The organism is Pseudomonas sp. Marseille-Q8238, assembly GCF_965111915.1.
Genome location: NZ_CBCOPI010000001.1, coordinates 227,307 through 284,977, shown reverse-complemented (window position 1 = coordinate 284,977; position 57,671 = coordinate 227,307). Strand labels below are relative to the sequence as shown.

44 protein-coding genes and 1 pseudogene (2 of these 45 cut by a window edge) are annotated in these 57,671 nt (G+C 60.0%); 18 read left to right on the top strand and 27 right to left on the bottom strand.

Annotated elements, in window-relative coordinates; translation table 11 throughout:
* A protein-coding gene (locus tag ACWPW0_RS01220; RefSeq protein ID WP_454254178.1) for an SdiA-regulated domain-containing protein crosses the window boundary here: on the top strand, positions 1–16 show its final stretch. The gene continues 908 nt to the left of window position 1, outside the view; only the last 16 of its 924 coding nucleotides appear in the window; its start codon lies beyond the left edge, outside the window; it ends in the stop codon at positions 14–16.
* Between the two features lie 387 nt (positions 17–403).
* Here ACWPW0_RS01220 and rpiA read toward each other — a convergent pair whose 3' ends face one another.
* Positions 404–1,078, bottom strand: a complete 675-nt coding sequence (gene rpiA / locus ACWPW0_RS01215; protein WP_454254177.1) for a ribose-5-phosphate isomerase RpiA — start codon at positions 1,076–1,078, stop codon at positions 404–406.
* A gap of 217 nt (positions 1,079–1,295) precedes the next feature.
* On the opposite strand from rpiA, the gene ilvA reads away from it, so the two are divergent.
* The 4 genes from ilvA to ACWPW0_RS01195 all read left to right on the top strand — a co-directional run bounded on the left by ilvA (position 1,296) and on the right by ACWPW0_RS01195 (position 5,173).
* Positions 1,296–2,810 carry a threonine ammonia-lyase, biosynthetic gene (ilvA, locus tag ACWPW0_RS01210; protein WP_447588224.1) on the top strand — a complete coding sequence of 505 codons (1,515 nt, stop codon included), beginning with the start codon at positions 1,296–1,298 and terminating at the stop codon, positions 2,808–2,810.
* Between the two features lie 187 nt (positions 2,811–2,997).
* Positions 2,998–3,438, top strand: coding sequence for a DUF2269 family protein (locus tag ACWPW0_RS01205; protein ID WP_454254176.1), 441 nt, complete (start codon positions 2,998–3,000; stop codon positions 3,436–3,438).
* Positions 3,438–4,709: an SDR family oxidoreductase gene (locus ACWPW0_RS01200; protein WP_454254175.1), complete on the top strand. Its 1,272-nt coding sequence runs from the start codon at positions 3,438–3,440 to the stop codon at positions 4,707–4,709. The genes ACWPW0_RS01205 and ACWPW0_RS01200 overlap by 1 nt, the downstream gene beginning before the upstream one ends.
* Positions 4,706–5,173 (top strand): DUF2269 family protein, encoded by a 468-nt coding sequence (locus ACWPW0_RS01195; protein ID WP_454254174.1) that lies wholly within the window; start codon positions 4,706–4,708, stop codon positions 5,171–5,173. The genes ACWPW0_RS01200 and ACWPW0_RS01195 overlap by 4 nt, the downstream gene beginning before the upstream one ends.
* Before the next feature lie 137 nt (positions 5,174–5,310).
* On the opposite strand, the gene ACWPW0_RS01190 is transcribed toward ACWPW0_RS01195, so the two are convergent.
* Positions 5,311–5,964, bottom strand: coding sequence for a histidinol-phosphatase (locus ACWPW0_RS01190; RefSeq protein ID WP_454254173.1), 654 nt, complete (start codon positions 5,962–5,964; stop codon positions 5,311–5,313).
* Between the two features lie 145 nt (positions 5,965–6,109).
* Between ACWPW0_RS01190 and ACWPW0_RS01185 the strand changes: the two genes are divergently transcribed.
* The 3 genes from ACWPW0_RS01185 (at position 6,110) to ACWPW0_RS01175 (ending at position 11,461) form a co-directional block, all read left to right on the top strand.
* Positions 6,110–6,589, top strand: a complete 480-nt coding sequence (locus tag ACWPW0_RS01185; protein ID WP_454254172.1) for an RNA pyrophosphohydrolase — start codon at positions 6,110–6,112, stop codon at positions 6,587–6,589.
* Positions 6,590–6,600: 11 nt separating this feature from the next.
* Complete coding sequence (gene ptsP / locus ACWPW0_RS01180; RefSeq protein WP_447588212.1) at positions 6,601–8,880, top strand: phosphoenolpyruvate--protein phosphotransferase; 2,280 nt, start codon at positions 6,601–6,603, stop codon at positions 8,878–8,880.
* A gap of 136 nt (positions 8,881–9,016) precedes the next feature.
* Entirely contained in the window at positions 9,017–11,461 is a 2,445-nt protein-coding gene (locus tag ACWPW0_RS01175; RefSeq protein ID WP_454254171.1) for a membrane-bound PQQ-dependent dehydrogenase, glucose/quinate/shikimate family, read from the top strand.
* 36 nt (positions 11,462–11,497) lie between these two features.
* Here the strand turns inward: ACWPW0_RS01175 and ACWPW0_RS01170 are convergent, their stop codons facing one another.
* On the bottom strand, positions 11,498–12,196 hold the full coding sequence (locus ACWPW0_RS01170; RefSeq protein WP_447588209.1) for a tetratricopeptide repeat protein: 699 nt from the start codon (positions 12,194–12,196) through the stop codon (positions 11,498–11,500).
* Positions 12,197–12,326: 130 nt separating this feature from the next.
* Here ACWPW0_RS01170 and ACWPW0_RS01165 point away from each other — a divergent pair, with 130 nt between their 5' ends.
* Positions 12,327–13,712 (top strand): FAD-binding oxidoreductase, encoded by a 1,386-nt coding sequence (locus tag ACWPW0_RS01165; protein WP_454254170.1) that lies wholly within the window; start codon positions 12,327–12,329, stop codon positions 13,710–13,712.
* Between the two features lie 31 nt (positions 13,713–13,743).
* Here ACWPW0_RS01165 and cfaB read toward each other — a convergent pair whose 3' ends face one another.
* Positions 13,744–14,928, bottom strand: coding sequence for a C17 cyclopropane fatty acid synthase CfaB (gene cfaB, locus ACWPW0_RS01160; protein ID WP_454254169.1), 1,185 nt, complete (start codon positions 14,926–14,928; stop codon positions 13,744–13,746).
* A 463-nt stretch (positions 14,929–15,391) separates the two neighbouring features.
* On the opposite strand from cfaB, the gene ACWPW0_RS01155 reads away from it, so the two are divergent.
* The gene (locus ACWPW0_RS01155; RefSeq protein WP_454254168.1) at positions 15,392–16,234 is read left to right on the top strand and encodes a sugar phosphate isomerase/epimerase family protein; all 843 of its coding nucleotides are present in this window, start codon (positions 15,392–15,394) and stop codon (positions 16,232–16,234) included.
* Positions 16,235–16,447: 213 nt separating this feature from the next.
* Entirely contained in the window at positions 16,448–17,134 is a 687-nt protein-coding gene (locus tag ACWPW0_RS01150; RefSeq protein ID WP_454254167.1) for a M24 family metallopeptidase, read from the top strand.
* A gap of 332 nt (positions 17,135–17,466) precedes the next feature.
* On the opposite strand, the gene ACWPW0_RS01145 is transcribed toward ACWPW0_RS01150, so the two are convergent.
* Positions 17,467–18,489, bottom strand: a complete 1,023-nt coding sequence (locus tag ACWPW0_RS01145) for a sugar ABC transporter substrate-binding protein (RefSeq protein WP_447588199.1) — start codon at positions 18,487–18,489, stop codon at positions 17,467–17,469.
* 448 nt (positions 18,490–18,937) lie between these two features.
* Between ACWPW0_RS01145 and ACWPW0_RS01140 the strand changes: the two genes are divergently transcribed.
* Both ACWPW0_RS01140 and ACWPW0_RS01135 read left to right on the top strand, forming a co-directional pair.
* Positions 18,938–19,720, top strand: a complete 783-nt coding sequence (locus ACWPW0_RS01140; RefSeq protein WP_447588197.1) for an SDR family NAD(P)-dependent oxidoreductase — start codon at positions 18,938–18,940, stop codon at positions 19,718–19,720.
* Positions 19,717–20,610, top strand: coding sequence for an NAD(P)-dependent oxidoreductase (locus ACWPW0_RS01135; RefSeq protein ID WP_454254166.1), 894 nt, complete (start codon positions 19,717–19,719; stop codon positions 20,608–20,610). Before ACWPW0_RS01140 ends, ACWPW0_RS01135 begins: the two co-directional genes overlap by 4 nt.
* A 99-nt stretch (positions 20,611–20,709) precedes the next feature.
* Here the strand turns inward: ACWPW0_RS01135 and ACWPW0_RS01130 are convergent, their stop codons facing one another.
* Positions 20,710–21,774: an AraC family transcriptional regulator gene (locus tag ACWPW0_RS01130; RefSeq protein ID WP_454254165.1), complete on the bottom strand. Its 1,065-nt coding sequence runs from the start codon at positions 21,772–21,774 to the stop codon at positions 20,710–20,712.
* 116 nt (positions 21,775–21,890) lie between these two features.
* On the opposite strand from ACWPW0_RS01130, the gene ACWPW0_RS01125 reads away from it, so the two are divergent.
* A complete protein-coding gene (locus ACWPW0_RS01125; RefSeq protein ID WP_454254164.1) occupies positions 21,891–24,275 on the top strand; it encodes a penicillin acylase family protein in 2,385 nt (794 codons plus the stop codon).
* A 202-nt stretch (positions 24,276–24,477) separates the two neighbouring features.
* On the opposite strand, the gene ACWPW0_RS01120 is transcribed toward ACWPW0_RS01125, so the two are convergent.
* The gene (locus ACWPW0_RS01120; RefSeq protein WP_447588190.1) at positions 24,478–25,779 is read right to left on the bottom strand and encodes an MFS transporter; all 1,302 of its coding nucleotides are present in this window, start codon (positions 25,777–25,779) and stop codon (positions 24,478–24,480) included.
* Positions 25,780–26,074: 295 nt separating this feature from the next.
* Here ACWPW0_RS01120 and ACWPW0_RS01115 point away from each other — a divergent pair, with 295 nt between their 5' ends.
* Positions 26,075–27,262 carry a DUF2252 family protein gene (locus ACWPW0_RS01115; protein ID WP_454254163.1) on the top strand — a complete coding sequence of 396 codons (1,188 nt, stop codon included), beginning with the start codon at positions 26,075–26,077 and terminating at the stop codon, positions 27,260–27,262.
* Positions 27,263–27,447: 185 nt separating this feature from the next.
* The gene (locus ACWPW0_RS01110) at positions 27,448–28,812 is read left to right on the top strand and encodes a hypothetical protein (protein ID WP_454254162.1); all 1,365 of its coding nucleotides are present in this window, start codon (positions 27,448–27,450) and stop codon (positions 28,810–28,812) included.
* A gap of 74 nt (positions 28,813–28,886) precedes the next feature.
* Here the strand turns inward: ACWPW0_RS01110 and ACWPW0_RS01105 are convergent, their stop codons facing one another.
* From ACWPW0_RS01105 to ACWPW0_RS01010, 20 genes and pseudogenes are all read right to left on the bottom strand, one after another.
* Positions 28,887–29,438 (bottom strand): immunity 42 family protein, encoded by a 552-nt coding sequence (locus ACWPW0_RS01105; RefSeq protein ID WP_454254161.1) that lies wholly within the window; start codon positions 29,436–29,438, stop codon positions 28,887–28,889.
* Positions 29,439–29,921: 483 nt separating this feature from the next.
* On the bottom strand, positions 29,922–30,542 hold the full coding sequence (locus tag ACWPW0_RS01100; RefSeq protein ID WP_454254160.1) for a hypothetical protein: 621 nt from the start codon (positions 30,540–30,542) through the stop codon (positions 29,922–29,924).
* 119 nt (positions 30,543–30,661) lie between these two features.
* Positions 30,662–31,045 carry a hypothetical protein gene (locus tag ACWPW0_RS01095; RefSeq protein WP_454254159.1) on the bottom strand — a complete coding sequence of 128 codons (384 nt, stop codon included), beginning with the start codon at positions 31,043–31,045 and terminating at the stop codon, positions 30,662–30,664.
* Positions 31,046–31,635: 590 nt separating this feature from the next.
* Positions 31,636–31,914: a hypothetical protein gene (locus ACWPW0_RS01090; protein ID WP_447722237.1), complete on the bottom strand. Its 279-nt coding sequence runs from the start codon at positions 31,912–31,914 to the stop codon at positions 31,636–31,638.
* 27 nt (positions 31,915–31,941) lie between these two features.
* Entirely contained in the window at positions 31,942–32,082 is a 141-nt protein-coding gene (locus tag ACWPW0_RS01085) for a polymorphic toxin type 50 domain-containing protein (protein WP_432751851.1), read from the bottom strand.
* Between the two features lie 128 nt (positions 32,083–32,210).
* On the bottom strand, positions 32,211–32,624 hold the full coding sequence (locus tag ACWPW0_RS01080) for a hypothetical protein (protein ID WP_447588179.1): 414 nt from the start codon (positions 32,622–32,624) through the stop codon (positions 32,211–32,213).
* A gap of 380 nt (positions 32,625–33,004) precedes the next feature.
* Complete coding sequence (locus ACWPW0_RS01075; RefSeq protein ID WP_447588177.1) at positions 33,005–33,562, bottom strand: hypothetical protein; 558 nt, start codon at positions 33,560–33,562, stop codon at positions 33,005–33,007.
* A 2-nt stretch (positions 33,563–33,564) separates the two neighbouring features.
* Positions 33,565–35,865: pseudogene (locus ACWPW0_RS01070) on the bottom strand (DUF637 domain-containing protein); the annotation flags it as partial.
* Positions 35,866–36,030: 165 nt separating this feature from the next.
* Entirely contained in the window at positions 36,031–36,558 is a 528-nt protein-coding gene (locus ACWPW0_RS01065; RefSeq protein ID WP_447588174.1) for a hypothetical protein, read from the bottom strand.
* A gap of 215 nt (positions 36,559–36,773) precedes the next feature.
* Positions 36,774–37,148, bottom strand: coding sequence for a hypothetical protein (locus ACWPW0_RS01060; RefSeq protein ID WP_454254158.1), 375 nt, complete (start codon positions 37,146–37,148; stop codon positions 36,774–36,776).
* A gap of 453 nt (positions 37,149–37,601) precedes the next feature.
* Positions 37,602–44,174 (bottom strand): two-partner secretion domain-containing protein, encoded by a 6,573-nt coding sequence (locus tag ACWPW0_RS01055; RefSeq protein WP_454254157.1) that lies wholly within the window; start codon positions 44,172–44,174, stop codon positions 37,602–37,604.
* Between the two features lie 43 nt (positions 44,175–44,217).
* A complete protein-coding gene (locus tag ACWPW0_RS01050) occupies positions 44,218–45,921 on the bottom strand; it encodes a ShlB/FhaC/HecB family hemolysin secretion/activation protein (protein ID WP_454254156.1) in 1,704 nt (567 codons plus the stop codon).
* Positions 45,922–46,237: 316 nt separating this feature from the next.
* Positions 46,238–47,101 carry an ABC transporter permease subunit gene (locus ACWPW0_RS01045; protein WP_447588165.1) on the bottom strand — a complete coding sequence of 288 codons (864 nt, stop codon included), beginning with the start codon at positions 47,099–47,101 and terminating at the stop codon, positions 46,238–46,240.
* A gap of 169 nt (positions 47,102–47,270) precedes the next feature.
* A complete protein-coding gene (locus ACWPW0_RS01040) occupies positions 47,271–48,152 on the bottom strand; it encodes an ABC transporter permease subunit (protein ID WP_454256681.1) in 882 nt (293 codons plus the stop codon).
* A gap of 221 nt (positions 48,153–48,373) precedes the next feature.
* Entirely contained in the window at positions 48,374–49,528 is a 1,155-nt protein-coding gene (gene potA / locus ACWPW0_RS01035; protein WP_447588163.1) for a polyamine ABC transporter ATP-binding protein, read from the bottom strand.
* A gap of 55 nt (positions 49,529–49,583) precedes the next feature.
* On the bottom strand, positions 49,584–50,678 hold the full coding sequence (locus ACWPW0_RS01030; RefSeq protein WP_447588161.1) for a polyamine ABC transporter substrate-binding protein: 1,095 nt from the start codon (positions 50,676–50,678) through the stop codon (positions 49,584–49,586).
* Between the two features lie 206 nt (positions 50,679–50,884).
* Positions 50,885–51,985, bottom strand: coding sequence for a polyamine ABC transporter substrate-binding protein (locus ACWPW0_RS01025; protein ID WP_454254155.1), 1,101 nt, complete (start codon positions 51,983–51,985; stop codon positions 50,885–50,887).
* A gap of 122 nt (positions 51,986–52,107) precedes the next feature.
* Entirely contained in the window at positions 52,108–53,481 is a 1,374-nt protein-coding gene (locus ACWPW0_RS01020; RefSeq protein ID WP_447588157.1) for an aspartate aminotransferase family protein, read from the bottom strand.
* 58 nt (positions 53,482–53,539) lie between these two features.
* A complete protein-coding gene (locus ACWPW0_RS01015; RefSeq protein WP_454254154.1) occupies positions 53,540–54,898 on the bottom strand; it encodes a glutamine synthetase family protein in 1,359 nt (452 codons plus the stop codon).
* A gap of 42 nt (positions 54,899–54,940) precedes the next feature.
* A complete protein-coding gene (locus ACWPW0_RS01010) occupies positions 54,941–55,693 on the bottom strand; it encodes a gamma-glutamyl-gamma-aminobutyrate hydrolase family protein (protein WP_454254153.1) in 753 nt (250 codons plus the stop codon).
* Positions 55,694–55,970: 277 nt separating this feature from the next.
* On the opposite strand from ACWPW0_RS01010, the gene ACWPW0_RS01005 reads away from it, so the two are divergent.
* Both ACWPW0_RS01005 and ACWPW0_RS01000 read left to right on the top strand, forming a co-directional pair.
* Positions 55,971–57,350, top strand: a complete 1,380-nt coding sequence (locus ACWPW0_RS01005; protein WP_447588153.1) for a glutamine synthetase family protein — start codon at positions 55,971–55,973, stop codon at positions 57,348–57,350.
* Positions 57,351–57,478: 128 nt separating this feature from the next.
* Positions 57,479–57,671, top strand: partial view of an extracellular solute-binding protein gene (locus tag ACWPW0_RS01000; RefSeq protein ID WP_447588152.1) — the 5' portion only. Its footprint extends 875 nt past the window's final position; the window shows 193 of its 1,068 coding nt (coding positions 1–193); the start codon lies at positions 57,479–57,481; the stop codon falls past the right edge of the window.

Sequence of the window (57,671 nt, the reverse complement as noted above, 5' to 3'; positions counted from 1 at the left end):
AAAGGCCGGGGATTAGTCCGGCCTTTTCGAGAATCGCTGCGTGCTCGGCCCTGTAGGGTGGATGTCGCTCTCCACACCCACCACCGCTCCCGCTCGGAGGATCGACCAAGCGCAGTCCACGGGGCGGCCATCCAACCTACTCGGCTTTTGCGTTTCATGACGCGCTGATGGCTGGGCTGAAGCCCACCCTACGCGGGATCCAGGCTCTGTAGGGTGGGCCGGGCGGCGCTCCGCTTCAGCCCACCAGTCGCGGTGTCCGCAATTGCCTCGAAGAGGTCCGTTTGAAGGGCTGGATTGGAAGCATATTTCCACCCAACTCAATGAGCTGAAGCGAAACGTCAACAGAGCCCAGGCAAGATGATCGGCCCACGCACAATGCGGGAACGATCCATACCCTCGGCGATCAACCGCGCTCGACGCGCTCTACCCCGTCGACCGTGCCGACCAGCAGCAGATCCGCCGGGCGCGCGGCGAACAGTCCATTGGTGACCACGCCGACGATGGCGTTGATCTGCGCCTCCAGCTCCACCGGGTTGGTGATGCTCAGGTTGAACACGTCGAGAATGATGTTGCCGTTGTCCGTGACCACGCCCTCGCGGTACACCGGATCACCACCGAGCTTCACCAGTTGCCGGGCCACGTGGCTGCGTGCCATGGGAATCACTTCGACCGGCAACGGGAAGGCGCCGAGCACCGGCACACGCTTGCTGGCGTCGGCGATGCAGATGAAGGTGCGAGCCACGGCCGCGACGATCTTCTCGCGGGTCAGCGCTGCGCCACCACCCTTGATCAGGTTGAGGTGATCGTCACTCTCGTCGGTACCGTCGACGTAGAACTCCAGCTCGCTGACGGTGTTCAGGTCGTACACCGGAATGCCGTGCCCCTTCAGGCGTGCCGCCGTCGCCTCGGAGCTGGCCACCGCACCGTCGAAGGCGGTCTTGTGCCGGGCCAGCGCATCGATGAAGAAGTTGGCGGTGGAGCCGGTGCCGACGCCGATCACGCTTTTGCTGTCGAGCTGCGGGAGGATATGGTCGACGGCGGCCTGAGCCACTGCCTGCTTGAGCTGGTCCTGAGTCATTGCGGGTTCTGTGCCTGGGAGGGGGTCGAAAGCGGCGAATTATACCCGCATGTGTCGCAAAACCTCGCCTGACGGATGCAACAGCCTGTACCACCTGTCGTCAGCCGAGCCTCGGCATCGTTCTACAACGCACCAGAAACCCCGGATTCACTGTGGTCTCCCGGCAAAGCGCTGGGGTAGACTCGTCGGTCCCGCCCGCCTGCCAAAGACCGCCGCAATGCTCGAACAGTACGTCAAGAAGACCCTCACCTCGCGCGTCTACGACGTCGCCGTGGAAACCCCGCTGCAACCCGCCCGCCAGCTCAGTGAGCGGCTGGGCAACCAGATTCTGCTCAAGCGCGAGGATCTGCAGCCGGTCTACTCGTTCAAGATTCGCGGCGCCTACAACAAACTCGCCCAGCTTTCGCCGGAAGAACTGGCGCGCGGCGTGGTCACCGCCTCGGCCGGCAACCATGCCCAGGGCCTGGCGCTGGCGGCCAAACACATGGGCGTGAAGGCCACCATCGTCATGCCGCGCACCACGCCGGAACTGAAGGTGCAGGGCGTACGCTCGCGCGGCGGCAAGGTAGTCCTGCACGGCGACGCATTCCCCGATGCACTGGCCCACTCGCTGAAACTGGTCGAGGAAAAGGGCCTGGTCTACATCCACCCCTACGACGACCCTCATGTGATTGCCGGCCAGGGCACCGTGGCCATGGAAATCCTGCGCCAGCAGCCGGGCCAGCTCGATGCCATCTTCGTCCCGGTTGGCGGCGGCGGCCTGATTGCCGGTATCGCGGCCTACGTCAAATACCTGCGCCCGGAAATCCGGGTGATCGGCGTCGAGCCGGATGACTCCAACTGCCTACAGGCCGCCATGGCGGCGGGCGAGCGCGTAGTGCTGCCCACCGTGGGCCTGTTCGCCGACGGTGTGGCCGTGGCACAGATCGGCCAGCACACCTTCGACATCTGCAAGCAGTACGTCGACGAGGTGATCACCGTCAGCACCGACGAGATCTGCGCGGCAATCAAGGACATCTACGACGACACCCGCTCGATCACCGAACCGGCCGGGGCACTGTCGGTGGCGGGCATCAAGAAATACGTCGAACGCGAAGGCATCAGCGGCCAGGTGCTAGTCGGCATCGACTCGGGAGCCAACGTCAACTTCGACCGCCTGCGCCATGTCGCCGAGCGTGCCGAGCTGGGCGAGAAGCGCGAAGCGATCATCGCCGTGACCATCCCGGAGAAGCCGGGCAGCTTCAAGGCCTTCTGCGAAGCCATCGGCAAACGCCAGATCACCGAGTTCAACTATCGCTACCACACCGACCGCGAAGCACACATTTTCGTTGGCGTGCAGACCCACCCGGAAAACGACCCCCGCGCTGCGCTGGTGGAAAACTTGCGCGAGCAGGGTTTCCCGGTCCTCGACCTCACCGACAACGAACTGGCCAAGCTGCACATTCGCCACACCGTTGGCGGGCATGCGGCGGCGGTGCCCAATGAAGTGGTGCTGCGCTTCGAATTCCCCGAACGCCCGGGCGCGCTGTTCAACTTCCTCACCAAACTGGGCGGGCGCTGGAACATCACCATGTTCCACTACCGCAACCATGGTGCGGCAGACGGTCGCGTACTCGCCGCCCTGCAAGTGCCGGATGATGAACGCCACCTGATTCCTGCTGCACTGGAAGCCATCGGCTATCCCTATTGGGATGAGAGCGATAACCCAGCCTATCGCCTATTCCTGGGTTAACAGGTCATTGAAAACTACCTGCGTTGGCAATCCGTCGTTAAAGACAGCCTCAGAATGCTCATTTAGCACACTAAACTGCGCTTCTTCGGCTGTCTTTGCCTCGTATTGCCTGCCTCGCCTACGCTTTCAACAACCTGTTAAGCGCCACGCCTACACTGATTTCAACGCCTGAGACGGAAAGCACCCCATGGAGCACTACCTGCTGTTGAAGATCGTCCATAGCGCCCTCGCGGTCCTCCTGCCGCTCGGGCTGATTGCCCATGCCGTGATGCTGTGGCGTGCCTGGCGCCGTGGCGATGCCGCCGTGCTGCAACGCAAGCTGTGCAACACCCGCCGCTTCAGCCTGCCGGCCCTGGGTCTGGTGGCCTTGGCAATGCCGATCACCGGCTGGTGGCTGGTGCACCTGGCCGGCTGGCCGCTCGGCCAACTCTGGCTGTTGATCAGCGCCTTCCTGTTCGCCGTACTGGTCATTCTCGGTCTGCTGCTCAATGGCCGTCTGGCGGCCTGGCAGGCACTGGGTGACAGCCCGGCACCGGTTAAACTGCTGCGCTTCACCGCTGCCTATGCGCTGCTGATCCTGCTGGTCCTGTTGGCGACCTTCGCCCTGATGGGGGCCAAGCCGGTCTGATGCGCATCCTGCTGGTCGGCGCCAGCGGCTTCATCGGGCGCCATCTGCTCACCGCGCTGGCCCAGGCGGGTCACGCTGTCGTGGCGACCAGTCGCCAGGGCACTGGCCCGGCGATCCCCGGCGTAGAGTGGCGGCGCCTGGATCTGGGCGAACCGTTCACGAACCCGGACAGCTTCATCTGGCCGGACGCGATCGACCTGCTGATCAACGCCGCCGGGCAGCTGTCCACCGACACCGACGCCTTGTATCGGCTCCAGTCCACCGCCACCTGTGCCCTGTTCGATCTGGCGCGCCAACATGGCGTCAGGGTCCTGCAGATTTCCGCGCTGGGTGCAGGTGAACAGCCCGATATTCCCTTCCTGGCCAGCAAGGCCGAGGCCGATCGGCACCTGCTGCAAAGCGGTCTGCCTGCCGTCGTGCTGCGCCCCTCGCTGGTCATCGGCCCAGGTGGCGCCAGCAGCCAATGGCTGCAGCGCCTGTCACCCCTGCCGCTGGTTCCGTTACTCGACAACCACGCCCGCCTGCAGCCACTGCACATCGATGACCTGTGCGGCGCGGTGCTGGCCCTGCTGCGCCAGTGGCCCGAGCAGCCGCTGGTGTTGCCCCTGGTCGGGCCGCAGGCCATGACCCAGGGGCAACTGCTCGATCATCTGCGCCACGCTCAAGGCTGGGCACCCGCCCGTTACTGGTCGCTGCCGCTACCTCTCACCCGCCTGGGTGCCTGGCTGGGCCAGCACCTGGGCTGGACTGCACTGAACCCACAAACCCTGAACCTGGCACGCCGCGACAACCTGGCCAGCCCTGAACCACTGGCGGCGACCTGCGGCTATCGCAGCGCACCGGTGAACAGTCGCCTGCAGCAGTGGCCACAGCGCGCACAGAGCATTACCAGCAGCCTGCAACCGTTGGTGCTGGCAGTTCTGGTGCTGATCTGGCTGGGTACCGCCTTCGTCTGCCTGGGCCCTGGCTTCGCCTGGGGGCTGCGGATCATGGCCGAGGCCGGCGTCGAAGGCTGGCTGGCCAGGCTGACCGTCACCGCTGGGGCTCTGCTCGACGCCCTCCTTGGGATCGGCCTGCTGCTCGGCCGCTGGCGCCGCTGGGCATTACGGGCGCAGATCGTCCTGATGCTCGGCTACAGCCTGATCATCACCCTGCTGCTGCCACACTACTGGTTCGACCCCTTCCTCGCCGTCGGCAAGAATGCCGCCGTGCTGCTGCTCAGCCTCTGGCTGCTCTGGCTAACCCCTTCCCCGCAAGAGAAACCCGGATGAGCCTGTACCTGCTGCTCAAGACCCTGCATATCCTGTCCTCGACCTTGCTGTTCGGCACCGGCCTGGGCTCGGCTTACTACGCCCTGCGGGCCTGGCGCAGCCAAAGCATCGAGGTCATCAGCGTGACCTTTCGCCATCTGGTCACCGCCGACTGGCTGTTCATCGCCACCACTGCAGTGTTCCAGCCACTCAGCGGCCTGGGCCTGGCCAAACTGGCCGGCTGGCCGCTGAACCAGTTCTGGCTGCTGTGGAGTGTGGGGCTCTATGTGCTGGCCGGCCTGTGCTGGCTGCCCGTGGTGTGGCTGCAGATCCGCGTGCGCGACATGGCCACCACCGCCCTGCGTGACGGCACGCCGCTACCACCCCGCGCCTACACCTATATGCGCATCTGGTTCGTGCTGGGCTGGCCGGCGTTCATCGCCTTTATCGCGATCTTCTGGATGATGGTGGCCAAGCCGCTGTGATTGCGCAGGGTGGATCACGTTTTACCATCCACCGACCCGGACCACAGGTGGATGAACAGAGCGTCATCCCACCCTACCTCTGCGAGCCGAAACCCGCGCAAAGGGTTACGCGGGTTACACCCATCCTGCGCAGGCGTTCAACGCAGCGAGATCACCGGCCAACCGCGCTGCTCGGCAATTGCGCGCAGGGTGTCGTCGGGGTCGACCGCCACCGGGTTGTCGACCCGCTCCAGCAAGGGCAGGTCGTTACGCGAATCGCTGTAGAAGTAACTGCCGTCGAGGCTCAGGCCGGTTTCTTCCAACCAGTGCTCGATCCGCGTGACCTTGCCTTCCTGGAAGCAGGGAATACCGGTGATCTGCCCGGTGTAGAGGCCGTCCTGCATGCCGCACTCGGTGGCCAACAGGGTTTCCACGCCCAGACGCGCGGCAATCGGCGCGGTGACGAAGCGATTGGTCGCGGTGATGATCACCAGGCGATCACCGGCAGCGCGGTGTTTCTCCAGCAGCGCCTCGGCCTTGCTCAGGATCATCGGCTCGATGCAGTCGCGCATGAAATCACCATGCCACTCGGCCAGCTGTTCCAGGGAATTGCGGCCGAGAATGGCCTGGGTGAAATTCTGGTAGGCCCGGACATCGAGCGTGCCGGCCAGGTAATCGTCATAAAAGGCATCGTTGCGTGCCTGATACTCGGCGGCGTCGAGAATGCCGCGCTGGCACAGGTACTCGCCCCAGGAATGGTCGCTGTCACCCGCGATCAGGGTGTTGTCGAGATCGAATAACGCCAGGCGCACGTGTTGGTACCTTGCTTGGAGGATCGAAAAGGGCGGCCAGAATAGCCGCTTTTGCCGCCACTGCCCATTGGCAGAGCCGCGCGTTTGCTGCCTTCAAGGGCTTTGTGGAACAATGCTGAAACATGCGTTTGTAAGGTAGTGTGCCGTGATCGATTCCGATGGTTTTCGCCCCAATGTCGGCATCATCCTGACCAATGACAGTGGCCAGGTGCTCTGGGCACGCCGAATCAATCAGGATGCCTGGCAGTTTCCCCAGGGAGGTATCAACCCCCAGGAGTCGCCTGAACAGGCCCTGTACCGCGAACTTAACGAAGAAGTCGGTCTCGAAGAGCAGGATGTGAAGATTCTCGCCTGTACCCGAGGCTGGTTGCGGTATCGTCTGCCCCAGCGTCTGGTGCGCACGCACAGCCAGCCGCTGTGCATCGGGCAGAAACAGAAATGGTTTCTCCTGCGCCTGACCGGCGCGGAAGACCGGGTGCGGATGGACCTCACCGGAAAACCGGAGTTCGACGGCTGGCGCTGGGTCAGCTACTGGTATCCGCTGGGCCAGGTGGTTACATTCAAGCGCGAAGTTTATCGCCGCGCCCTCAAGGAACTAGCTCCGCGCCTGCTGGCGCGTGACTGACGGAAACGAGCATGCTCAACACGCTGCGCAAGATCGTCCAGGAAGTAAACGCCGCCAAGGATCTCCGGGCGGCGCTGACGATCATCGTGCAGCGGGTGAAGGAAGCCATGGGCAGCCAGGTCTGCTCGGTCTACCTGCTTGATCCGGAGACCAGCCGCTTCGTGCTGATGGCCACCGACGGCCTGAACAAGCGCTCCATCGGCAAGGTCAGCATGGCGCCCAACGAAGGCCTGGTCGGCCTGGTCGGTACGCGCGAAGAGCCGCTCAACCTCGAGCACGCCTCCGAGCACCCCCGCTACCGCTACTTCCCGGAAACCGGTGAAGAGCGTTATGCCTCCTTCCTCGGCGCCCCGATCATTCACCATCGTCGGGTGATGGGCGTGCTGGTCGTGCAACAAAAGGAGCGCCGCCAGTTCGACGAGGGCGAAGAGGCCTTCCTGGTCACCATGAGCGCCCAGCTCGCTGGCGTTATCGCCCATGCCGAAGCCACCGGTTCGATCCGTGGCCTGGGCAAGCAGGGCAAAGGCATTCAGGAGGCGCGCTTCGTCGGCGTGCCAGGCGCGCCCGGTGCGGCAGTAGGTACTGCGGTCGTGGTGCTGCCGCCGGCCGACCTGGAGGTCGTGCCGGACAAACCGATCGATGACATCGCCGCTGAACTCAAGCTGTTCAGCAATGCCCTGGAAGGCGTGCGCGCCGACATGCATCGTCTATCGGCCAAGCTCGCCACTCAGCTGCGCAAGGAAGAGCGCGCGTTATTCGATGTCTACCTGATGATGCTCGACGACGCCGCCCTCGGCAGCGAAGTGACCACCATCATCAAGACCGGCCAGTGGGCCCAGGGCGCCCTGCGCCAAGTGGTCAACGAGCACGTAAAACGCTTCGAACTGATGGACGACGCCTACCTACGCGAACGTGCGTCGGACATCCGCGACCTCGGTCGGCGCCTGCTCGCCTACCTGCAGGAAGAGCGCAAGCAGACCCTGGTCTACCAGGACAACACCATTCTGGTCAGCGAGGAACTGTCGCCGGCCATGCTCGGCGAAGTACCGGAAGGCAAGCTGGTCGGCCTGGTATCGGTACAAGGCTCGGGCAACTCCCACGTCGCCATTCTGGCCCGCGCCATGGGCATTCCCACGGTCATGGGCGTGGTCGACCTGCCCTACTCCAAGGTCGACGGCATCCAGCTGATCGTCGACGGCTACCACGGCGAAGTCTTCACCAACCCCAGCGAGCTGTTGCGCAAGCAGTACGCCGAAGTGGTCGAGGAAGAACGCCAGCTGTCCCAAGGCCTCAGCGCCCTGCGCGAACTGCCATGCGAAACCCTCGATGGGGTACGCATGCCGTTGTGGGTCAATACCGGCCTGCTGGCCGATGTGAAGCGCGCCCAGGAGCGTGGCGCAGAAGGCGTGGGTCTGTACCGCACCGAAGTGCCGTTCATGAACGGCGAGCGCTTCCCCAGCGAGAAGGAACAGCTGGCTACCTACCGTGAGCAACTGGCCGCCTTCCATCCGTTGCCGGTGACCATGCGCACCCTGGACATTGGCGGCGACAAGGCGCTGAGCTACTTCCCGATCAAGGAAGACAACCCGTTCCTCGGCTGGCGCGGTATCCGCATCACCCTCGACCACCCGGAGATCTTCCTGGTCCAGGTGCGCGCCATGCTCAAGGCCAGCGAAGGCCTGAACAACCTGCGCATCCTGCTGCCGATGATCTCGGGCATCCAGGAGCTGGAAGAATCCCTGCACCTGATCCACCGCGCCTGGGGCGAAGTACGCGACGAAGGCGTCGACGTACCGCTGCCGCCAGTCGGCGTGATGATCGAGATTCCCGCAGCGGTCTACCAGATCCGCGACCTGGCGCGTCAGGTCGACTTCGTCTCGGTCGGCTCCAACGACCTGACCCAGTACCTGCTCGCCGTGGACCGCAACAACCCACGCGTAGCCGACCTCTATGACTTCCTCCACCCGGCCGTGCTGCAAGCCCTGAGGCTGGTGGTCGAAGGCGCGCACGAGGAAGGCAAGCCGGTGAGTATCTGCGGTGAGATGGCCGGTGATCCTGCCGCTGCCGTCCTGCTGCTGGCGATGGGCTTCGACAGCCTGTCGATGAACGCCACCAACCTGCCCAAGGTGAAATGGCTGCTGCGCCAGATCAGCCTGAGCAAGGCCAATGAGCTACTGGGCCAGGTTATGCGCATGGACAACCCGCAGGTGATCAACAGCACCCTGCACCTGGCCCTACGCAACCTCGGCCTGGGCCGCGTGATCAACCCGGCCGCCGCCATTCAGAGCTGAACCCGGCGGCCGCTCTCTAGCTCGGGCGCTGGCCGCCCAGTCATCCCCATAAAATACGCTGAACTTCTGCGGTCCCTTCGACTCGACTGTGAGCCTGTGCTTGTAACAATTGCTCACATTTACGAAGGGACCCTCCATGCCGGACGCCGCCGGCTATCCTCGCAAGACCGATCCTTTACTCCTTCTGCTCGGCCTCCTCATTGCGCTGATCGGCGCCGGGTTGGCAGGTGGCGGCACTTACCTCGCCATCCTGGGCGGCTCCTGGTACTACGGCCTCGCCGGCCTGGGCCTGTTCATCTCCGGCGTGTTGCTCGCCCGCCGACAACGGGCAGGCGCGCTGTGGTACGCCGTCGTATTCATCGCCACCCTGCTCTGGGCGGCATGGGAGTCCGGCCTCAACTACTGGCGTTGGATTCCACGGCTGGACATGGTTCTTATCCTGGCCATCCTCGTCGCGCTGCTGGCCCCACGCCTGGGCTTTGCCCGTCGCCCCTCCTACAGCCTGGCGGCACTGCTGTTCCTCGGCCTGGCGGTTGCCGGTGCCCTGGCCTTCCTGCCCTACGGGCACAGCAATCCCGGCCAGGTGCCCGAGCCACTGAGTAGCTCATTGGAAACCGATGTGGGTACGGCGCAGAAATCCGACGCTCCGGCCGATGGCGACTGGCCGACCTATGGCCGCAACGCCGCCGCGACCCGATACTCCCCGCTGAAGCAGATCACCGTCGACAATGTCGGCAGCCTGAAACGCGCCTGGGAGTTCCGCACCGGTGACGTGCTCGACCATCGCTGGGGCGCGGAAACCACGCCGCTGAAAATCGGCAACAGCGTCTACCTGTGCACCTCGCACAACTGGCTGATCGCCCTGGATGCGGACAGTGGCAAGGAACGCTGGCGCCATGATCCGAAGGTGCCGGATGACGCCATTCCCTACACCGCCGCCTGCCGTGGTGTGAGCTACTACGAAGTACCGAGCGCGCCCACCGCCAGCAGCGCCACGAACGATGCCCCGGCGCTGGCCGATACCGCCACCGCCGCCTGCCAGAGTCGCATCATCTCCGGCACCCTGGATGGCCGCATCATTGCCGTGGACGCACAGAACGGTCGCCCCTGCACCGACTTCGGCAACAACGGTGAAGTCGATATCAAGGAAGGCATGGGCGAAACCCCGCCCGGCTACGTATCGATCAACTCCGCACCGGTGATCGTGCGCAACACCATCATCACCGGCCATCAGGTACTCGACGGCCAACGCCGCTATCCGCCTTCCGGCGTGATCAAGGCCTTCGACGCCGTGACCGGCAAGCTGAAATGGGCCTGGGACGCTGCCCGCCCGGACTACAGCGGCCCGCTGGCCGACGGTGAAACCTACGTGCGCGGCTCACCGAACATGTGGACCACCGCAGCCGGCGACGACAAGCTGGGCATGATCTACCTGCCGGTCGCCAACGCTGCCGCCGACTACTGGAGCAGCTCGCGCACGCCGGAAGAAAACGAGTGGAGCGTGGCCCTGGTCGCGCTCAACGTCGACACCGGCCTGCCGGTCTGGAAATTCCAGACCACGCACAAGGATGTGTGGGACTACGACCCGGGCTCGCAGCCGTCGCTGATCGACTTTCCCACCGAGCAAGGCAAGGTGCCGGCGGTGGTGCTGACCACCAAGCAGGGCGAGATCTATGTCTTCGACCGTCGCACCGGCAAGAGCCTGTTCGGCATCGAGGAACGCCCAGCTCCCCAGGGCGGTGTCGAGCCCGAGCAACGGGCCAAGACCCAGCCGTTCTCGCAGTACCACACCCTGCGCAAGCCGGACCTCACCGAGCGCGACATGTGGGGCATGACGCCCTTCGACCAGTTGGCCTGCCGTATCCAGTTCCGCGAAGCGAGCTACCAGGGCATCTACACCCCGCCCACCGTCGACCGCCCGTGGATCGAATACCCCAGCTACAACGGCGGCTCTGACTGGGGCAGCCTGGCCATCGACCCGCAACGTGGAGTGATCATCGCCAACTACAACGACATGCCCAACTACAACCAGCTGGTGCCGCGCGCCCGCGCTGACGAACTGGGCTGGAAACCACGTGACGAGATCGCCGTCGATATCGGCGGTGCCGAAGGTGCGGGCGACCCGCAGGAGGGGACGCCCTACGCGATCAACGTCAACGCCGGCTGGCGCCTGCATTACACCGGCCTGCTGTGCAAGCAGCCTCCGTACGGCGGCATTCGCGCCATCGACCTGAAGAGCGGGCAGACCCTCTGGGACCGCCCGCTGGGTACCGGCCGCGCCAATGGCCCGTGGGGCATCCGCTCCGGCCTGCCGATCGATATCGGTACGCCGAACAACGGTGGCTCGGTGGTCACTGCGGGCGGGCTGATCTTCATTGCCGCTGCCACGGATGACCTGATCCGCGCCATCGATATCAAGACCGGCAAGGTGGTCTGGCAGGACGTACTACCGGCTGGCGGCCAGGCCAACCCACTGGTGTACGAGGCCAATGGCAAGCAATACCTGATGATCGTTGCCACGGGACACCACTTCATGGAGACCCCGACGGGTGATTACGTGATCACCTACGCCTTGCCATAACCAGGGTCGTGCAGGCCGGCCCAACCGGCCTGCACCTCAAGGCTTCTCGCCAGCCAATCCAGCCTCGGCCTTGTCCAGCAATTCGTTGATACGGCCATCATCGGGAAAGCGCTTGTGCAGGGAGTGCAGGTGCTCCAGCGCAGACGGGTAATCGCCCAGTTTCAGATAGCTGCGTACCAGCACCACCTCTGAAATCCGCCCGGGCGAGATCTTGAACGCCTTCTGGTTGTGCTCCAGCGCCTTCGGGTAATCGATGTACTGCGCGCCGTTATCACCCAGGTAAACCAGGCCCAGCACGTTGTGCGCCGTCATCTCTCGCGGGTTCAGCGCCACGGCCTGCTGCAGGCGCTCGATGGCCTTGGGCACCTGGTCGTGCATCAGGTCCGCATCGGCCATGTTCACCAGGTAGTCGTAGGAGTCCTTCGGGTAATAAGCCGCAGCCTTGGCTGCGTAGTCACCCGACAGGGTGTACTCACCCAGTTCGTAATGCCCGAGGGAGAGGTAACGCAGGGCACCGGCTTTCTGCGCATCGTTGGCCAGAGGATGGGCAACCACCACCTCGAACTTGGCAATGGCGGCGCGGCTCTGCCCCTGGTCGTGCAGACGCTGCCCCTCATTGATCATCGCCTGCAGCGCCACCTTCTCCTTGACCTTGGCCGCACTTTCCAGCGCCTTGCCACACGCCGTACAGGCGAGCAGCACACAGACCAGCAGGGCAAATTTCGACAGTTTCACGATACGACTCCGGACGATCACACACGGCCCGCACAGTAGTGCAGCGCAGCGAGGATGTGAACCGGGTATTTGGCGCCCGCCAGCAGACACGGCAAGATAGCCGCCACTCCTCCATGACCAGGGACGGCTCATGCGCATCCTGCTCCTCTGCCTGATACTGCTCAGCCTGGCAGCCACCGCCGGTGAGACCGTCAACGACATCACCGGCCTCAACCCGATCGAAGTCGCCCAGGTTCTGCGGCCCACCACGCTGGAGCAGATCGTCGACGCCGTGCGCAGTCACCAGGGGCCGCTATCGATTGCCGGCGGACGCTTCAGCATGGGTGGCCAGACGGCCAGCGACGGCGTGCTGCAACTCGACCTGCGTGACTTCAGCCAGGTGCTGGCCTTCTCCGCCGAGCAGCGCGAGATTCGCGTGCAGACGGGCATCACCTGGCGGCAGGTGCTTGAGCATATCGACCCATACGACCTCTCACCGCAGATCATGCAGTCCTACGCCAACTTCACGGTGGGCGGTTCGTTATCGGTCAACGTGCATGGCCGCTACGTGGGCGAAGGGCCTCTGGTCGGCTCCGTGCACAGCATTCGCCTGGTGCTGGCCGACGGCAGCCTGGTCGAGGCCAGCCCCACGCAAAACCGCGCACTGTTCTACGGCGCCATCGGTGGCTACGGCGGCCTGGGCGTGATCGTCGAGGCCACCCTGGGCCTGGTCGACAACAGCCGCCTGGCCCGCGAAAGCCAGGTCATGCCACTGAACGAATACCGCGCCTGGTTTCGCCGCGAAGTCCTCGACCAGCCGGATGTGGTGATGCACAACGGCCTGCTCTATCCCGGAGCGTTCGACACAGTGCGCGCGGTGTCATTCCGGCGCAGCGACGCCGCGCTCACCGACCCCGACCGGCTGACCTCGCCGACCCAGGATTATCGCTTGCAGCAACAGGGCATCCGCCTGATCAGCAGCGTGCCCGGCGGGCTTACCCTGCGCGAGAAGGTCGTCGATCCGCTGCTATACCGCAGCAGCAAGGTACAGTGGCGCAATCACGAGGCCAGCCTGGATGTGCGCGAACTGGAGCCCATCGCCACCGCCGACGCCAGTTACGTGCTGCAGGAATACTTCGTGCCGCCCGAGCAGTTGGAGGCGTTCGTCGGCGAGCTGGCACGCCTGACCCGCGTGCATGACGCCAACCTGATCAACGTCTCGATTCGCCATGCCAAGGCCGACCCCGATACCCTGCTGAACTGGGCACCACAGGAGGTGTTCGCCCTGGTGCTGTACTACCGGCAGGGCACCAGCGCCGCTGAGCGCGCCAAGGCCGCCGCCTGGACCCGCGACCTGATCGCCGCCGCCCTGGCCTGTCACGGGCGCTACTACCTGCCCTACCAGATCCACGCCAGCCGCGAGCAATTCCTCACCGCCTACCCGCGCGCGCAGGCCTTCTTCGCCCTCAAGCAACAGGTCGACCCGAACTACCGCTTCCGTAACAGGTTGTGGGACGCCTACTACGTGGTGCCCTGAGATGAGCGCGCCACCCAATACGCCAGACGGCCTAGCTATAGATATCGGCTCGCGACCAGGGCAGTTCGTGCGAGCCATCGGCGTGTGGGCGGATCGCCAGGACCTGGTGCAAATTGGTCCAGCCGCGGCGAAAACCATAGGCACAACCAGCTAGGTACAAACGCCAGATGCGCACCGCACGCTCGGGCACCAGCGCCGCCGCTTCCGCCAGCCGGGTTTCCAGGTTATCGCTCCAGTACTCCAGCGTCCTGGCGTAATGCAGGCGCAGGCTTTCCACGTCCACCACTTCCAGGCCGGCATCGCTGAGGTCGGCACTGATGCGCGCCAGGTGCGGCAGCTCGCCATGGGGGAAGACATACCGCTCGATGAAGTCACCCGCGCCACGCCCCACCGGGCGACCATCCACATGCCGCGCGGTAATGCCGTGGTTCATCACCAACCCGCCAGGGCGCACCGCGCTGAACAGCTTGCGGCAATAGAGCGGCAGGTTGGCATGGCCGACATGCTCGACCATGCCCACGCTGACCACCTTGTCGAAGCGGCCATCCTCGGGCAGATCACGGTAGTCGAGCAGCTCCAGCCGTACCTTGTCGCTCAGGCCTTCATCGGCCACCCGCTGGCTGGCCAGCTCCAGTTGCGCCGGGCTCAGGGTGATGCCGAATACCTCGACGCCATATTCACGCGCCGCAAACCGCGCCAGGCCGCCCCAGCCACAGCCGACATCGAGCAGGCGCTCGCCAGGTTGCAGGCGCAGCTTGCGGCATAGGTGGTGCATCTTCGCTTGCTGGGCCTCTTCCAGGGCCTCCGTGCCAGTCGGGAAATAGGCACAGGAATAGACCATCTGGCTGTCCAGCCAGAGCGCATAGAAGGCGTTGGACAGATCGTAGTGGTAGCGGATCGACTCGGCGTCCGTGTCCTTGTCGTGGGCAAGGCGCTCGGCCGCCTGCCCCTCATCGTCACCCAGCAAGGCCTCGCTCAGCCGGTCGCCGAGCTGTATCACATCCATGATCGGCCCCTCGAGATCGAGCCGCCCTTCGACGTAGGCACTCGCCAGGGTATTCAGGCTCGGGCGTGTGAGCTCGGCCAGCAGTGCCGGGTCCCTGAGTACCATGGTCACCTTCGGCTCGGCACCGAGGTCCAGTTGTTCACCGCTGGCGAAGCGCAGCCGTAACGGCAAGTCGAGTTTGCGCAGCATGGCGGGTAGTCCGGAAAGCATGGCGTGGGCCTCCTTCAACAAAGACTCTAAGAAAGTAGACCACCCTGACGAGCGCTTATATCCATTGGTCTTTTTCCCGCACCAGCGCCGGCCCTGAGTGGCGCGACGAAGGCGCCGAGACAACCGTGGTTACTGCGTTACATGGAATTCAAGCGCTTGAATCAACCCTCAGTTTTGCACAGGTGAAAAACTGTTTTTTGCCTGGTTCGTTGTCTTAACCGGCAATCGGAAATAGCCTTCAACACGCGGTCGATAGCCGCAGCGAGATAAAAACAACACCCGGAACAAGGCGCTCGACCGGCCTCCCGATACAGGCTCCTGGCATCCCCATGCGCAGGAACACCCGCAGTGTCACCGCCGAAGCGATGCTCGTCGGTTCACCAGCGTCTTGCGGGATAGACCGGTCACCCCGTTCCGTTCCATCTCTTGCCTCAAGGCAGCCTCACTGAACAGGCTTACTGTCATGACGAATATCATTGCTAGCCACTGGGCCATCGCCGGCGACTCCTATCCGGGTTGCGGCAACGAAGTGTCCGAGTTCCCATTCGCCGCTCGCATGGAAGCGGCTGCCAAAGCCGGCTACCGTGGCGCCGGCTTCGTCTACGAAGACCTGATGGCTCAGGCACGTACCCTGGGCTATGCGGAAATGTCGCGCATTCTCGAGGCCAACGGCCTGGTGGATATCGAGGTGGAAATTCTCACCGACTGGTTCGCCACCGGCGACCGCCGGGCGGCCTCGGACAAGATCCGCGCCGACCTGCTCGCCGCTGCTGAAGGCCTGAAGGCTCGCCACATCAAGATTTCCGGTGACTTCGCCCTTGGCGACTGGTCGCTCGACCACCTGGCCAGCGAGTTTGCCGGCCTCTGCGCACAGGCCCGGGAGGTTGGCTCCATGGTCGGTCTCGAGATCATGCCGTTCACCAACTTCAACAGCATCCAGAACACCCTGCCGGTGATCCAGGCCGCTGGCGCCGAGAACGGCGGCCTGTTGCTGGACATCTGGCACATGCAGCGCGGCAAGGTCGACCTCCAGGAAATCGGCACCCTACCCAAGGGCTCTATCGTCTCCATCGAGATCAACGATGCGCTGCCGACCATCGAAGGCGACCTGTGGAACGACACCCTGCACCACCGCCTGCTGTGCGGCGAAGGCTGCTTCGACATTCCGATCTTCCTCAACGAAGTGAAGAAGACCGGCTATAACGGCCCAGTCGGCATCGAAGTCATCTCCGCCACGCACCGTAAGCTGCCGCTGGACGTCGCCGCACAAAGCGCCATGGCCTCGGTCCGCAAGTACATCGACTGACATGATGATGCGGGCGCGTAGCTGATCGCAGCCACGCACCCACCATGACCGGTGCCCGGCACCGGTCATGGCCTCTCCCATGATTCCGGCCGGATATGCACGCAACTTGGCCGGCTTCGCACTCTCGCCGCAGTACAGCCGCCAGAACCCCTTCCCGATAATGGTCCGCGACCCGCGCGCATTCGTTCGCGCTCTCCGCCGGAGCCATTACCCATGCACACCCTCGCCCCTCTGCCAGCAGAAGCCGTCGGCCCTGCTTTTTCCGAAGACGGCATGCTGCTCGCCCGCCAGAAAACCCGTCAGGCGATTGGGGATATCGCCGCCCGTGTCGTCCCCGGCATGGTCGAAGAAGACGCCGTGGCCATGGCCAAGCAGACCCTGCTCGATGCAGGCCTCGCGCTGAGCTGGCACCCGACACGCGTGCGCTTCGGGCACAACACCATCAAGGCCATGAAACAGACCTCCGAGCACGGCGTGGTGCTGCAGGACAACGACATCTTCTTCATCGACCTGGCCCCGCGGGTGAATGCCTGGGAAGGTGATGGCGGTGCGACCTTCGTGGTTGGCCAGCATGCGCAATACAGCCGCTGCGCACGTGACGCCGAAGCACTGTTCCATGAGCTGCGGGCGATCTGGAGCCGTGACCGCGTCACCGGTCGCGCACTGTATGCCCACGCCGAACGGCTCGCCACGGCCATGGGCTGGGAACTGAATGCCGACCTGCCCGGCCACCGTGTCTCCGACTTCCCCCACGCCACCTTGCACACCGGTTCCCTGGCCGATTTCGAGGCCGTGCCGTCGGCGATGCGCTGGATCCTGGAGGTGCATATCCGCGATCCGCAAAGACGCTTCGGCGCCTTCTTCGAAGACATGCTGCTGGATGACAGCCACTACGCCTGAGTCCTTAGGGCTGGTGTCGTTTCGCTTAACCCGGAGCGCCCCATATAACACTTAGAACAGGCGCCTTTGAGGCAGTTGCGGAGGCTGGATTGTTGAGTTCATGACACGCCAGTTGGTGGGCTGAAGCCCACCCTACAGAGTCATACCCCCGCGTAGGGTGGGCTTCAGCCCACCAATTGCGGTGTCCGCTTGTACCTCGAACCGGCCGCCCCTATCGCAACGTCAACAGCTCCTAGCGCCCCTATGCAAAAAGGGCAGACCCTTGCGGATCTGCCCTTCTGCGTTGGACTCGTCGAAGCAGGCAGCAACCCGCTCCGACACACCATCCGAACTCAGCGACCTACGGCGCTGTAGCACTCTTTGATGTTGTCCTTGGTCACCACGAACTGCGGCAGGAAGCGCACGGACTCCGGGTTCTTGCCGTCGAGCAGGTCGACCAGAGCCTTGACCGCGTACTGGCCGTCTTCGATCGGCGATTGCAGAACCGAGGCGTACTGAGTGCCAGCTTCGATGGCATTCACGCCTTCGATGCTGCAGTTACCGCCTACCAGCACCAGGCTGGCCGGGTCGATACCGGCACGCTTGGCCGCGACGATAACGCCGGCCATCATGTTGTCGGCTTGGGCATAAACGCCTTTGACCTTGCTGCCGTACTGGGTGAACAGGGAAGCCGCAGCATCGGTGGCTTTGGTCTGGTCCCAGTTACCCGGCTGGCTGCCGAGGATTTCGATCTTCACGCCGGCACGGGCCAGCTCTTCGCGGAAGCCTTCTTCACGACGGATTTGCGGCGGCGTGCCTGGCACGCCAACGATCAGGAAGATCGAGCCGGTATCAAGCCCCTTCTCCTGGAAGCCCTTGACCATGGCCTGGCCAGCGGAAACACCCATGCCCTTGTCGTCCGGACCGGTGTAGGCATCCCAGAACTTGGAAAACTTCTGGTCCGGCAGGGAGTTCATGATCACCAGCGGGATGTTGGCGCTCTTGATCTTGCGCAGCGACGGGATGATTGCGCTGGCGTCAGCCGGCCATACCACGATGGCATCGGGCTTTTCCGCAATCGCCTGGTCAACCTGGGAAGCCTGCTCGGCCGGGTCGTAGTTGTTGACCTTGACCGACAGCTTGAGACCTTCCTGCTCCGCTGCCTGGCGGAAGGAACGCTGGGCACGGGCGCAGTATTCGCACTCTTCACTCACCGAGAGGAAGATCACTTTTGCGCCTTTGGCCGTAGTGGCCTCGGCCATGGCCTGCTGGCTGAAGCCAAACATCGACGCGCCCGCCACGGCACCGGCGAAGGCCATCATCCGGGCAGAGGCAGTCAGCTTCGCAAGAGCGTTGGGGAGTTTGCGTTGCAGCATGGGTGATTCTCCTATTGTGCTTTTTGTAGAGACATTTGCGGATTTCGGTACAAACGGCCAACAGCCCGAGGCCACTGGCGATGATGTTCAGCCGCGCAAGGCGGTGCCTGACAGAATCAGACGACGGGCAGACCAGCAGTGGCAGAATGAGCGGTGCTCGATCACTGGATACCTGCGTCAGCGCCTGATTTAGGCTTGTCTAACGACACACATCAGGCCTGCACAACGGGCAGGCCTGAACCTTGTAATCCACGCTATCCGTTCATAACCGTGGGATAAATGCCCAGTTTGAAAATCATTATTCCGCTCAGAGGAAAACAACAGCGCCGCGAAACGGCTGGGTTCATCATTTCAGCAGCGTAAAACTGTTTTTCCTCTGCGCGTTGGTTCTGGCAAACCTGCTTTGTTACGGTTCGGGGCAGTCCACTACAACTACAAGGGTCTAACCATGAGACTGGCAAACAAGAACATCATCATCACCGGCAGCGCACAAGGCATCGGCCTGGCCATCGCCGAGCGCCTGGCCCGTGAAGGCGCCGCCGTGGGTATTGCCGACCTCAATCTTGACGCTGCACAAGCTGCCGCCAAGCACATCGAAAGCAACGGTGGCCAAGCCATCGCCCTGCAGGTCGACGTCACCAAGCGCGAAACCGTACAAGCCGGTATCGCCACCTTCGTCGAGCGCTTCGGTCGCCTGGACAGCTACTTCAACAACGCCGGCCTCAACGTGCCGATGCCGTTCCTGGACGTGACCGAGAGCAACTGGAACCTGATCATGAACGTCAACAGCCTCGGCGTTCTGATCGGCACCCAGGAAGCCGCCAAGCAGATGATCGCCCAGGGCACTCCAGGCAAAATCATCAACACCTCGTCCATCGCCGGCCGTGAAGGCTATGCCGACTTCGCCCCCTACAGCGCCAGCAAGTTTGCCGTGGTCGCCCTGATCCAGGCCGGTGCCCGTGCCCTGGCCGCCAAAGGCATCACCGTCAACGGCTTCGCCCCAGGCGTGGTCGCCACCCCGCTGTGGAAGCAGCTGGACCAGGACCTGATGAAAATGGGCGCCAGCCAGAAAGAAGGCGAAGCCATGGATGCCTTCTCGCAAAACATCCTGCTCGGCCGCCCTGCGCAGCCTGACGATATCGCCGGCACCGCGCTGTTCCTGGCCTCGGCCGACTCCGACTACATGACCGGCCAGATCATCGCAATCGACGGCGGCATGGTGCTGGTATGACCGCTGCCACCACCGCCATCGGCTGGATCGGCCTGGGCAAGATGGGCGAGCCGATGGCCGAGCACCTGCTCGCCAAAGGCTACAGCCTGCGCGTCTATGACCTGAATCCGCAGCCGGTCCAGGCACTCGTGGCCAAGGGCGCCATCGCCTGCGCCTCGATCGCCGAGTTGGCCGCCGCGAGCACGGTGGTCATCTCCATCGTGCCCGACGACCGCGTGCTGAAGAGCGTCAGCGAAGACGTGCTGGCCAACCTGGCACCCGGCGCGACCTACATGGACATGAGCACCGTCTCGCCAGAAGCCTCCGTGGCCGCTGGCGAGCTGGCCCGACAACGCGGCGTGGCCTATATCTGCGCGCCGGTTTCGGGCAGCACCGAACTGGCCCGCAAAGGCGTGCTGACCGTGTTCGCCTCCGGCCCGGCCGAGGCCTACCAGCAGCTGGAAACACTGCTGAGCAGCTTCGCCGCCACCCGCCACTATGTCGGCGGCGAGCACCAGGCCCGCTACCTGAAGCTGGCGATCAACCACCTGGTGGGTTCCTCCGCCGCATTGATGGCCGAAGCCCTGTCCCTGGGGCGCAAAGGGGGGCTGGACTGGAAAGTGATGCTCGACGTAATGGGCAACAGCGTCATCGCCTCGCCGCTGATCAAGTACAAGCTCGATCTGCTCGCCTCTCGCGACTTCGCCCCGGCGTTCTCCGCGGCGCAGATGCGCAAGGACATGGGCCTGGTCAACCAGGCCGGGCAGAACAGCGGCACGCACATGCCACTGGCCGCGCTGGTTGCCGAGTACTTCGAAGCCTATGCCCAGCAGAAGCCGGACAACGACTTCTTCGGCCTGGTCGAAGCCGTCGAAGCCCAATCCGACCTGCCGCCGCTGCCGCGCAACTAAGGCTGCCTGCGACACCGTAAAAAGGCCGGATGATGCAAGTCATCCGGCCTTTTTCATGCCCCGTAGGGTGTGCGACTGCCTGCCCTGAGCCTGGACGTTTCAGGCCCGCCCATCCGCCTCCAATCGCGCGCGATAACGCTCCGGCGTATCGCCATGCCAACGACGAAACGCCCGGTAGAACGGCGACAACTCGGCAAAGCCGCAACCCCGCGCCACCTCCAGCACCGACGCCCCGCCGCGCAGCAGTTCCAGTGCCCGGCCCTGGCGCACCACCTCGCGCACCTGACGCAAGCTGCTGCCCTGCGCTGCCAATGCACGTTGCAAGGCGCTCGTCGACAATCCCAGCTCGCGCGCACAGGCCGCCAACGAGCAATCACCAGATGCCAGGCGTACCCCGAGCAGATAGCGCAGGCGCCCCAGCAACTGGTTTTCCTCCAGGCCATCGAGCTGACGCTGGGCGTAGTCGCTGAGCAGCGCATGCAGCTCCAGGTTGGCGGTACGCGAAGGCCGCTGCAGCAAGGCGGCGGGAAACAGCAGGGCGTCATGCGCCTGGTCGAACAGCGGTTGCAGGCCGAACAGCCGTTTATGCTCGGCCAGCTGGCGCGGCTGCGCATGGCGAAAATGCAGGCCGCTGAGGTGGAACTCGCCATCGGTGACCAGGGCCAGCAATTTGCTGAACAGCAGCGCCACGCACTCCATCTGCTGACGCAACGACGCCACGCCCAGGTAGTTGATATCGATCACCAGGCACGCCTGCTCACCCTCGACCCGCAACTGCGCCACCAGGCCACCGGAGAGAATGTGCTGAAAGCGCACGAAACTCTCCAGCGCCTGGCGCAGGTCACGACTGGCCAGCAGCAGGTAGCCGACCACATCAAGCAGGCGCGGCGGCATGACCTCGCCCAGGTGCAGGCCGACATCGGGGTCACCGGTGATCTCCGGCAGTGCCTGCCAGAACAGCGGTGCGTTGTCGTGGTCCAGCCGATTGTCCTGGCTCGGCACTGCCACCCGCCGATGCTGGTAGACGCGCCGGTACACGTCACCCGGGTCCAGCCCCAGCCCGGCCAGGGCTTCATACAGCAAGCGGCGCAGGGTGGCGGAGTGGGTCAGCCGCGACTCATCGGGCAAGGGTTCATAAGCAGGGGGATCAACAACAGGAATCATGTGCGCTCCACGGAATTGACCGAAGACTTACAGTCCTGATGCATCGGGTCAATGCCCAAGCGCTTGCTCAGGCCGGACAATCCGGGCATTACAAGAATCAATAAAAAGGAGTGCCCATGAAACGCAGTCTGACCGTCCTGGCCATCGCCGTTGCAGCCATCGCTGGTGGTGCCGCCTGGTACCTGCACGGCAAGCAGCCGCAACGCGACGGTGAACTGGCCCTGGCCAACCTGCAGGCCGCTGTCAGCGTGCGTTACGACGAGCGCGGCGTGCCGCATATCCAGGCGCAGAACCAGACCGACATGTACCGTGCCCTGGGCTTCGTGCACGCCCAGGACCGGCTGTTCCAGATGGAGATGCTGCGCCGCCTGGCGCGCGGCGAGCTGGCCGAGATACTGGGCACCAAGCTGGTCGACAGCGACCGGCTGTTTCGTACCCTGGGCATCCGCGAACATGCCGACCGCTATGCCCAGCAGGTCGACCTGAACAGCCCGGCAGTCCAGGCGCTGCAGGCCTACCTGGATGGCGTCAACCAGTACCAGGACACCCGCCCGGCCCCGCTGGAGTTCGACCTGCTGGGGATCGAGAAGCGCCCCTTCACTGTCGAAGACACCCTCAGCGTTGCCGGCTACATGGCCTACAGCTTTGCCGCCGCCTTTCGTACCGAGCCCGTGCTGACGCATATCCGCGACCAGCTCGGCGCCGACTACCTGAAAATCTTCGACCTCGGCTGGCACCCGGACGGCGTGATCGATCCGCCACCGCTGGCCGCCGAAGACTGGCAGGCCCTCAACAGCATCGCCCGCCTCAGCCAGCAGGCGCTGGTCGACGCCGGCCTGCCCCAGTTCGAGGGCAGCAACGCCTGGGCCATCGCCGGTCGCCACACACGCAGCGGCAAACCGCTGCTGGCTGGCGACCCGCACATCCGTTTCGCCGTGCCGGCGGTGTGGTACGAGGCGCAATTGAGCACGCCGGACTTCGAGCTGTACGGCCACCACCAGGCGCTCAACCCCTATGCTTCGCTCGGGCACAACCGGCAGTTCGCCTGGAGCCTGACCATGTTCCAGAACGACGACCTCGACCTGATCGCCGAGAAGGTCAACCCGGACAACCCCAACCAGGTACAGATCAATGGGCAATGGGTCGACCTGCAGAGCCGCGAGGAGACCATTCAGGTCAAGGGCGGCGAACCGATCACACTGACCCTGCGCCGCTCGCCACACGGGCCGATCATCAACGACGCCCTCGGCGCCAACGCCGGCAAGACGCCCATCGCCATGTGGTGGGCATTCCTCGAAACCGAGAACCCGGTGCTCGATGCCTTCTACCAGCTCAACCGCGCCGACACCCTGGACAAGGCGCGCAGCGCCGCCGAAAAGATCCACGCTCCGGGCCTCAACGTGGTCTGGGCCAACGCCGTCGGCGATATCGGCTGGTGGGCGGCGGCCAAACTGCCACAACGGCCGGCCGGTGTGAATCCGGCGTTCATCCTCGACGGCAGCAGCCATGAAGCGGACAAGTCCGGCTTCCTGCCGTTTACCGCCAACCCGCAGGAAGAGAACCCTGCACGCGGCTATATCATCTCGGCCAACTACCAGCCGTTGGCCGCCAGCGGCGCGGCGATTCCCGGCTACTACAACCTGGCGGATCGCGGCCAGCGCCTGAATGATCGCCTCAGCCAGGCCGACGTGAAGTGGGACCTGCACAACAGCCAGGCGCTGCAACTGGAGACCGGCACCGGCTACCCCGCCCGCCTGCTGCAACCCCTGCTCGCCGACCTGCGCAATGCCGCAGCGGACGACAACGAACGAGCGCTGGTCGAGCAATTGGCCACCTGGAACGGCGACCATAACCTCGACTCGGTGGCCGCCACCCTGTTCAACCAGCTCACCTATCAACTGACCGATGCCGCACTGCGCGACGAGCTGGGCGATGCCTTCTTCGACAACCTGCTGTACACCCGCGTGCTCGACAGCGCCCTGCCGCGCCTGACCGCCGACGCCGCTTCGCCCTGGTGGGACGACCGCAACACCGAGGCCACGGAAAACCGCGCCGACATCGTGAAGAAAGCCTGGCAAGCCACCCTGGCGCACCTGCGGGCCACCCTCGGTGATGACCCCGCTACCTGGGCCTGGAGCCGTGCGCACCTGCTCACCCACGGCCATCCGCTCGGCCAGGCCAAGCCATTGGACAAACTGTTCAACGTCGGCCCGTTCGCCGCACCCGGTGGCCACGAAGTGCCCAACAACCTCTCGCACCGGATCGGCCCAGCGCCCTGGCAAGTGGTCTACGGCCCCTCGACACGGCGCCTGATCGACCTCGCCGACCCCGAGCACAGCCTCGGTATCAACCCGGTCGGCCAGAGCGGCGTGCCCTTCGACCGCCACTACGCCGACCAGGCCGAGGCGTATATCGAGGGCCAGTACCTGCCGCAGCACTACAGTGAAGAAGACGTACGCGCCAATACCCGCAGTACTCTGCATCTGGTGCCGGCGCACTGAGCTGTCAACAGGCGACCCTACGGTCCGCGTCTGTAGGGTGGGTCGGGCTTTCACCGACCCACCATGCGAGGCCAAGGTGGGTCGGCGAACCCTGTCTCCGTGCCAGCCCTTAGCGCTTTCAGCCCTCACTGGCGTAGGGTGCGCCATGCGCACCACTGAAAAATCCCCCAAACCCGACGGGCTATCGCCCTTCAGCAACGCCCTACTTCTTCGGATCAGGCGCACCATCGGAGCGGCCAATGTCCGCCGGGGCTTCCACCACCAGCTCCTCCGGCACCTCCTCCACACGCGGATCGAGCGCGGCGGCCATGGGGCTGACCGTATCCGGCATCGGCACGTGGCTCAGTGGTGCCTCGTCGACGCGGTGCAAGCCGGTCACCCGCTTCGGCTGCACCCAGAAGATCAGCACCAGCGCATAGACCGACACCAGCACGTAAAACATGCCCGGGCCGAAGTTGTGCATCAGCACCCCGGCGAACAGCGGCCCGATACAGGCCCCCACGCCATAGGTGGTCAGCAGCATGGCCGACAACGCCACCCGCCGCGGCTGTTCGACATGGTCGTTGCCCAGCGCCACCGCCAGCGGATAGAGGGTGAACAGCAGCATGCCGGTGACGAAGCCGTTGACCAGCAACAGCCCGTACGGCAGATCGAACAGGCCCCACATGGGGATCGCCGCCAGGCACAGGAGAATGGCGTTGCCGCGAATCAGCCAACTGCGGTCCACGCGGTCCGACAGCCAGCCAAGCGGCCACTGCGCACAGAAGCCAGCCACGATGCACATGCCGACGAACATACTGGCCTGCGAGGTATCCAGCCCGCTGCGGCTGGCATACACCGGCGCCAGGCCGTAGAAGGCCCCGACCATCAAGCCGGCGACGAAGATGGTGCCCATCGCCTGCGGCACGCGCTTCCAGAAAAAGCCGATCTCCAGCGGCGCCGCCACCAGCTTGGCCGGGTGCACACGACGGGTCACCGCCAACGGAATCAGGCACGAGGCAAAACAGATCGCCACCAGCAACAGCGGCTTGTAGTCCAGGGTCGGGCTCAGAGCCAGCAGCCCCTGGCCCACTACCAGGCCCAGATCCACCGCCACCATGTAGCCGGCGAACACCTTGCCGCGCATGTGGTTTTCCGACTGCTCGTTGAGCCAGCTCTCGATGACCATGTACTGGTTCATCATCACCGCGCCCATCACGAAGCGCAGCAACAGCCAGACCTCCAATTGCTCCACCAGCACATGCAGCAGCACGATCACCGTGGCCAGGCCGGCGCAGGCCACATAGGAACGGATATGCCCGACGCTGGCGATCAGCCTGTGGCCGACCTTGCCCCCGCACACCAGGCCGAAGTAGTAGGCGGCCATCAACCCGCCGACCCAGAAGTCGCCGACGCCCTCCTCGGTCAGGCGCAACCCCATGTAGGTGCTGAACAGACCGGACCCCGCCAGCATCAGCAACGTGGCGGTATACAGGGCCGGGAAGGTAACGAGCGGGCCGAACATGACAACTCCTGACAGGCCGGACTCAACGGCGCCCGGCAAACGAAGGAAAACAGCGAGCCAAAGGCCTCGCCAAGCCCCGTACATTACCCATTGGCGCAGATTCTGTCGCCATGGTCAGCAACGCTGACTTCGCTACCCAGCCCAGGCCAGACAACGGGAAGCAAACAGCGAGGAAGAATACCCCTCACCTCGACGAGCGGCGCCCAGCATTTTTTCCTGCAACCTACTAGCACAAGGCCACTCAAAACCTGCATCACCCTGATCTGCATCACCATCCCGCAACGGAGTGCACCCGATGAAACTGCCTCGCCCCAGCGCGCGTAACAAGCTCCTCACCGACCTGCGTAATCAGAAAATGGCCCGCTCCGCCCATGCCTATGTGCGTGGCAGCACCGTGCAGTTCTACGACTGGCTGCACAGCCAGAATGGTCGCCGCCTGCCCCAAGGGCCAAGGGTGTGGATCTGCGGCGACTGCCATGCCGGCAACCTCGGGCCAACAGCGGATGCCGACGGCAACATCGCCATCCATATCCGCGACCTTGACCAGTGTGTGATCGGCAATCCCGCCCATGACCTGGTGCGGCTGGCCCTGTCCCTGACGACGGCGGCACGCGGCTCCGACCTGCCCGGCGTGACCAATGCACTGATGCTCGAAGAAATGATGCAAGGCTATGAGCAAGCCTTGCTGGATGAGAGCGACGAGATGCCCGAGCGCCCCAGCCAGGTCAAGGCCAGCATGCGCGTCGCCGTGCGCCGCACCTGGAAACACCTGGCCCGCGAGCGGATCGACGACCCACGCCCGGAGATTCCCCTCGGCAAGCGCTTCTGGCCGCTGTCGAGCGAGGAACGCAAAGCCATCAAGGCACTGTGCGCCAGCGAAGAACTGCACAATCTGGTCACCCAGCTACGCGGCCGGCCGAAAGAAGCCAACGTGCGCCTGCTGGACGCGGCGTATTGGGTCAAGGGTTGCAGCTCCCTCGGTCTGCTGCGCTATGCGGTGCTGCTTGGGGTGGGCGATGAGCAGGAGGAAGACTACTGCCTGATCGACATCAAACAGGCCGTCGCAGCCGCAGCGCCTCGCGCCCCCCGCGCCACCATGCCCCGGGACAATGCCCGGCGCGTGGTCGAGGGGGCCCGTCACCTGTCTCCTGCCCTGGGGGAGCGCATGCTGGCCACACGCTTCCTTGACCAGGGCGTATTCATTCGCGAATTGCTGCCCCAGGACATGAAGCTCGAACTGGACGGTTTCGGCACCAGCGATGCGATCCTGGCGGCCGGCTACCTGGCCCGCGTCGTCGGCAGCGCCCATGCCCGGCAGATGGACTCGTCCACGCGCCAAGCCTGGATCGACGAACTCCAACTCAATCGCTCCAAGACCCTCGATGCACCCTCCTGGCTGTGGCGCAGCGTGGTGCAATTGGTGGGCAGCCATGAACAAGGCTATCTGGAACATTGCCGGCGCTATGCGCTGGACCATCGCTAGATTCAGGAGAGGGAGGCAACAGCCTCCTTCGCCGCCAGCTCACCGAGCGAACTGCCACGTCCAGCAAAACGGTCCGTTGCACTGACAAACAGATCGCCCCTCAACGTCGCCCGGTGCTCCCCACCAACCGGCCCTGCCAGGCAAAGCTTGGTATCCTCAACGCAGACAACGCCAAAGGGGGCCCCGTGTTCTCACTAAAACGCAAAGGCGATTATCGTCTGCAACTGACCCGCACATTGAAAAAGCCGGGACGGCACAAGGTCGAGCTGTACCTGTTCACCCCGCACGAAAGCAACTTCTCCGCCTGGCCCATCGCCGAAGAACACTTCTTCTTCAACATCCTCAACCACAACTTCGGCCTCATGGGCTTGCCCGACAAAGACCGTGCGACCAAAGCGGATTCTTCGTTCTCGCTGTTGTCACCGCACTACGAAATCAAGTTCGGCTCCTGGTTCTTCCAGTACCAGGCCTCCATGGGCCGTTTACGTCAGCAACTGCAGAGCCCGCCCGCCACGGCGGAAACGCTCGCCCGCGCCCTGCGCCTCAGCCAGAACTTCGCCCAGCGCCTGCGCAACTCGGCACCCAAGCAGAGCAAACAGCAACGCTACTTCCGGCAGATGGACATCTATTTCTCCTGGCATGCCGAGCAGTTCTTTCTGGAGAGCATGACCCTGGAAGCGTTCGCCGAGGTCGATGAAGAGCTCAAGCAATCGGTCATCGAATTCCTGCGCCAGGAACAGAAATACCGCAAGGAGCAGCAATACCAGAGCGACTTCCAAGGCACCCCGACACGCATCTGGAACCGCATGAATCTCTATCACCGGTTGCTGGAATACCCGGTGCTGTTACGGGCCAAACTCACCGCGCTAGGGTCTGGCACCCAGAAGCTGGTCAAGGCGGCCTCGACCATGTTGATCATGTCGCTGTTTACCTACTTCCTGTTCAACGTGCGGGATGCCAGCCAGAAACTGTCACTCACCCTGCTGCTCGGCATTGCCCTGATCTACGCCATCCGCGACCTGCTGCGTGACGACATGATCAGCAAGCTGACCCGCATGCTGCGCAAGGGCAAACCGCGTTGGAAAATCCGCCTGTTCATGCCTTACACGAAAAAGCAGCTGGCCCAGCAAGTGGTCTGGGTGGACTACCGCAAGCTGCCCGACCTGCCAGCAGTAGTGCGTGAACGCTCCGGCAACTGGGCCACCAACGAAGAGCGCCACATCATCTGCTATCGAACCGTGCTCAACCTCGACAAGGGCGCCCTGGAAAAAGACGAAATTCGCGAACGCCTGACCCTCGACTGCGAACAGCTGTGCGCGATGATCCAGGCCAGCCACGACAAGCTCTTCGTCTGCGCAGACGAGAAAGACCCCTTCGGCTCCATCCAAGCCCTGCCGATCGAGAAGCAGCACGACTACAACCTACTGCTGGTCCACACCGAGCCCGGCCAACCTCAAGAAAGCGCCCAGCGCTGGCGCCTCAGATTGGGGGCGAAGGGGATCGTGCAATTCGAAAGCAAGAAGGCGTATTGGCCGGAGCAGGAAGCGTAAGAAACTGAAGGATTGGGAGCGGACAGATCATGATTTCTGCCATTGGATAATCGCAACCGACCCCATAACTCCGCTTACTTTAGCTGGAGCACAAACTTTCTAGTGGAATTGACTATTTCACGGACCGTATCTTTATTCACAAGCACCTCATGCACCACTATAGAATCAACTACCTCCCAACGCCCATTACCAGAATCATCAAACAATAAGTAATTTACTTTTGCTCCCAAGATTCTTACCTGCTCCCCCAAGGAAACCGCAAAAACATAAGAGCCGCCATTTTCGATATTATAAGTCGATGCCTGATATTGAAAATCCTCCTCGAAGTTATCGTCAACATCTTTCCCCGGCTCGAGAATAGATGGCAGCATCGAAGACAACATAAATTTAAATGCCTCCTCCTTGGGCATAAAGAAAAGATCTCGACTTTCCGGAAAAGCTACCAAGGCATTATCATCAGACAAACAGAATATATCCCCACTCAAGGTAGCTACACCTACCATTTCCGGTAAGAAATACCCCCCGATAATGTAATGGAATATACCATTGACATAGGAGTCTTCAGCAGTCCATATATCTACCTTTTCCACCAAAATCGCAAAACAATTAGGATCTCCGACAATCATACTTATCAACCTTTCTTAGGTATATCTAGGGGCCAAAGCGAGGCCAAAGGGGTCGGAGTGATTAGCAAACAATAGGGGACGGATTACTGAAGATCGGGGTATTCTTGGGACGCTCAGGCTTACCTCTCATGACTCTTCGTCCCAACGCGGCCTCCACTTCGGCAGAAAACTCCGGACTACCCAGTGTGTAGTTCCCATTTGTCGCAGCACCTATTTGATCAAATAGCCCTGGGTCTAGCTGATGGCGAAACAGCTCTCTGTAAGCCTCAGACCTGAGCACTTCATCTCGACCCAACGCTTGATAGAGAGGGTGTGGGCCGCGCAACACTGAGGACTCACCCTGCGCGTTGGCCCTGTAGCTCGACCAGCGATATTCAGCTGGGTGCTCAACCATGTCGGCCCGGATGGGATTCATCTCAATGTATCGATAACCAATAAACGTGGTCTGCCCCCCTATTACTCTATTGTCCCTTTATTGTCCCTTTAGTTAGATACTAGAAATCCTTTCTCAGTGAGAGCACACTTACCTCCTGCACACCAAAATTTGAAATATGGCTCCAAATCAATTTCAAATGAAAACAAAGGCCTCCCGATATACCAAGCAAGGTAATAGTCTGCTGCCAAGCCATAAAAAGACTCAAACAAGGCATATACTTGCTTAGCATCAGAAATCTTACTTTCCCTGACTGCATCTCCAACTTCATCGAAAAACCAATAATGGGGAATATCCTGTTGAAGTGAAAAGTCTAACTCCGACCTAGTAACAAATATCACTTGAGCATTGCGGAAGATTTCGGAAATCTCAAAATCACCAAGCGCAAAACTAACTCTTTCTTGCTCTCTTAGCCACTCTCCACCCAACTTAATAACTTCATTTTTATCAGCCATAAATTTTGGCAAGAGATATAGAGAGTCCGTCATTTTCCCAGAGAAAATAACACTACCAGCCCTACTAACCAACTCTTCGGAAAATGGGAAGTATTTAAATATTTTCCGAAGATCTTCACTGCTACTGCATGACTTCAACAAACCAAAAAAATGAGATTTATCAAATACCGCCTTAGCCTCACAAAAATCGCGCCAATCCGATAACAAAGAATCCATAACTATATTCCTGACACAGGCAAAGGCGGGGGAAAGGGGACAGATTTATTTTTGGCCGAGGCTGGTGGTTAGATAAATAAATCTGTCCCCTTTTCCCCTTCCTACCTATCTGTTTAATTCTAATCCAACATCCAATTTAAAAAACCTTCTTCTTTATTGAAGAACTTATGAATTACTGTACCTACCAATTCCCTATCAACAACAATCTCTCTTGGAAACTCAGCAAATTGCCCGCCGGCACATAGCTCCACTAATTCTTCGCCCCCCTCGTTCGGATTCAATAAAGTGAAATTTTCGTCAGATCTAGAACTTAGCGTTACAACAAACTCCCGCCCCCCTCCCCCAATACATAATTGCCAGCCATCATTTCTCTCAAGGACCAATAGCGTGTGCTGCCGCCCATCCATTTTATATAACGCATCAATGGCCTGTTCAGAACTACAACAGTCTAAAACCACATCATTATTTTTATTTTCATATCTATCATCAATAACCAGCTTCATTTGTTCCCCCTTACGGTCGTATTACTACAACCCCATTAGGCCCTACTACTGACAGTTCTTTAATCCCTAACTGCCGCACCATAGATCTGATACCACCATTTTGGTCACATGCCCGGCATGGCTGCCTATCAACATACAGAAATAAACTTTCACCAGCTACATTTAGACCTTGCTACTTGATTTGGTTAGGACAGAAAAGGGGACAGATTTATTTATCTAACCACCAACCTCGGCCAAAAATAAATCTGTCCCATTTTCCCACAAACGCCCTTTAAGAAGCCCATCAATCTTTCTGATCTCTTTCTGATCTCACTATATTTATTTCCACTCCACGGATCATAAAAATACCTTCGAGAAAATTTTTCTTTCAAATCCGGAGGCGCACCAAGCCCATCCTTCAGATAAATTTTCAAGATATTTTTCGAGAGGAAACACTCACCATACACGGACATATATATGTCCAACAAATCGAATTCAGGACTCAGCCTCATTTGATTAGCTCAAAACAATGGAAAAAGGGGGCAGATTTATTTATTGAACCACGCCATCACCCGAAAAATAAATCTGTCCCCTTTTTATTTTAATTATTCTTAAATTTCACGCCGCTTAAATACCCAAACTCCCTGATCAAGTATCGGCTCCGAGGCATCTAGCCGCAAGCACTTCACTGTAACCGTCCAGTCACCCTCGTAATCAGCAATCACCTCAGTTTCAACACAGGAGGCAGACTCAAAATCATCATCATCGATTTCTCCGTCAAAATAGAATCTAATATTCAGAATCAGTCCCGATACTGAAAATATAACAGCACGAAGCTTCCCTGAAACCTCACCTAACAATGCCCTTTGAATATTCAGACGGGCCATCACGATCACATCATCAAGAGAACACATTATTTACGGCCTCGCTGGCACAATGTGGATACCATCCTTAGAGTAGTGAATTATTCCATTCGCTGTAGGTGTTGCCACCCCTGCTCCATCTATATACGTCCCTATAGGCCCACCAAAATTCACCCTTTCTTTCGAGCCTGGCATGCCAACTGGAATATTACGGAAAAAGGGGACAGATTTATTTATCTAACCACCAGCCCCGGCTAAAAATAAATCTGTCCCCTTTTTACCCTAGCCAGTCAGGTGGAAAATAAATCTGTCCCCTTTTCCTACTATCTATTTTTGACCATACCGCTATATGGATCGGATATGGTCGAGGACATCTCAGTCTCAGCATCTTCAATCGCCTTTCGACTGGCAGCGGAGATCACTTGCCTGTCAAGCGTCACAAGAAAACACCAAGCCCTTACTAGCCCTAATCTAGACACTATTGATAGAGCGTAGTCGGTCACTTCCGGCTGATCCTGCCAACGCGAAATAACTAATTCCTCCAAACGAAATTTCAGTGACTCTGATAATAGAGAATATGTATGCCATTGGCGATCAGCCAATTCGTCAAGAGCTTCCATAAACTGAACAACACTCATATCGGCTTGTATCTGCAGAAACGCTTCAAGCTCACGTTCTACAGCTTCAGCCGCCATTCCTTCGGGTAACGATCGATAGTACTCAAAGCTCTTCATCATCAGAAATCTACAGACATACGAAAAAAGGGGACAGATTTATATATCCGACCACCAGCCCCTGCCAAAAATAAATCTGTCCCCTTTTCCGAGCTGAGCGATGTAATCAAGATGAAGCTGACCCGCTAGCGTCCAGTCGTTGAGGTTGTCCCCACCAATAAATGTATAAGATCTAAGAATCGTACTGGCGGCACCATCTGGCAACTGGCTTTCAAAGCTATTTATGACCAAAGAGCCTGCATCGAAAAAGGGGACACGAAAAAGGGGACAGATTTATTTATGTAGCAGCCACATCAGCCAGAAAATAAATCCGCCCCTTTTTTATATGATATTTTGCGGAAATTCCTCAGAGCCTGCCCCCTTCTTCACTTTTTCAATAGTGCTTATTTCGCGAAGTAGGATTTCAGAAAAACCTTTGCCGCTGCACTTTCAGCCGAAGTACCACCTGCAAGATCGACAACAACTTTCTTCGAGATAAAATTCAAATCTAAATATTCGACAAACTCTGGATTAAGCCCTACCTCCCTAACAGCAACCACCCCAAATTCCTCATACGCGCTCTCGTATGCAATCCAATCAAAATACCTGTTAAATATAACGATAGGATAACCAACTTCCCCACCCCAAAAATCTTCAAAGCCGGCCCTAATGGAGAGCATATCCTTTTCAGGTTTAACTCCATCAAAGACAAAACAAGATTCAGCCAATAATTGCTTACCTGAAAATTTTACAAAAACCTCTCCTCCATAACAGGTGACGCTTCGTGAAATCAAGCCAGAAAACAACTCCTCAAAATCAAGCAAGGGCCTTTCAAATAGCCAAAAAAAATACCCTTCGCCTACAAACAAATTAGCAGGTAAATCCTGCCCGAAATCAATAGCATGTGATAATTCCCTAACAATCTCAGAAACACCACCAAGGTCAACGCTGGAAAAAGTCAATATCACTCCCCAATAAACCTAATCTTTGTAGTTGGCCTCTTTACACCTTCAACTGTCAACGAAGCCGATGGTTGCCCAGTAGATGTTGACGACGGATAGAAGCGATATGTCTTACTGCCATTCGTCAATACCGTAACAGTACCATCCTTTGAGACCGTCTTCCTGTAACCATTAGACTCAAGTGCCTTAATGGCTGCCCCCTGAGAAATCGCCACTTCGATTTGCCCAGCACTATAGCGTGTTGCTTTCGGTAAAAAGGCAACACCTGTTGCAGGGTTGACAGGTTGATTCAGAGGCCCAAAGTCTCCATCCACCCGCGAAACTGCATTATCCCACTTAGGAGTGGCCGGCCCTGCTGGCGTACTGGAACTACCCGACTCATCGACAACATTCTTAACACCAGCCCCCCCCTTACCCAGAGCACCTAACGCAAGAGGATTGAGTCCAAACGGACTAAAACCAGTTTGCTCAGTGAACTTCGAGGCCTCGCTCATCCAGCGAGGATCGTTGGAATGATAAAGCTGAGCGATGTAATCAAGATGAAGCTGACCCGCTAGCGTCCAGTCGTTGAGGTTGTCTCCACCAATAAATGTATAAGATCTAAGAATCGTGCTGGCGGCACCATCTGGCAACTGGCTTTCAAAGCTATTTATGGCCAAAGAGCCTGCATCTATTTCTGCTCGAATTTCAGCACAATTACCTACACTCGCGCATTCCAGTAGGCGTTTGTGGTTGGCTAGACTGCGTTCACGAGCCTCTTTCTCTAGCTCGTCACAAGAGTTATTGGCATCACAATTCTTGGCCTTCTCCTTAAGTTCCTCCACATCCTGATGATTTAGGAAGTTGTACTGCGTGGCATTCTTCGCCACCCACGCCGTATTCTCCATGTCCCCGTCTGTCATCGCAGCAGCAGTTACGCCCACTAACTGGGACATCATCAACAGCAGGCTTTCATTTCCGTCAACGAGAGCGTTTAGCTGCTTGACGAGTGCCTCATTCGCACCTGCAGCAAGAGCACCGGTAACAAAATCGCCACCTGTCGCCTCACTAAGCAGACCACCTACAAGCGCATGAATAGCGATCTTTCCTGCGCTGCCATCATCTAGAACGCCTTGCGTGTGATCTCCTACAGCATTGAAGGTAGCGGCCGCTAAAGTATTGAATAGCGCACTTTGCAGCACATCCTTGAAGTCCACATCTCGACCAAGGGCTTTATTCAATGCGGCAGAAGTTCCGCCTTGCAGCATCTGATTACCGGCAAAACGGCTAATGCCGTCAAGGTTACTGAGATCAACCGTGACCTTGCCGGTTATCGAGTTGGTTTGGGTATTAAGCATCCCGTCATAGAGGCCTTCCGTCAGACCGGCTGTCACACCCGCCACCGCAGCATTTTTCAAGCTGCCGCTGCTGAACGTTTCCTTAAAAGCGGCACCAAGGTTGCCCTTGTTGTTGATCGTGCTAATAACTCCGGTCGTTGCCAGACTGGTCGCTGCCGCTCCAGTGGCAGCACCACCAAGAGCGCCGGCAGCCATCGGCCCGACAACAGCCGCCATTACGATCGCAATGATTAACTGCGCCCCAACACCCAGTCCCGAATGGCTGTACTTGAAGCTGTCGTGGATTTCCTTCACTTGCCGCCAGTCCACATCGCCACGCAATTCAGCCTGCTTGATCCACTCCAGACTCGGATCGGCCTGCACCATGGCATCAATGGTCTGGCTGACGGACTGCTGGTTGACCTCCTTGATGTCGATCTTCAGCCCTTCTACAGCTTTGATGACGATGTCGCCTTGGGCGATCATCTGGCTCTGAAGGAGCGTCTCATCCGTGGTGCCCTCACCTTCCATCGAGGTCCAGGCCCAACTGCTCTTGCTCTTCTCGTGGCTTTCCTGGTCGAGGTCTTTCACTGCCTCGAAGGTGATGGCACCGCCGCTGTCGAGGATCAGGTCATTGCCGCTTTCCAGGCGAGCGCGCTGGTAGAGCTGGTCTCCTTCGCTGACGAGGATCAGGTCACCGCCGGTGGTGATACTGCTACCAATGTTGCGAACCTTGGTTACTTCGTCGCGCTGGGTTTCCTTGCTGCCCCAGCCGCCTTTTTTCTTCTTGTCGTACAGGCTGTAGTCGCTGTTCTGCGCCGCCAGCAGGGCCAGTTGTTCGCCGGCATACAGATAGGCTTCATTGCCCGCCTTGAGATGGCTGGATACCAACGCCAGGTTGCCTTCGGCCACGACGCTGAGGTTGCCGCCCGCTTCGATCACTGACGCCTGCTGACGCACCTGCTGTTCTTCGCGCTCGACCTTCTTACCGCCGCCTTTGTGCCGGTATTCCAGGCTGGTCTGGTTGGCGGCCGAGGCGATGGTGACATGGAAAAAGGGGACAGATTTATTTATCTAACCACCAACCCCGGCCAAAAATAAATCTGTCCCCTTTTCCTAAATGGCGCCGACACATCCTGTGCGCTCTTTAAACTACGACTGCCAGAATGTCAGACAGACGCCATATTCATCGAGAAGATCGTCAGCAATTTCAAACTGAAACACCTTCTCTGGAAAGGCGTCGGATAACGCACGCTTCCAATATCTAGTGATCTGCTCAGCGAATAAATGACAAAGACGATAATCTTCTTCCGACAGGCCCACTTTAAATACGGGTCGACCCGGGGCATCCTCCCATTTTGAAAAGAACTGATTTATTGAAAAAATATTTCTGTATCGTTCAACGTCTCTACGCGATGTACTTTGTACCAACACATTAGATTCGGTCTCGACCAGCCCGTTCAAATGAAATTTTTGCGGATCGTATTGCTGAGCGTTAGGCATCCAGAAAATGTGACTATTTACCTCAATAAAATCAGGAGAGAGCAAACCCAGAACAGAAATTGCTTGTTCTAATGAAACCAAGTGTCCTACATATGAAAAAAATTCACCGGAACCGATATCTGAAACAAACAGACTCAACGACTCTTTAGAAATATTACCCTGGTAAACTTTCATCATTTCAACCCCAAGCTATCAAGAACCGACCGAGGAACATTTCCCTCAAAAACTTTTGTATCACTTCCCTTCTTGGGGAAATATGTTCCATTCGGAGCTTGGTTCCATTCGATCACCTTAATCCGAGAGCTAGACACATCATATAGTGCACGCCCCTCAGGACCGTAGACAACAACATGCCCATTCCCAAGATTCGCATAAGAATCGGGAGTTTGTCCTTACAACGGGTACTGAACACCACCACGCGTCCCCGTGGCCGTCACATCCGTTTTCCTGAGCCCCTTGGTATAATCTAAATCAATAATGTTACCGGCAGAGTCCGCAATGAACCTGGGTGTATTTGGAGCGTTAGTAGTTCCTTTTGGACCACCAGTTCGAATTACCAGGCCACCAGACGCTGCTGCCGCAGCCACCATAGCGCCTATCTGAGCGTTACTACTAGAGTGACCTTGGTTCTCAAGACCGAGCTGCACCTGTTCCTTCGTCAGTGCACCAACCGCACTCATGTTCTGCATTTGATAAATATGCAGATCACGTTTTAGTACCGAGGGAATACTGTCGTCGAAATAGAGCTTGCTGATTCTCTCTTGCAAACTTAGGCGGTCATGAGCCAGGTCACCGTACAGCTCAATGCAACTAGCCGGATCAGTAGCACAGAGGGCACCTAACGCATCATCGCCACCGAGAGAAATATCCCTGTGGGAAAAAGGGGACAGATTTATTTATCTAACCACCAACCCCGGCCAAAAATAAATCTGTCCCCTTTTCCGCTGGTCCCCTTTTTATTTTTCCCCATCTTTTTCTATTACCTACCAACATTTGCATCAATAAACTCCGAGATCAAGCTGCGCCTCTTGGCAATCCAGCATACAGAGCAAATTATGGAAATAGGCAGCGATATAAAAACATGAATCTTCATTATTACAAAATCTTTAACTTGAAAAACCGCCATCAAAAGACCTGATATAAAAAAAATAGCAAAAAAACACACAGAAAACACCATAACCCATGTTACTACCCATAACAAAATCTTTGTGGGATGGAAATTAATTTTCATTTTTTAGATCTCCATGAATTTTCCCGCCTAAGTCATACCCTTTCCACCCAACACCGAGCATATAAATAGCGCCAGCCGTGCCATATGGAGTAGGCTTATATGTAATGGGAACGTAGTAATTATTATCCATCTTCATGACCATAACTCCAAACATTGATTTTGGTCGATTTAGCCCATCAGCCACACCCATCGCCAGAGGAACCTTAACAAACCCACTCCCTAATGAAGTAGCCAAGTCCGCTCCGCTGTATAGAAGCGGGCCATAACCTCCAGGGATATCATTGAAGGCCATCTTTACTGGGTTGAGCGCACGCCCATCTCCAGAAAAATGTGTATACAACCCTGTTGTTCCTTCCGTTATATTGCCTGCACCAAAGACAGCCATAGATCCACCTCCAATGGCACACCCCAAACCTACTGTCCCAGCGCACAGGCTAACGCCGCCATAGATACTGATACCGCCCCCTACTAGTTGGCTAGTATATTTCCCAATAGGTAGTCCATCGGTACCCATGAAATCTTTCACACCGTCCCAAGCAGAGTACGTAAATAATCCTTTGGTCTGCTGGGACTCTACCCAAGCCAATTCATTGCTCAGCCTGAGCATTTCGCTATCAGATACATAATTCGCCAAGTACTCTTCACTATTTCTTGGGTATACCGCCCAGCACTCGAGCACATAGCAAGCTGCCCGCTCTAGATTTTCCTTTTTGAAGTCTCCCTTCTCAATTTCTTCCTGAATTGCCTTTTCTTCACCCAAATGAACATTCCGGTTGTACTGCGTAGCAGTCCCCGCCACCCAAGCACCTGTCTGCAGCGCTGCCCCATCCCCACCCTGCGCCGTCGCCGCCAGCACACCAATTACCTGCGAGTTCATCACCAGCAGGCCTTTCCTCTCCTCGGCGTCCATCGCGCTGTACTGCTGCGCAAGAATGTCTACCAGCGCTTCGTTGATGCCTGCCGCCAATGCGCCAGTCTTGAAGTCGCCGCCAGCCGCCTCCGCCGCAAGTCCGCCCATCACCGCATGCAGCAGGATTTTGCTCGGGCTGCCGCTTTTCAAGTCCCACGTCCCTGGGGCCGTCAAGTCGCCAATCAGATTGAAGCCCGCCGCAGCAAAGGTATTGGCCAAGCTGCTACGCAGGGCATCACTGAGTGAGCTATCACCACCAAGGGCGCGGTCAAGCACAGCTGAAGTGCCGTTCTGCAGCAACTGGTTGCCGGCGAAACGACCGATGCCTTCCAGGCTGGACAAGCCACCGTTGGCAACTACGTTTCCGCTATTCGGTAAAGCGCCTGCCGCTCCTGTCTCTGTGCCCGTCCAATTATCGAATACACCCTTTGTCAACCCGGCAGTAATACCCGAGACCAGATAACCGCGCAGGGCATCCTCTGAGGTCACGTCCTTAACTACTGCTCCTAAATTGCCTTTGTTGTTGATGGCGCTGATAGTCGCTGAACTGGCCATGGAGGTTAGGACTGCTGTTCCAGCCACATTTGCAGCGGTGCCTACCGCCGTAGCCGTTGCAATGGCCGACCCCGCTCCACCTACAGCGGAGCCCGCTCCTGCCACCAAGCCACTCGCCGCCCCCGCCGTGAAGTACGTCACGATGATGGCGATAACGATCATCAACGGACCACCCAACCCCGAGTGGTCGTAATCCCAACTGTCGTGAATCTCCTTCACTCGCCGCCAGTCGATATCACCGCGCTGTTCAGCCTCTTTGAGCCACGCCAGGTCCGGATCGGCTGTGACCATGGCGTCGATGGCCTGGCTCACCGTTTCCTGGTTCACCACCCTCACGTCGATATGGATACCTTCGACCGCCTTGATCAGGGTTTCACCCTTGGCGATCAATTGGCTTTGCAGCACGGTTTCGTCGGTCGAGCCCTCACCCTCCATCGAGGTCCAGGCCCAACTGTTCTTGCTCTTCTCGTGGCTTTCCTGGTCGAGGTCTTTCACTGCCTCGAAGGTGATAGCGCCGCCGCTGTCGAGGATCAGGTCATTGCCGCTTTCCAGGCGAGCACGCTGGTAGAGCTGGTCTCCTTCGCTGACGAGAATCAGGTCACCGCCGGTGGTGATGCTGCTACCAATGTTGCGGACCTTGGTCACTTCGTCGCGCTGGGTTTCCTTGCTGCCCCAGCCGCCTTTCTTCTTCTTGTCGTACAGGCTGTAGTCGCTGTTCTGCGCCGCCAGCAGGGCCAGTTGTTCGCCGGCATACAGGTAGGCTTCATTGCCCGCCTTGAGGTGGCTGGAGACCAGCGCCAGGTTGCCTTCGGCCACGACGCTGAGGTTGCCGCCGGCCTCGATCACCGACGCCTGCTGACGCACCTGCTGTTCTTCGCGCTCGACCTTCTTCCCGCCGCCTTTGTGTCGGTATTCCAGGCTGGTCTGGTTGGCGGCCGAGGCGATGGTGACATCGCCATTGGCGTACAGGTCAATGTCGCCACCGGCCTTGACCTTACTGGCGATTACCGCCAAATCGCGGCCGGCGCTGGCTTGCAGATCGCCACCGATCTGTACGTCACTGCCGTATTGAGTGACATCCGATTGCCGCAGATAGCCTTTGCGATCCCAGGTGTTTTGTCGGTTCTGCGCCTCCGCCGAGGTAATCAGCAGATCGTTGCCAGCTTGCAGGCTGGCGTCGCCACCCGCGCTGATGGCGCCACCGATATTGAGCAGATCACGTCCCGCACTGACGACCAGGTCGTTGCCTGCCTCGATGCGCGCAGCGCTGTCGACGAAGCTCTGCTGACGATCACTGTTGCGGCTCTGGCTCTGGTGGGTGGTGATGCTGCGTTCGTTGATCACATCGCCGCTCACGGCGATAAGACTTACATCCTGCCCTTTGATGATGCCGCCCTGGCTATTGCGGATGCTGTCACCGGCCAGCAATGACAGACGCTCATTGGCATGCATCAACCCGCTGTTGGCGATGTTCTGCCGGGCCGTGACATCAAGGTTACGCGTGGCGCGCAGGGTGCCACTGTTGTTCAGGTCAGTGCCGGAAATCAGGGCCACGTCACGGCCCTGGATCAACGCACCGCCCGGTGCCAGGCGACCTTCGGCCTGGGCCAGGTAAAGCACCGGGGCGAGCACCTTGACGCCATTGACCTCACGCTCTTCCATCCACACGATGTCATGGGTCAATGCCGCGATCTGCTCGGCACTCAGGCTCACGCCCACTGACAGGTTAAGCGCCTCCTTGCTGGCAACGGCGTTGTCCATCAGGTAACGAAACTGGGCTTCATCACTGTCCAGGCCAGCCAAATAGCGCTGCCCTGTGCGCGCCACGATGGCCTCGCGGATCAACCGCTGTTCGTAGTAGCCATCACCCAGGCGACGTTGCACCGTGTTCAGGTCATAGCCCAGCAAGTCAAGCATGTAGTCGGAGTTGAGGAAGCCTTTGAGGCTGGCGAACGCCGGGTTGGTCTCGATCAGGTAGGGATGATCGGGATTCAGGTTGAGGCTGAACAGACCGTTCTGGCCGCTGGGCACAGTGAAGCCCGGAAGCGCCAGAGGGTCGACCGCTTTTTGCTGAAGATCCGGTGGCAGTTGCGGGTTGAGGGTGACCTGGGTAGCAATGTCGCTGCCCGGCGCGCCAGTGTCGACGCGAGTACCACCACTGGCGAAGCTGAAAGAGGGGCGAATGCTGCCATTGCCAATCTGCAAGGCATTGATCTGCACATCACCACCGGCCTGCACGATGCCCGCATAACGCTGGGTCGCCTCGGGGGTATACGTCGTGCTGGGTGCCGTCCGATAAGGAAAATAGGACGCCAGCATACTGTTCACTGCCGCCGTGATATCGCCATTGGCTGATGACGAGTAGGTGGCGTTGAATCTGGCAACGGCATTGTCGATGAAGCCAACCGATTTCTGGCGATCGCTGGTGACACGACGCACAGTGATTGTCTCGCCGGTTTCCGCCCCCAGGTTCTCGAAGGTGAGGGCATCAACTTTGATGTCGCCATTGGCGGCCATCAGGCTATAGCGATTTTTTACGTCCGTTGCATGCAGGCTCAGATTCCCACCGGCCAACAGCGATGCGGTCCGCACATTACTGAGCGCTTCAGTGCGATCAGTTTCGCTAAGGTAGTAGCGTACGTTCTCCTTATCGCCACTGCAGTCCGTGCAGTCTCGCCCGTAGAACAGCGCTGAAACCTTGCGGCTAACCACAAGGGTTTCCAGCTCGTGAGCGTTCTCGATCCGGCTGGCCCGAATATCGATATCGCCTTCGCTTTCGATAACACCGGAAAGGTTGCTGAACTGTTGCGGCGCAGCGTTGCTTGCATCGGCGATAAAGCTCAAGTCACCAACGCTGTAGAGGTCACCACGCAGGTTGGTGAAGCGCTGGCCGATCAGGTGCAGGTCGCCACCGGAGAAGATCAGGCCATCGGTATTTTTCAGATTGGTAGCGGTCAGAGTCAGGGTGCCTGCACTGCCCAGCGTGCCATGGTTGTCCAGCTCGAGAGCGTGCAGGTTTAGCGCCGCATCGGCAGTAATCACCCCGCGACTGAGTAACGTGCCACCCAAGGTGAAGTCGGCCTGTTCGCCAGCGCTGATGCGCGCCTGGGTACCGAGGTCAGCACTGGCAGCCGTGAACACCAATCCTTGCTGCGTGGTGAGTTGGCCATTGCCGTTGTAGAAACCTGTCAGTTGCAAATCGATCAAGCCGTCGGCGGCAATCGTGCCGTCGTTGAGCCAATCCTCGCCCCGAATGACGATATCCGTCGCGGACAACAGCTTGCCCGTCGCCGTCTGCTGGAAAGTGCCGAAACGCAGGTTCAGGCGGTTGGCCTGCAAGACACTGCTGTTGCTCCAGTCATCGGCATCCAGGGTCAAGTCGCCATTGGTGATGAAGCTGCCACCCGCGTTGCCGAGATCCGCCAGGGAGAGGTTGAAACCTTGGGTACCCAGGTGACGGACCAGGCCAGCCTGGTTGCTGAGGCTGGCGCTGGTGAGGTTCAGCTCGGCATTGCCGATCTCGACCTTGCCATTGTCGTTATCGAAGCGAGCACCGATGACGAAGCGGCTCATGCCGCTGTTGCCCAATGCGCGCAGACGACCGCTGTCGTTGCTCAGGCTGCCGGCGCTGATATCGAGGTGAGTGCCGGCCTCAACCAGGCCGCTGGTGTTGTTCAACGCCGCACTCAGGTCGGTCTTGATCGCGCCATTGGCGGCCAGGGTGCCGCCCTGGTTGTCCAGGCTGGCACCACTGACGCTCAGGTCGCGACCGGCGAGCAGTTCGCCGGCACGGTTGTCACTGGTAGCGGCCTGGATGGTCAGGTCACGCTGGGCGAGCACCTGGCCATTGTGGTTATTCAGAGCATCGGCCTTGAGCGTGGCATCGCTCGCTGCCGTGAGCGTGCCGCCCTGGTTGTTCAGGGTCTGCACATCGGTGGCCAGGCTGCCATGGGAGGTGATGCTTCCCTGGTTGTCGACCTGCCCGCCATTGAGCTGCAGATGGCCGGCGCTGTTGAGGCTGCCATCGGCGCGCACACCCGCTTCGATGATGCCGGCGTTGTTCAACTGGTCGCTGTCGACCTGCAGGCGATTACCGGCTGCCAGGCTTTCGCCGACATCGACACGGTCGGCCTGCAGCGTGGCATTACGCCCGGCATAGGTGTCGTCGTTAAGCTCGATCTGCTCGGCACGCAGGGTCACGTCGCCGCTGGCCGCCGTGCGCGCCAGGCTGAGCTGGCCGTTGGCATCGATGTGGATATCACCGCCACTGGCGGCCATGTCGCCGGCCAACTTGACGCCCACGCCCTGCTCGGTGCCGACCAGGCGGATGGCGCCAGCGTACATGCCGCCCAACGCGGAGCTGTCGATGGCCAACTGAGGGGCGGCGCTGCCGCTGGCAGCCTTGGCGGTAGCGCTCAGGTCGGCGGCATCGACCTCGTTGCGCCCGGTGATCATCGCCAATTTCTGCGCATGCAGTTCGGCATTGATCTTGGCACTGCGGGTAATCAGTTCGAACTGGTCGACGTTGCGCGCGTTGAGCCCCTCGCCTTCGATGGCGATCTCACCACCGTCGACGTCATAGCGGTCGAGGCGGCCGTTTTCCACCACCGGTGTGCCTGTGGTCAGCGTCGCGCGTGGGGTGTTGAGGAAGCCGCAACCCTCGCAGGTGATGCCATGGGGGTTGGCGACGATGACATGCGCCGAGCGCCCCGCCACCTCGGTATAGCCTTTGAGCTGGCTGGGGCTGCCGCCGTTGACCTCGTTGAGGATGACCGACGCGGTGCCGCCCTTGAGATTTGGGTTGCCGACCACATAGCCACCCAGCTGGGTGTTCACCATGCTCTGGTTGCTGTTGTTGAGGATCAACCCCTGCTGGCCGACGTTGTAGTCAGTGAACTTGTTGTGCGACAGGCCGCTGCCGTTGGGCGTGGCGATGTTGACCATCGGTACGCCGTTGCTGGCGCTGCCGATGTTGGCATTGCCGCCTGCCGCCGCGTCGAGGGCCAGGTCCGCCGCCGTGCCGACGATGGGGTTGAGGAACATGACCCCCATGAGCACACAGGCGATGTTCTGGAAAATGGGGCTGCGTACGTCCATGTGCCGGCTACTCCTGCGCGCGGGCGCGCCAATCAGAAAAAGGTCAGAAGAAAAGATCGAAGCGGAAGTTGATCGGGTGCTCGCGGCGCTCGATGACGTCCGGTCGCTCCAGCGACCGGGCGAAGGTGACCGAGGCGGCAAGGTGCTGACCACGGGCACTGAGTTCGATGGCATTGCCGCTCAGGCGACCGCGCAGTTGAGGGTTGTAGCGGCCGCCGTGGATCATGCCCACGTCATAGGCGAGGGCCAGGCCGTATTCGTGAACGAAGGGCTGCAAGGCAGCCCAGGTCACTGGCCGGCGCCAGCGCACCTGGTTGCGCCAGTAGCCACCGGTATCGCCGGATAGGGATTGCTCCTTGAAGCCACGCACCGAGCTGAGGCCGCCGATGCTGATGCGCTGCGGCCCGTAGAGCACATCTTCGCTGCGCTGGTAGTTGAGCAAACTGTCGACGCTGAAGGATTCGCCGAACCACTGGACAGGCTGCAGGTAACTGGCGGTGAGGCTGTACTTGTTGTAACGAGCCACCGGCTGCCCTGGCTTGGGATCGCCCTCGCGCTGAGCGTCCAAGGCGCCGATACCACGCTGCCAGCCGAGGTCGAGGTTGACGAAGGCATTGCCGATCCGCCGACCGTGGTTGAAGCCAAGCTGGCTTTCGGTCAGGCGCTGGCTGGAGACATCGATCAGGTTGTTTTCGATGTAGTTGCGCGTGCGCAGGTGAGCGATGCCCAGGCTGGCGGCGGTCTTGCTGACGCTGTCGCGGTGCAGCACGCGCTCGCCACGCAGTTGATGGTTCTTGCTCTCGCCATCGCTGGAAAAGGCGAAGCCGTTGGCGTCGTTGCGGGTACGGTAGTAGCTCTGGTTGTAGCCGTAGCTGAAGGTCCACCAGCCATAGGGCAGGCTGTAGAACAGGCCTTGATTGGCCGAATGCCTCCAGTGGTCGCTGACCGTATCGCCACCGCCGCGCAGGCTGAACTGGTCGGCCAGGCCCAGTGGGCTGTCCCAGTCGAAGTTGGCGCCCCATTGCTGCTCGCCGGTGCTGCGCTGACCATCGTTGTGACGGTTGAGGCCGACACGCCAGGGTTTGCTCGGTTCGCCCTTGAGCTGTACACGGCTGCCACCCACCTGCTCACCCGGCACCAACTCGAGTTGTGCGGGGCGCGACGGCAGGCGGTTGATCTGTTCGACCAGTTGCTCCAGCTCACGCAGGTCGAGCACGTCACCAGGGCGGCCGGGCAACGCCATGGCCAGTTCCCGCTCGCTGGCCACGGCGGAACTGTCCAGCCCCTCCAGCCGGCCTTCAACGACGATTACCTCCAGCTCGCCATCGGACATGTCCTGCTGCGGCAGGTAGGCCCGCGAGGTGACATAGCCACGGTCGATGTAATCCTGGGTGATGACCTTGAGCAGCTCGTTCAAGCGACCCGTGCCGAGGCACTGATTCTCGAACGGTGCGAGCAGTTCCTGCTGCCGGGCTTGAGGTATCAGCTCAGCGCCTTGCAGGCGAATGGTCTTGATGGCGAAGCAGCGTTCGTCTTCGGTCGGCGCGCTGGGGGTTACTGGGGCCTCATTGCCTGGAAGCTGTTGCAGCTCCTGCAGGCGGCGACGCTGCTCTTCGAGCAGGCGTTCCTGGCGGTCGCGAATCAAGTCGCGATCACCCGGCAGGGGCTGAGTGCCCGGCCCGGCAGCGAAGACAGCAGAAAAAGAGGTGATAAAAACCACAGACGTGGCGAACAAAAGTGCGCGCATCGCTATCCATCCCTGGAGAATACTGGCTTTCCGACATCATGACGGGGATGGCATTCTTATCAAAGTGTGTCGACGGCGCAATAAGAACGCCTTTCAATTGAAAGAATTGTGATGCAGATCAACAAAATTCACAGAACAAATCAGGCTTATCACTGTTACGAATAATTGCATTCAGGTAGGTAATAAAGCGGCTGCGCCATATCCTGCCTCCGTAACACGAGCAGCTTCAAATCCGGTACGCACAGCGCCCCCTACGAGCGCTGTACTAAATGAAAAGGGCCACATCAGTGGCCCTTTTTGTTTGCTCGACACGCTGTCAGGCGGTCTTGCCCGACCAAGTTTCGCTGGTGGTTTCGTCCATGGCTTGCTGAATCGCGCGTTTGCGCTTTTCTTCGGAGCGGCGGGCGAAGAACCAGGCGAGGAAGGTGAACATCGACACCACCAGCAGGATCAGGCTGGCCACGGCGTTGATCTCCGGCTTCACACCGAGGCGCACGGCGGAGAACACTTCCATTGGCAGGGTCGTCGAGCCCGGACCGGATACGAAGCTGGCCAGTACCAGGTCATCCAGCGACAGGGCGAAGGACATCATCGCACCGGCCGCCAGCGAGGGCGCGATCATCGGGATGGTGATCAGGAAGAACACCTTCCATGGGCGCGCGCCCAGGTCCATGGCGGCCTCTTCGATGGACAGGTCCAGCTCGCGCAGCCGTGCCGACACCACAATCGCCACGTAGGACGAGCAGAAGGTGGTGTGGGCGATCCAGATGGTGACGATGCCTCGCTCCTGCGGCCAGCCAATTAATTGAGCCATGGCCACGAACAGCAGCAGCAGCGACAGACCGGTGATCACTTCGGGCATGACCAGCGGCGCGGTAACCAGGCCACCGAACAGCGTGCGCCCCTTGAAGCGTGGGATGCGGGTGAGCACGAACGCTGCCATGGTGCCCAGCGCCACCGCCGCGATGGCGGTGTAGCAGGCGATTTCCAGGGAGCGCAGTACGGCACCGATCAGTTGCCGGTTGTCGAGCAGGCCGACGTACCACTTCACCGACCAGCCCCCCCATACCGTCACCAGCTTGGAGGCGTTGAACGAGTAGATGACCAGGATGAGCATGGGCAGGTAGATGAACAACAGACCGGCCCACAGCATGAACGTGGAGAACCTGAAGTTCTTCATACCCTGCCCTCCAGTTCTTTGGCTCTGCTTCTGGTTGGAGAGCCGGTTGAACAGGATGATCGGGACAACCTCGTCAGATGATTCATACCCTGCTCTCCAGTTCCTTGGCTCTGCTTCTGGTTGGAAAGCCGGTTGAACAGGATGGTCGGGACGGATCCAGTCAGATGATTCATACCCTGCCCTCCAGTTCCTTGGCTTGGTTACGGTTGAACAGGATGATCGGGATGATCAGGATCGCCAGCATGACCACCGCCAGCGCAGAGGCTACCGGCCAGTCGCGGTTGTTGAAGAACTCTTGCCACAACACCTTGCCGATCATCAGCGTTTCCGGCCCGCCGAGCAGCTCGGGGATGACGAATTCACCGACCACCGGGATGAACACCAGCATGCTGCCGGCAATGATGCCGTTCTTGGACAGCGGCACGGTGATCTTCCAGAAGTTGTTGAAGTTGCTCGAACCCAGATCGGAAGCCGCTTCCAGCAGGGTGTGGTCGTGCTTCACCAGGTTGGCGAACAGCGGCAGGATCATGAACGGCAGGTACGAATAGACCACGCCGATGTACACCGCGATGTTGGTGTTGAGGATCTGCAGCGGTTCGCTGATCAAGCCGGTCCACAGCAGGAAGCCATTGAGCAGGCCATTGTTGCTGAGGATGCCCATCCAGGCGTACACGCGGATCAGGATCGCCGTCCAGGTCGGCATCATGATCAGCAGCAGCAGGGTGGTCTGGCTTTCCTTGCGGGCCCGGGCGATGGCATAGGCCATCGGGTAGCCGATCAGCAGGCACAAGATGGTGCTGAAGAAGGCGATCTTCAGCGAGCCGAGGTACGCCGCCAGGTACAGTTCGTCTTCGCCCAGGAACAGGTAGTTGCCCAGGTTGAGGACAATATCCAGCTTCTGTTCGGCGTAGCTGTAGATCTCGGTGTACGGCGGAATGGCCACGTCAGCTTCCGCGAAGCTGATCTTCAGGACGATGAAGAACGGCAGCAGGAAGAACAGGAACAGCCACAGGAACGGCCCACTGACGACCGCCGCACGACCGACGCGCAGGCCGCTGAAGCGGCTGAACAGCAGCGTCACGACGGCATAGATGGCAACCAGCACGGCAAGGCCGACAACCAGGTTGCACAGTTGATTGAACGACTGCCCCAGGGCGGCCCAGAAGGTGGTGCCCGAGGTGGTCAGGTTGAACAGGGTGAGCACGGCCAGGGCGAGCAGCAACGCGCCGACCAGTTGGCTACCCCGGCTGATGGAGGTGAGTGCGAGTCTGTTCATGACTGCAGTACCACGCCACTGTCATCCTCCCAGTACACGACGACGTGATCGTCCCAGGTCGGTCGCTTGCCACGGCGTTCGGCGTTGGCGATGAAGGATTGGACGATCTGCCCGGATGCCAGCTTGATGTAGTACACCGAGTGGCCGCCGAGGTAGGCGATATCGTGCACGGTGCCGGTGGACCAGTTGTAGTCGGGGTGCTCGTGGTCGGCCGGCAGTTCGGTGGCCATCAGCAGCTTTTCCGGACGCAGGGCGTAGCTCACGCGCTTGTCTTCGGCGCGAGTGGTGATGCCGTGGCCGATGTAGATGGGCTTGTCCAGCTGCGGGCAGTCGATGATCGCGTGGTCGGCGTCATCCTTGGTGATGGCGCCGTCGAACAGGTTGACGTTACCGATGAACTCGCAGACCAGGCGGCTAGCCGGGGTCTCGTAGATGTCCACCGGGCTGCCGGTCTGGGCGATCCAGCCGAGGTGCATGATGGCGATGCGCTGGGCCATGGTCATGGCCTCTTCCTGGTCGTGGGTCACCATCACGCAGGTCACGCCAACGCGCTCGATGATCTCGACCAGCTCCAGTTGCATCTGCGAACGCAGCTTCTTGTCCAGCGCGCCCATCGGCTCATCAAGCAGTAGCAGCTTGGGGCTCTTGGCCAGCGAGCGCGCCAGGGCCACGCGCTGACGCTGGCCTCCGGACAGCTGGTGCGGCTTGCGCTTGGCGTACTGGGTCATGTGCACCAGCTTGAGCATCTCCGCCACGCGCTCGTCGATCTGGTCCTGGGGCATCTTGTCCTGCTTCAGGCCAAAGGCGATGTTCTGCGCCACGGTCATGTGCGGGAACAGCGCGTAGGACTGGAACATCATGTTGATCGGCCGCTCGTAGGGCGGCATGTCGGTGATGTCGACGCCATCGAGCAGGATGCGGCCCTCGGTCGGGCGCTCGAAGCCGGCGAGCATGCGCAGCAGCGTCGATTTGCCGGAGCCGGAGCCACCGAGCAGGGCGAAGATCTCGCCCTTGTTGATGGTCAGCGAAACGTCATCGACAGCGATGGTTTCGTCGAACTTCTTGGTTACGCGATCGATTTTGACCAGCACCTCTTTCGGTTGCTGGCTGCCCTCAAGGGCTTTCTTGTAGGCGCTGGAGGCAACTGCCATTTCCAAAACTCCCGGAACGAAATAGGGCCCGGCACACTACGCCGGGCAAAGGGGATCACTTACCCGACTTGACTTTGGTCCAGCTGCGGGTCATCGCGCGTTGCACGTTTGCAGGCAATTCGGAGGAGACGAACAGATTATCCAGCACCGCTTGCGGGGGGTAAACGGACTCGTCGTTGCGAACCTCGGGGTCCATGAACTCGCCGGCCTTGACGTTCGGGTTGGCGTAACCGACATAGTCGCTGACTTTGGCGATCACCTCCGGGTCGAGCAGGTAGTTGATGAAGGCATGGGCCTCGGTGACATTCTTCGCGTCGACCGGAACAGCGAGCATGTCGAACCACAGGTTCGCGCCTTCCTTGGGAATGCTGTAGGCGATCTCGACGCCCTTGCCGGCTTCGTCGGCACGGTCAGCAGCCTGCAGGATGTCACCGGAGAAACCGGTGGCGACGCAGATGTCACCGTTGGCCAGGTCACCGATGTACTTGGAGGAATGGAAGTAGGTCACGTAGGGACGCACAGCCAGCAGTTTCTCCTCGGCCTTCTTGTAGTCATCGAGGTTGGTGCTGTTGGGGTCCAGGCCCAGGTAGTTGAGCATCGCCGGGATCATTTCATCCGGCGAGTCGAGGAAGGCCACGCCGCAGGCGCTGAGCTTCTTCATGTTTTCCGGCTCGAAGACCGCGGCCCAGGAGTCGATATGGTCGACACCCAGCACCTGCTTGATCTTCTCGACGTTGTAGCCGATGCCATTGGTGCCCCACAGGTAGGGGACGGAATACTGGTTGCCCGGATCGTTCTTTTCCAGCTGCTTGAGCAGCGCCGGGTCGAGGTTCTGCCAGTTCGGCAGTTGCTTGCGGTCGAGCTTCTGGAACGCCCCGGCCTTGATCTGCTTGCCGAGGAAATGGTTGGACGGCACGACCACGTCATAGCCGGTACGGCCAGCGAGGAGCTTGCCTTCCAGGGTCTCGTTGGAGTCGAACACGTCGTAGCCGGTGTTGATGCCGGTGGCCTTTTTGAAGTCGGCCAGGGTGGTTTCACCGATGTAGTCGGTCCAGTTGTAGATATGCACGGTAGGTGCGGCCTGGACAGTGCCAGCCAGCCCCAGCGTAGCGGCCGTTGCGATCAGGGTTTTGCGCAAGAAGGTTTGCACACGTCAGTCCTCATTCTTGTTGATTTTTCGCAGCCGCTGCCGACGGCCGGGGTTGTGAAACGGGGGCACCTTGCCGCAGGACGCACCCAGCCGTCCGCGCACGAAGCTGTGTGGGGGCTCGTGGATAACGACAGGCAATTGCGGGTTGGTGCATGAAGCCCTCCTGGCAGGGCTCCGGCGGGAGCACCCGCCGGAGGGTGTCTGCATTATTTACCGGACTTGATCTTGGTCCAGCTGCGGGTCATGGTGCGCTGCACCTTGGCCGGCAGATCCGGGAAGGTGTAGATCTTCTCCAGCACTTCGTGCGGCGGGTATACGCCCGGGTCGTTGCGCAGGGCTTCGTCAGCCAGCGGAACGGCAGCAGCGTTGCCGGTAGGGAACTGGGTGAAGTTACCGATCTCGGCGATCACTTCAGGCTTCATCAGGTAGTTGAGGAAGATGTGGGCGCCTTCGGGGTTCTTGGCATCTTTCGGCACGGCCAGCATGTCGAAGAAGCTGCCTGCGCCTTCCTTCGGAATGTTGTAGGAAACCTTCACGCCATTCTTGGCTTCTTCCGCACGGGATTTGGCCTGGTAGATGTCACCCGAGTAACCAATGGCGACGCAGATGTTGCCGTTGGCCAGGTCACCGATGTACTTCGAGGAGTGGAAGTAGGTGATGCTCTTGCGAATCGTGAGGAACAGGTCCTCGGCGGCTTTCAGCTCTTTCGGATCGCTGCTGTCGGTCTTGTAGCCCAGGTAGTGCAGGGCGGCCGGCAGGATTTCGGTCGGCGAATCGATGAACGCGACACCGCACTCTTTCAGCTTGGCAATATTTTCCGGCTTGAACACCAGGTCCCAGGAATCGACCGGTGCGTTGTCGCCGAGTACGGCCTTGACCTTATCGACGTTGTAGCCGATGCCGATGGTGCCCCACATGTAAGGAATGGAGTACTGGTTGCCCGGATCGCTCGGCTCAAGCGCCTTGAGCAGGGTGGTGTCCAGGTTCTTCCAGTTCGGCAGCTTGGCGCGATCCAGCTTCTGGAACACGCCCGCCTTGATCTGCTTGGCCAGGAACGGGTTGGACGGCACGACGATGTCGTAGCCCGAGCTACCCGCCAGCAGTTTGGCTTCCAGTACTTCGTTGCTGTCGAAGACGTCGTAGACGACCTTGATGCCGGTTTCCTTGGTGAACTTGTCCAGGGTGTCCGGTGCGATGTAGTCCGACCAGTTGTAGACGTGCAATACCTTGTTGTCGGCCTGCGCCATACCGGCCACAGCGCCCACCATGGTCATGGCGAGCAACGTTTTACCGAAAGTCTTGATCATGCGGGTTAGCTCCCTTTTTCATTTGTAGTATCCGGGGTTGCGCCGCCACGGCAACGCACCCTCCGGTGAGCCTGGCCAACGCACCGTCGCAGTCTGGCAAGGTATGGCATGTCACTCAAGTCTCAACCTTGTACAGCTTGTGCGGTGAGATCGAGGCACTTGCGTGCTTTCTCGATCAGTTCGTCGATCTCGTTTTTGCTGATGACCAGCGGTGGCGCGATGATCATGGTGTCGCCAACGGCGCGCATGATCAGTCCGTTATCGAAGCAATGGCCGCGGCAAATCATGCCGACGCCCGTTTCGCTGGGAAAACGTTCGCGTGTTTGCTTGTTCTTTGCCAGTTCGATGGCGCCGAGCATGCCCACTCCACGTACCTCACCCACCAGCGGATGATCCGCCAGTTCACGCAAACGCTTTTGCAAATACGGTGCCGTTTCGGCTTTTACCCGCTCGACAATTTTCTCGTCGCGCAGAATGCGGATGTTCTCCAGGCCGACGGCTGCTGCCACAGGATGCCCGGAGTACGTGAAGCCATGGTTAAAGTCGCCACCATCGTTGATGACCTGGAACACCTTGTCGCTGACGATCAGGCCGCCCATGGGCACGTAGCCGCTGGTCAGGCCCTTGGCGATGGTCATCAGGTCCGGCGTGTTGCCGAAATAGTCGCTGCCGAACCACTCACCGGTACGCCCGAAGCCGCAGATCACCTCATCGGCGACGAACAGGATGTCGTACTTGGCGAGGATCTCGCGGATGCGTGGCCAGTAGGTATCCGGCGGGATGATCACGCCACCGGCGCCCTGAATTGGCTCGGCGATGAAGGCCGCGACGTTGTCCTCGCCCACCTCGAGAATCTTCTTCTCCAGCTCGTTGGCGGCCCAGGTACCGAACTCGTCCGGGCTCATGTCGCCGCCTTCACCGAACCAGTAGGGCTGGGCGATGTGCACGATGCCTGGAATCGGCAGGTCGCCCTGCTCGTGCATGTAGGTCATGCCGCCCAGGCTCGCGCCGGCCACCGTGGAGCCGTGGTAGCCGTTCTTGCGGCTGATGATGACTTTCTTGCTCGGCTTGCCCTTCAGCGCCCAGTAATGGCGGACCATGCGCAGCATGGTGTCGTTGCCTTCGGAGCCGGAGCCGGTGAAGAACACATGGTTCATGCCCTTGGGCGCGACGTCGGCGATGGCCTTGGACAGCTCCAGTACCGGCGGGTGAGCGGTCTGGAAGAAGGTGTTGTAGAACGGCAGCTCACGCATCTGCGTGGCCGCTGCCTGCACCAGCTCTTCTCGGCCATAGCCGACGGCCACGCACCACAGGCCGGCCATGCCGTCGAGAATCTTGTTGCCTTCGCTGTCCCACAGGTAGACACCGTCGGCCTTGGTGATGATGCGCGGACCCTGTTCGTGCAGCTGCTTGTAGTCGCTGAACGGCGCGATATGGTGCTCACGGCTCATGGCCTGCCATTCGCGGGTTTTCGGGTTGTTCGCTTGCTCGGTCATAGTCACCTCAGAGTTACACCAAGGTGCCGGGCGGATCACGCGCCGGCACCCGTCAAGATCAAACGGATAGCAGCAGGAATTCACGCTCCCAGGAGCTGATCACCCGCTTGAAGTTCTCATGCTCGGCCCGCTTGACCGCGACATACCCGCGGATGAATTTCTCACCCAGGTACTTTTCCGCGTCCTTGCAGGCTTCCATACGCTCCAGCGCACTTTCGATGGTCACCGGCAGGCGCAGGTTGCGGCGCTCATAGCCACGGCCCTTCACCGGCGCACTGGGTTTCAGGCCTTCGACCATGCCGATGTAGCCGCACAGCAGCGAGGCGGCCAGAACCAGGTACGGGTTGGCGTCGGCGCCCGCCAGACGATTCTCCACGCGGCGGTTCTGCGGGCCGGCTTCCGGTACGCGCAGGCCGACAGTGCGGTTCTCCTCGCCCCACTCGACGTTCACGGGTGCCGAGGTGTCCGGCAGGAAGCGGCGGAACGAGTTGACGTTCGGTGCGAACAGCGGCAACAGCTCGGGGATGTACTTCTGCAGGCCACCAATGTGGTGCAGGAACAGCTCGCTCATGGTCCCGTCCGCGTTGGAGAACAGGTTCTTGCCCGTCTTGGCGTCCACCACACTCTGGTGAATGTGCATGGCACTGCCGGGCTGGTCGGTGATGGGCTTGGCCATGAAGGTCGCCGCCACATCATGTTTGAGCGCCGCTTCGCGCATGGTGCGCTTGAACACGGTGATCTGGTCGGCCAGGTGCAGGGCGTCGCCGTGACGGAAGTTGATCTCCATCTGCGCCGGGCCGTCTTCGTGAATCAGCGTGTCGAGGTCCAGATCCTGCAGCTCGCACCAGTCGTAGACATCTTCGAACAACGGGTCGAATTCGTTGGCCGCGTCGATGGAAAACGACTGACGGCCCACTTCCGGGCGCCCGGAGCGACCCATCGGCGCCACCAGCGGGAAGTCCGGGTCGCTGTTGCGCTTGGTCAGGTAGAACTCCATCTCCGGCGCGACGATGGCTTTCCAACCCTTGGCGGCGTAGAGCTTGAGGATGTTCTTGAGGATGTTGCGCGGCGACAGCTCGATCGGGTTGCCCTGCTTGTCGAAGGTGTCGTGGATCACCATCGCGGTCGGCTCGATGGCCCAGGGCACTAGGAACACGGCGTTCTCGTCTGGACGGCAGAACATATCGATGTCCGCCTCGTCGAGCAGCTCGTAATAAATGTCATCCTCGACGTAGTCGCCGGTCACGGTTTGCAGCAGCACACTCTCGGGGAGGCGCATGCCTTTTTCGTCGAGGAACTTGTTGGTCGGCGAAATCTTGCCGCGGGCGATGCCGGTAAGGTCGCTGATCAAACATTCTACTTCGGTGATTTTGCGTTCTTTCAGCCAGCTGGTCAGCCGGTCGAGCTTGCTAGTCATAAAGACCTCGGGGTTGTAGAACCGACTCTTTATATAGTCGGTTCAGCGTTGCCCCGCCCTCTTCCTGCAAGCCTCACCAAAGGCCTGGAAGATGGCGAGATAATTCGGGTTGGATCGCACCTGCCACTCCGGGTGCCATTGCACCCCGAGCGCGAAACTTGGCGCACCTTCGACGGAGAAGGCTTCGACCAACCCGTCAGGCGCCAGTGCTTCTACGCGAAGGCCCGGCGCCAGACGCTGAACGCCCTGGCCATGAATGGAGTTGACTTCAATCTCGTCCGGCAAGCCGAGGCCGGAGAGTACACCGCCCGGCTGCACGTGCAGCGGATGGCTGGGAGCGTATTGCACCTCGAGCGGCTGATCGTCCGGCTCGCGGTGGTCCATCAGTCCGTCGACTTCATGCACCGACTGGTGCAGGCTGCCGCCGAGGGCGACGTTGATTTCCTGGAAACCACGGCAGATACCCAACAGCGGGATACCGGCCTCGATGACCCGGCGGATCAGCGGCAGCGTGGTCTGGTCGCGAGCCGGGTCATGCTGGGTCCCGGGGGCACTGGCCGGACCGTTGTAATAGTGGGGTTCGACATTCGACGGCGAGCCGGTAAGCAGCAGGCCATCCAGGGTTTCGAGCAGGGTCTCTTGGTCGATCAATTCGCCCAGCGAGGGGATCACCAGCGGTACGCCCCCGGCACCAACCGCTACGGCGCGGACGTATTTATCGCCGACGATATGATAAGGATGAGAGCCGATCTGCTTGCTGCAGGTGGTGACGCCGATCAACGGCAGGCGAGACATGGAGCACCTGTTTTATTGCTGTTATGAGGTTGATCCCGAGATTAGCCTTGTTCATTTTTTTACACAATAGGGTCGTAAAAAATTGAACACACCCCACTGAGCAACCTTGGAAGGAACCGCAGAAAAGGATGAAAACCAGGCCTAAACGCCCCAAAAATGGCCACGCAGCCCCATTTAAGGGCAAAATGGGGCGCTATTGACAGCGAAAGGTCTTTAAGATTGACTCACAGTCGTGCATTTGCATGATTGAAATTTTTAACAAAAAAGGTGTTGCATCATGTCGGTACCCCCGCGTGCCGTTCAGCTTAACGAAGCGAACGCGTTCCTTAAGGAACATCCTGAGGTCCTGTTCGTCGACCTTCTTATTGCGGATATGAACGGTGTGGTGCGCGGCAAGCGCATCGAACGAAACAGCCTGCATAAAGTGTATGAAAAGGGCATCAACCTGCCCGCCTCCCTCTTCGCTCTCGACATCAATGGCTCCACCGTAGAAAGCACCGGCCTCGGCCTGGATATCGGTGACGCCGACCGCATCTGCTTCCCCATTCCCAACACCCTGTGCAACGAGCCTTGGCAGAAGCGTCCTACCGCGCAACTGCTGATGACCATGCACGAGCTCGACGGCAATCCGTTCTTTGCCGACCCGCGCGAAGTGTTGCGCCAGGTGGTCGCCAAATTCGACGAGATGAACCTGCGCATCTGCGCGGCCTTCGAGCTGGAGTTCTACCTGATCGACCAGGAGAACGTGAACGGCCGTCCGCAGCCGCCACGTTCTCCCCTGTCCGGCAAGCGCCCGATCTCAACCCAGGTGTACCTGATCGATGACCTCGACGAATACGTCGACTGCCTGCAGGACATGCTCGAAGCCGCGAAAGAGCAAGGCATCCCGGCCGACGCTATCGTCAAGGAAAGCGCCCCGGCCCAGTTCGAGGTCAACCTGCATCACGTCGAAGACGCGATCAAGGCCTGTGACTACGCCCTGCTGCTCAAGCGCCTGATCAAGAACATCGCCTACGACCATGAGATGGACACCACCTTCATGGCCAAGCCCTACCCGGGCCAGGCGGGCAACGGTCTGCACGTGCACATCTCGCTGCTCGACAAGACCACCGGCAAGAACATCTTCACCTCTGATGATCCCCTGGAGAACGCCGCTCTGCGTCATGCGATCGGCGGTGTCCTGGAGACCATGCCGGCGTCGATGGCCTTCCTCTGCCCCAACGTCAACTCGTACCGCCGCTTCGGTGCGCAGTTCTACGTGCCGAACGCGCCAAGCTGGGGTGTGGACAACCGCACCGTGGCCGTCCGTGTACCGAACGGCAGCCCGGACTCGGTGCGCATCGAACACCGCGTGGCCGGTGCCGATGCCAACCCGTACCTGATGATGTCGGCGATCCTCGCCGGAATTCACCACGGCCTGACCAATCAGGTCGATCCGGGCGAGCCGATCGAAGGCAACTCCTACGAGCAACTGGAACAGAGCCTGCCGAACAACCTGCGTGATGCATTGCGCGAGCTGGACGACAGCGAAGTGCTGAACAAGTACATCGATCCGAAGTACATCGACATCTTCGTCGCCTGTAAGGAAGCCGAGCTGGAGGAGTTCGAGACCACCATCTCCGACCTCGAATACAACTGGTACTTGCATACCGTATAAGCACCATCCGACGCCGGCCGTAGAGCCGGCGCATTTTTCTGTCAGTGTGCCCCTGCTCCGCGATTGCCATGCGCGGACAGGCGAAGCATTGCCGTGACATGGCCCGCCACACCACCAAGGAGGTTTTCATGTTTCGCGCTCTTGCCCCGCTACTGCTGGCTCTGGCACCCAGCCTGGCGGTGGCCGCCGACTCGATCCGTGTCTACAACTGGAACGACTACATCGCGCCACAGGTACTGGCTGACTTCACCAAGGCCACCGGCATCGAAGTCGACTACCACACCTACAGCACCGCCGAAGAGCTGGAAACAGTCCTCGCCA

Coding starts and splice junctions, on each gene's coding strand:
- ACWPW0_RS01080 (WP_447588179.1), bottom strand. CDS start 32,624: ATGATGAAGAGCTTTGAGTACTATCGATCGTTACCCGAAGGAATGGCG.
- ACWPW0_RS01010 (WP_454254153.1), bottom strand. CDS start 55,693: ATGTCTCGCCTGCCGTTGATCGGCGTCACCACCTGCAGCAAGCAGATC.
- ACWPW0_RS01045 (WP_447588165.1), bottom strand. CDS start 47,101: ATGAAGAACTTCAGGTTCTCCACGTTCATGCTGTGGGCCGGTCTGTTG.
- ACWPW0_RS01140 (WP_447588197.1), top strand. CDS start 18,938: ATGAGACTGGCAAACAAGAACATCATCATCACCGGCAGCGCACAAGGC.
- ACWPW0_RS01085 (WP_432751851.1), bottom strand. CDS start 32,082: ATGCCAGGCTCGAAAGAAAGGGTGAATTTTGGTGGGCCTATAGGGACG.
- ACWPW0_RS01025 (WP_454254155.1), bottom strand. CDS start 51,985: ATGATCAAGACTTTCGGTAAAACGTTGCTCGCCATGACCATGGTGGGC.
- ACWPW0_RS01200 (WP_454254175.1), top strand. CDS start 3,438: ATGCGCATCCTGCTGGTCGGCGCCAGCGGCTTCATCGGGCGCCATCTG.
- ACWPW0_RS01205 (WP_454254176.1), top strand. CDS start 2,998: ATGGAGCACTACCTGCTGTTGAAGATCGTCCATAGCGCCCTCGCGGTC.
- ACWPW0_RS01095 (WP_454254159.1), bottom strand. CDS start 31,045: ATGAAGCTGGTTATTGATGATAGATATGAAAATAAAAATAATGATGTG.
- ACWPW0_RS01145 (WP_447588199.1), bottom strand. CDS start 18,489: ATGCTGCAACGCAAACTCCCCAACGCTCTTGCGAAGCTGACTGCCTCT.
- ACWPW0_RS01050 (WP_454254156.1), bottom strand. CDS start 45,921: ATGCGCGCACTTTTGTTCGCCACGTCTGTGGTTTTTATCACCTCTTTT.
- ACWPW0_RS01195 (WP_454254174.1), top strand. CDS start 4,706: ATGAGCCTGTACCTGCTGCTCAAGACCCTGCATATCCTGTCCTCGACC.
- ACWPW0_RS01100 (WP_454254160.1), bottom strand. CDS start 30,542: ATGGATTCTTTGTTATCGGATTGGCGCGATTTTTGTGAGGCTAAGGCG.
- ACWPW0_RS01115 (WP_454254163.1), top strand. CDS start 26,075: ATGAAACTGCCTCGCCCCAGCGCGCGTAACAAGCTCCTCACCGACCTG.
- cfaB (WP_454254169.1), bottom strand. CDS start 14,928: ATGCTTTCCGGACTACCCGCCATGCTGCGCAAACTCGACTTGCCGTTA.
- ACWPW0_RS01165 (WP_454254170.1), top strand. CDS start 12,327: ATGCGCATCCTGCTCCTCTGCCTGATACTGCTCAGCCTGGCAGCCACC.
- ACWPW0_RS01105 (WP_454254161.1), bottom strand. CDS start 29,438: ATGATTGTCGGAGATCCTAATTGTTTTGCGATTTTGGTGGAAAAGGTA.
- ilvA (WP_447588224.1), top strand. CDS start 1,296: ATGCTCGAACAGTACGTCAAGAAGACCCTCACCTCGCGCGTCTACGAC.
- ACWPW0_RS01005 (WP_447588153.1), top strand. CDS start 55,971: ATGTCGGTACCCCCGCGTGCCGTTCAGCTTAACGAAGCGAACGCGTTC.
- ACWPW0_RS01135 (WP_454254166.1), top strand. CDS start 19,717: ATGACCGCTGCCACCACCGCCATCGGCTGGATCGGCCTGGGCAAGATG.
- ACWPW0_RS01130 (WP_454254165.1), bottom strand. CDS start 21,774: ATGATTCCTGTTGTTGATCCCCCTGCTTATGAACCCTTGCCCGATGAG.
- ACWPW0_RS01015 (WP_454254154.1), bottom strand. CDS start 54,898: ATGACTAGCAAGCTCGACCGGCTGACCAGCTGGCTGAAAGAACGCAAA.
- ACWPW0_RS01155 (WP_454254168.1), top strand. CDS start 15,392: ATGACGAATATCATTGCTAGCCACTGGGCCATCGCCGGCGACTCCTAT.
- ACWPW0_RS01125 (WP_454254164.1), top strand. CDS start 21,891: ATGAAACGCAGTCTGACCGTCCTGGCCATCGCCGTTGCAGCCATCGCT.
- ACWPW0_RS01150 (WP_454254167.1), top strand. CDS start 16,448: ATGCACACCCTCGCCCCTCTGCCAGCAGAAGCCGTCGGCCCTGCTTTT.
- ACWPW0_RS01120 (WP_447588190.1), bottom strand. CDS start 25,779: ATGTTCGGCCCGCTCGTTACCTTCCCGGCCCTGTATACCGCCACGTTG.
- ptsP (WP_447588212.1), top strand. CDS start 6,601: ATGCTCAACACGCTGCGCAAGATCGTCCAGGAAGTAAACGCCGCCAAG.
- ACWPW0_RS01175 (WP_454254171.1), top strand. CDS start 9,017: ATGCCGGACGCCGCCGGCTATCCTCGCAAGACCGATCCTTTACTCCTT.
- potA (WP_447588163.1), bottom strand. CDS start 49,528: ATGGCAGTTGCCTCCAGCGCCTACAAGAAAGCCCTTGAGGGCAGCCAG.
- ACWPW0_RS01065 (WP_447588174.1), bottom strand. CDS start 36,558: ATGATGAAAGTTTACCAGGGTAATATTTCTAAAGAGTCGTTGAGTCTG.
- rpiA (WP_454254177.1), bottom strand. CDS start 1,078: ATGACTCAGGACCAGCTCAAGCAGGCAGTGGCTCAGGCCGCCGTCGAC.
- ACWPW0_RS01020 (WP_447588157.1), bottom strand. CDS start 53,481: ATGACCGAGCAAGCGAACAACCCGAAAACCCGCGAATGGCAGGCCATG.
- ACWPW0_RS01055 (WP_454254157.1), bottom strand. CDS start 44,174: ATGGACGTACGCAGCCCCATTTTCCAGAACATCGCCTGTGTGCTCATG.